This is a genomic window from Lentibacter sp. (genome assembly GCF_965658795.1).
GTDB lineage: Bacteria > Pseudomonadota > Alphaproteobacteria > Rhodobacterales > Rhodobacteraceae > Lentibacter.
This window is the reverse complement of the sequence record NZ_CBFHTG010000018.1, coordinates 1-57,671: the sequence shown is the minus strand read 5'-3', so window position 1 is coordinate 57,671 and position 57,671 is coordinate 1. Positions and strand designations below refer to the sequence as shown.

The following is a 57,671-nucleotide window of genomic DNA, read 5'->3' as shown; positions in this document are numbered from 1 at the left end:
TTCGTTGAAAATCACTGCGAAGAAATCGGTCATCTCCATGCGCATCGTCATCGGGTTAAATTCGGCCCCGACTGGGTTTTGCATCCAGCCGTTGGCGATCAGGATCCAGAGGGCAGAAAAGTTGGAGCCGATGGCAACCAGCCACGCCACAGCCAAGTGCGCAACTTTGCTCAGCTTGTCCCATCCGAAGAAGAACAGGCCAACAAATGTCGCCTCAAGGAAGAAGGCCATCAGCCCTTCAAGCGCAAGGGGTGCCCCGAAAATGTCACCCACATAGTGACTGTAGTAGCTCCAGTTCATGCCGAACTGGAATTCCATCGTGATGCCCGTCGCGACGCCAAGGGCAAAGTTGATGCCAAACAGCATCCCCCAAAACTTGGTCATTTGCCGCCAGATCGGGCGGTTGGTCATAACATAGACCGTCTCCATGATTGCCACGAGGACCGAAAGGCCCAAAGTCAGCGGTACAAAGAGGAAGTGATACATGGCTGTCGTCGCAAATTGCAGGCGCGACAGCTCGACGATACCGAATTCCATATCAACAGCTCCATTTTTCGAAGGTGCGAATCCCTTCGAGTTAAATTCCGATACTGGAATGTAACGAGCCGGGTGGTGTTTAGAATTGATCCAAATCAATAAGACATATCTTTGATATATCTTATTGAAGAGATATCGTTCGGTTGGCAAATTCGATTTCTACGGCTTGGTGGGCCGCGATCAGGATGGCTGACTCGGGTAGAAAGCGTCGAATAGCTTGCAGGGCTTTCCCAGCAGTTTCAGCGTCGAGCCCTTCTGTTGGCTCGTCTAGCAGCAAAACCTTGGGGCGCTTGAGGAGCGCGCGCGCCAGAGTGAGCCTGCGAGCTTCACCGCCTGACAGGGCCTGGCCGCGTGGGCCAAGCTGTGTCTCCAGGCCGTCGCGCGCCTTGAGGGTGGCGGCGAGTTGCACCACCTCCAACACCTGCCATAGAGCCGTGTCGTCGCATTCGGGCGCCACAAGGCGCAAGGCCTCGCGCACTGTCCCTGACATCAAGGCACTGCGCTGCGGGAGCAGCGTGACGATCTGGCGCAGCGCTTGCTCGTCCCACGCATCTATAGGTTGCCCCCCTAAGAGGATGTGCCCGTCAGCCACAGGGTGCAGCTGGGCAATGGCCAGCAAAAGCGTCGACTTGCCTGCACCACTTGGCCCTGTCAGGGCAACAGTTTCGCCCGCGGCCAAGCTGAAGCTCAGGCCCGAGACGATCTGCATGTCAGATTGGGGACGGTGCAGTGCCACCTTGTCACACACCAGAGGCAGCACGGGTTGCTCAGCAGGCGTGCCAGCACTCGTAGCGACGTCAACGAGGTCGCGCGACACGCGCCGTGCGGCTTCGGTCATGCGACCGATCTCACTTGCGGCACGTTGCATAGGGGCGATGGTTTCTGCCAGAGCCAGAGTTGCAAAAAAGCCCAAGGCTGCAAAGGCGGGCTCGATCGTCCCGTCCTGTGCCATTTGGATGCCAAGCCACAAGCTCCCCCCCGCAACAACGTAGCCAAGCATCTGGATGGCCGCGCCGGCGAGGCGCTCGGCGTGCTCTTGTTGACGTCGCAACTCTGTTCGGCGGGTGTCTGCCGCGATGGTTGCCGCAGCTTGTGCCGTCAGTTGGCCATAGACTGCCAAGTCAGAACGGGCGCGAATGAGATCAATAAGGCGCGCGCGAAACGCCTGTGCAGCCACTTCTGCGCGACGTGACAGGGGAGCAGCCCTGCGCATGGTGCGCCAAAAAATGAGGGTCATTCCAACCGAATAGCCCAGCAAAACCCAGAGCGCGACAGGCAGGCCGACAAGCGCCCAAAGCGCGAAAAAGGACACCGCCTGCGTCGTCATCCCGGCCAGAACCGGCAACACCAAGCGCAAGGGCACACCGTCAAGCGCATCGACGTCGGCCGTCAAGCGGTTCAATGCCTGCGCGCCCCTGAGGTGCACCATGCGCGTGTAGGGGGCCGAGAGCAAACCGCTCAGAAGGCGCGTCCGCAAGACCTCTAGCGCCCTGAGTGTTGCATCGTGTGTCAAAACCCGTTCGCCATAGCGCGCCGCCGCGCGGCCAAGGGCGAGAAACCGCACCATGGCTGAAGGGCGGAAAACGTCAAAGACCGTTCCCAATCCTGCAAGGCCAGCTGCTGCAGCGGCGGTGATAAACCACCCTGACAGGCCGAGCAAAGCCACGCCCATGATGAGAACAATGGCGCTTAACAAGGCGCCGCGCCAGAAGGCCACGGGATGCTCGCGTTGGATCATCAAGAAAATCTGCCAGAGCGGTTTCATGCGAGATCTCCGATCTTGATGATCCGATCCATACGAGCGGCAAGGCCACTGTCATGTGTCGCAACAACGAGGGTTGCGCCGCGTCTGGCCTGCGACACGAGGCCGTTGATCACGGCTTGCGCTGTGATGTCATCCAAGTCGGCCGTTGGTTCGTCTGCGAGGATGACACTGGGTGCGCCGTATATGGCACGCGCCAGTGTGAGCCGCCGCGCCTCGCCCCCCGACAATCCACCTCCGGTTTCGCCTAAACGCGTGTTGAGCCCCTGCGGCAGAGCCGCCACAACGTCGGAAATTGCGGCGTGGTGTAAGGCTGTCTCGATGTCGCCTTGGCGGCCAAGTGTCAGATTCTTGCGCAGGCTGGCGTTGAGAAAATGCGGAGCCTGCGGCATCCAGCCAACGCGCGCGCGCCAAGCATCTGCGGTTTGCTCAGACAGCGGCGTACCAGCGACTGTCACCACGCCAGAAGCTGGCGGTGCAAGCCCGGCCATAAAGCGCAAAGCTGTCGTTTTGCCCGCACCGCTTGGGCCGACCAAGGCAACGGTTTCACCTTCCTTGATTTCGATGTCGGGAAGCCTCAGCCCACTGGGAAGAAAGCAGCCCTTCAGGCTGATCATAGCGGGCCCTTGCAAGGCCGTTGCTGGCCCTCCGTCTCCGAGTAGTGACGGTGTGTCGCCAGCCTCCCATTCGGAAAGTTCTTTGGCCACCGCATCGGCAGAGGCCTTGTCGTGCCAAGCGCCGGACAGGTCGCGAAGCGGCTGGTAGTATTCTGGTGCCAGCAAGAGCAAAAAGATGCCTGCGCGAGGTGACAGGGCCTCGCCCCATGTGCCAAACTCGAGCACGCCGAGCAAAGAAAACCCGACATAGACAGCCACCATTGCAACCCCGATTGCGGCGAACAGCTCAAGCACGGTTGACGACAGAAAGGCGACGCGCAGAACAGCCATGGTGCGTTGCCGAAGATCACCTGCCTGGCTTGAAAACTCTGACATCACAGTGGTGTTTGCACCCAAAAGGCGAATATCAACAAGCGCCGACAACCGTTCAACCAGCATGTCGTTCAGGCTCCCAATCTCTGACATCTGTTTCTCACTGGCCTCTTTTGCAGCATATCCCACGAGCGCCATGAACACCGGTATAAGGGGGCCAGATATCAGCAGCACAATCGCAACGGCCCACGATTGCCAGAGCGCCAAAGCAAAGATGAAGAGGGGCAAGACCATCACCCGGGCCTGCGCAGGCGCGTAGCGGGTCACGTAAGGCCCGAGCATATCAAGCTTTTCGCTGGCCAGGGCAGAGATGCTGCCCGCACCCCCAAACGGGCTGTCAGAGGCGCGTTGTGCCTCGGCGTGCACGAGACGTGCGCGGGCCGAGGTTATGGCGACTTCGGCGGCTGCGTCAGCGTGGATGTCTGCGCGCAGACCCAGAAGCGCGCGCAGGGCGCCCAATAGAATGAAACCCGCGCCTGCCAAGCTCGCGGACACAACGGCCCCGTTCAAAAGGCCGTCTAGCGCATAGGCGACGATTGCCGCCTGCGCAGGCCATATCAAGCTTGCAAGCACAGACAGTGCACTGGCACGCCGAGGCTCTGTTGCTGTCCATTTGTTCAAAGCGCTTATAGCCGTGCGCGGGGCCTGTTTTTTGAGTGTCGGCACCAGAACCTCTTAATGTGAATCTAAAATACCTATTATATCGTTCAGGCGCGGCTCAAGCTGATCTGGATCAAATTGCGTAACAATCTTTTGGGCACATTTCCGCGAGGGCAGCGCTTGGGGGGCAGTCACCCTTCAGGTCTGGTCACTGTAGGTTTTCCCGATGGTCTGCGCTGTGGTTTGCAGCTGCGCCAAGTGATCTTTGACCACCGCTTCCAAACAGTGGTTGTTGGCGTTCCAGACCAGATTGATGGCACCAACCGGCGCGCCCTCTGCAATAATGGGAACGGCTATGGCCGCGGGGAGCGCCCCGTAGTCGACGGCCCGCCCCCAGTGGCCCGGCGAGCGGACAGCATAGCCGCGTGCGCCAATGGTGCTGAGGATATCCGGCAGTTGGGGCAAGGCTTTGGTCTCGTCGCGCGGCAACTGGTCAACGAGCTCTTGCAGGGCTATCGCGCGTTTTGCGGCGGTCATTGCATAGAGATAAGCCGCGCCTAAAGCAGACAGGATGGGCGAGGGGCGGAACCCGACAACATCAGGATATATTGCGTGAACTTTGAAAACGCGGGATGTATCGACGATCTCGACACGCCCGCCGCCTGTTTCGGCGGCCAGGTCGCTGGCCAAACCTGTTTCTTGGCTCAGCTTTACGATCTCGCCCTTTCCGATCGCGACAAGTTTGTCGACGCGGTTCGGCTTTCCTGCGCCATGGGGAAAGGCCGAGCCAAGCTGATAGCAGCCGTCGCTGCTTTGGCGAAACAACCACCTGCGTTGCTCAAGTGTTTTGCAGATGCGCAATACGGTCGGCTTTGGCAAGCCTGTGCGCGCAGCCAGCGCACCAAGCGGTATTCTGCCGCAAGTGTGGACAACTTCAAGAACGGACATCCCCCGCTCGATGGATCGGTTTAGTTTTGTCATTGCATAATTCCACCTGGTGAAATCCTTATTCGACATGGGAACGGCTGTCCAATAGCCTCTGAGAGGCCCACACACCTCGACGGGAGATCGAGGCGTACTGGAAACGGGGGCAAGGGAGGACGCCGTGACTATTCTGAACAAATCCGCGCTTGCGGACAAAGCCGTGTTGATCTTGTCGCTGATTGTGATTGGCGTCGTGCTGTATGTGTCTGTGTTTGGCGTGTTTTCTGATTCCTACCTGCGGGTCGGAATGCTGTTGGTTGGCGGTTTGCTGATCATTCTATCAGGCTCCCGAAAATCGCGCAGCTTGTGGGACAGCATGTTGCTTTTGGGTGTAACTGTGGCGCTTGGCCTGAGTGTCTATCAGTATTTTCGCGCGGCTGAAGAGATCGAGACGGGTCTTTATTTCCTGACGTCGACGGATATCTGGATGGGCCTGCTCGGCCTTTTCGCCGTTGTCGAGCTGACGCGCAGATCGGTCGGGATGGTTATGGCGTCGGTTGCAGGGATCGTGTTGGCCTATGGGGCCTTCGGGCATCTGGCCCCCGGCTTTCTTCGCCATGCCGGAATTTCGACTGAAGAGTTGATGACTGTACTGTGGTTCTCTTTTGACGGTGTCTTTGGCCGACCGATGGCCACTGTCGTATCAACCATCCTGATTTTCATCCTGTTCGGCTCTCTGCTTGAGCTGCTTGCGATCGACTTTGTGCTCGTGCGCCTTGCTTTGGCCGCCACGGGCCGCCTGAGATCGGGCCCGGCTGCTGCTGCGACTGTGGCCAGCGGACTCTTTGGCACGATCTCCGGATCAGCTGTGGCGAATGTGGTTGGAACAGGTGTCATCACCATTCCGCTGATCAAGCGACGGGGCTTCTCTCCGCGGTTTGCGGCGGCGGTGGAATCTGCCGCCTCAAGCGGGGGTCAGATCACTCCGCCGATCATGGGGGCGGTCGCTTTCATTATGGCTGATGTGACGAACGTGCCATATCTGACAATTTGCGCTGCAGCCGCTGTGCCTGCGATGCTTTACTACGGCGGTCTTTTCGTTGCGATCTCCAGTGCGGCGCGCAACATGGATCTGGATGAGGAAAAACAACCGCCCATTTCGTTCAACTGGCGCGAACTTGTTCAGATGGCGGTTTTTGTTATTTCGCTTACGGGCATCGTCGTCACCATGGTTGGGGGCGCTTCTGCCGCCTATGCAGGCTTTGTCGGCGTCAGCCTTGCAACGGTTCTGGGGTTTGCCATTCGGCCTGATCTCATTCTCGATGGCCAAGCTTGGCTCAAATTTATCCGCTCGACAGGTCTGATCTCGGCGCAGCTGGTGGTGATTGTGGGCGCAGTTGGTATTGTTATCGGCGTTCTCAACCTGACGGGTGTTGGCCTACGCTTTGCCTCGCTTCTGTCTAGCCTCGCCGAAGACCAGCTGATCCTGTCGCTGATCCTGATGGCTATCGCCTGCCTGTTGCTAGGCATGGGCATGCCAACGGTGCCGGCCTATCTGATCATTGTTCTGGTCATGGGGCCTTCGTTGCAAAAGCTGGGCGTGCCGATTGTTCATACACATATGTTCGTTCTTTATTTCGGGGTTCTATCCGCGATCACACCACCTGTCGCGCTGGCGGCTTTTGCGGCGGCTCCTATCGCGGGGTCGTCTCCTATGGGGACGGCTCTTGAGGCATCAAGGCTTGCGCTTCCGGGCTTTGTGATCCCCTTTGCGTTCATTTTCAATCCGGCGCTTTTGCTCGGAACAGGCTTTCCTTTGGCTGAGTCAGCACAGGCAATCTTTTTTGTGCTGCTCGCGACAATTCTGATCTCGCGTGCCTGCTACCCGCGCCGTGGCAAAGGCTACATGGTGCCTTTGGGGCTGGGTTTGGCGGCGGCGCTTATCTTCTTCGGGACGCTCGTGTCGTGGCTCGCAGCGATTGCGGCCATGGGCCTGATGCTTTTTGACCGACTGGAACTGAAAACGAAAACTTCATGATAATAGGGAGGACCAATACATGAAGACGACCAACCTCAACCGCCGCTCGGTGCTGGCAAGCGCTGTTGCCGCTTCAGCACTCGCAGTGTTGCCGCGTGCTGCTATGGCAAAAGAACTGATGCGGATGTCAACTCTTGGGCCGGGCACCACACCAAACCTTGTGATGACGACCTTCGCCAATATCATCAACCGCGAGTTGCCTGACTATGAAATTCAGGTCAACGCAACAGGGGCAGCCACACGCCACGTCTTGGAAGTGGCACAGGGAAAAACCGCGTTTTGCATGACGTCGCCTGCGTTGCAGGCCTTGATGTCCAATCAAAAGGCGATGTTTGCAAAGATGGATCAAGCGCCCGAGCTGGCCAAGAAACTGCGCGCTGTGCTGAACTTCCCGATGGGTGTTTACCACATCGCAACCTACGAATCTTCGGGCATCAGCTCGATAGAGGATGTGCGCGGCAAGCGGGTTTTCCTCGGCCCTCCCGGTGGTGCGGCTTACTCCACGATGGCGCGGCTCTTCAAAGCTGTGGCTGGTCTGGAAGCAGGTACAGACTATGAGGCCGTTAAGCTCGGCTGGGACGCTGCGGCGGCCTCCTTTCAGGATGGCAACCTTGATGTCTATTGCAACCCGACAAACGCCCCAAGCCCCGTTCTGACGCAGATCGCCGTGACCAATGAAGTTCGCTTCCTCGGAATTCCCGAGGACAAGCTAGCCTCTGAAGGCGTTCAGGCGTTGGTGAACCGTCCCGGATTTGGGTTGGGTGTTTTGCCAGCTGGTGTTTACGGCGACAACCAGAAGAACGAAAGTGACACGACAACACTTCGCGTCACGGTCGGCATCGTGACCAATGAGACAGCGGACGAGGCGATGGTCTATGAAATGACCAAGGCCTTCTTTGCGGGTGTTGCCGAGATGGGCGACAGCGCACCGTGGCTCAAGGCTGTCAATCCGGAAGCAGCTGTCGCTGACATCAACATGCCTCTGCATCCAGGCGCCTTGCGTGCGCTTGAAGAGCTGGGCGTGTCGATCCCTGACGCCGCTCGCATGTAAATGAAACGGGTCGGGGTGGCAGCACCCTGACCATCTCTTCAGGTGAATCTCCCAATGTCCAAGAACGTTCTTTTCATAATGTGTGATCAACTCCGCTGGGACTATCTGTCCTGTACAGGACACCCGCATCTGCACACGCCGCATATCGATGCGCTGGCAAAGCGCGGCGTCTTGTTTGACCGCGCCTATGTGCAATCCCCGATCTGCGGCCCCTCGCGTATGTCTTTTTACACGGGGCGCTACGCCAGTTCACATGGCTCCACTTGGAACAATATCCCGCTGAAGGTGGGTGAAATGACGCTGGGAGACCATTTGCGCCCCCTCGGAGTGCGCACAGCGCTCTGTGGCAAAACCCACATGACAGCCGATGTTGAAGGCATGCGCCGCCTCGGGCTGGCGCCAGATAGCGAGATCGGCATCTTGGTCTCTGAATGCGGCTTCGAGCCCTATGAGCGCGATGATGGCCTGCACCCTGATGGCCCCCGCTATGCGCGCAACGATGCCTATGATGACCACATGAAAGAGCGTGGCTGGCCAGACGACAACCCTTGGCAAAGCGTCGCGAACAGCGCGGAAGACGATGACGGAAATATCCTGAGCGGCTGGTTTCTCGACAATGCCGATAAACCCGCGCGTGCCGCCGATGAGGAGAGCGAAACGCCCTACATCACAGGCCGTGCGATGGATTTCATCCGCGATGCCGGAGATAAGCCTTGGTGTCTGCACCTGAGTTATATCAAGCCGCACTGGCCCTATATTGTGCCAGCTCCCTATCACGACATGTATGGCCCGGAGACCCACCTCTCTCCTGTGCGCACTGCTGCAGAAAAAGCCGACCCCCACCCTGTTTACGGTGCCTTTATGGAAGAGCGGGTGTCGCGCGCCTTTAGCGACGACACGGCTCGCACCCGTGTTCTGACGGCCTACATGGGGCTGATTAAGCAGCTTGATGACCAAATTGGCCGCCTCATGGCCTTTGTGGATGAACAGGGTATTTCCGATGAGACGATGATTGTCTTCACCTCTGACCATGGCGATTATCTCGGTGATCACTGGATGGGCGAAAAGGAGTTGTTCCACGATGCGTCGTCGCGCATCCCGCTGATCGTTGTTGACCCTCGCCCTGAAGCGGATGCAACGCGCGGGCAGACATCTTCGGCTTTGGTTGAGGCGATTGATGTCACCCCGACGATACTCGACTTTTTCGGCGGTGCTGAGGTGCCCCATATTATTGAAGGCAGATCGCTGCGGCCATTGCTGCACGCAGAGCAGAGCAAGGTGCGGGACTTTGCTGTATCTGAGTATGATTATTCGATGCGCGATGTGCGCAAACGGCTTGGCGTTGAGGTTAAGGATGCCAAGCTGACGATGTTGTTTGACGGGCAGTGGAAATACATCTTTGCCGAAGGGTTCCGCCCCATGCTCTTTGACTTGAAGGCAGACCCTGACGAACTCAGAGATCTGGGCGCAGACCCTGCGCATAGTGGCGAGGTGGCGCGGCTTGAACGGCTCTTCTTTGACTGGGCGCGGCGGACATCACAACGCACAACCATTTCGGATGCCACAATCGCCGCGCGAGATCCTGTTTTGGGGGAAGCCAAAGCAGGTATCCTGATCGGCTATCGCAACGAGAGCGAGCTGCGCGAGGTTCTGGACCAAGCCAAAGAGACCACGAGACCACCGCAGAAGCCGCTCTGAAAGCACGCTTGATGAAAAATTGCCGTTGCGCGCTGGGTCGCACAATGGCTTGCTTGAGAGCCTTGCGGTTTTCGCGACGAGGCCGCTGGCTTCAACGTCGTCTCTGGTGGCACAAACCATCAGGATGCGGGGTTTTCTGTTTTCGAAAGACGCCTGTGGAAGGACACGGTGCAGCCATTGAGCGATAGTGTGCAGCATCATGTGCTTTGGGCTCAAAGCAGACATCAACTTCCGGAATGTGGACACCCCAGCCTTTAGCCTCACCAAGGTGAAGGTTGGCTTGATCCGGGGGGCTCTACAAAGATACCTCGCCGGGGAGCCGACTGACGTTGGCGGGATCATGCGAAGGGTTTGTGGTGAACGGGGCTCGCAAGAGCAGACCGCTTATAGCTGCAAAGCGATCCGTGGTTTGCGCCCCGAATGGCGCGATGCCTCAGAATTGTCGTGGTTTAATCTTGCGAATTTCAAATTATCGCAAGTTTTGGCCTTTATACCATCAAGGGTAGGTATTGTTTTCGAATGGGTCGTATCCTTGCATGGATGTTTTTTCATAGCCAGTTCGCGCGTTGCGCAGACCGTCCAGTCTTGGGCGGGCCTGTGCCCAATGTGCACAGGCTGACGTGCTGAGGCTTCGGCCCTCGGACGTTCTGTCGACTTTAGCAAAAACACCCCCGCCAAGACCGACAAAACACCCATTGCCTGCCTGTTTGCGGCCACATCTGCTGCGATCTGCGCATTGGGTCTCCCAAAGAAAACAGCCACTTGGGCCAGCGTCCCGGCCAATACTGTCGCGTCTTTGATCCATGCATGCGTTGCAAAGACAACATTGTCACTGGCGCTTGATCATGAGGAATAGCCCGCCATGACAACCTACACCGTCACAGCTGCCAACTACAACAGTTCTGCATTCTGGTCCGCTATCAGCGAATCCACATCGGGACATGTTCTTGACTTAACTGGCCTGCCCTCGTCATTCGTAGTGTCAGTCCAGCAGGATATTAACGAGATATGGATCGCGGACGGCAGCTTCGTGTACAAGATTGGCGAAGCAGGTTCGGGGGCAAATTTCACGCTCGGCGCGCCAACCGATATGGATTTCTTCTCCGAAGTTCGGGTCGGCGACTCGCCAGCATGGCTTTTGGGATCCTCTGAAAATGAAACGCTGCTCAGCGGTGCGGGCAATGACACAATTGAAGGCGGCGATGGCGCCGACGATATCAATGGCGGCGCGGGTGACGATACGCTCGACGGGGGGGGCGGAGACGATACGCTCAGGGGCGACGCGGGCGACAACCTTATCTCTGGCGGCGATGGCAACGACAGGATTGTCAGCCGATCGAACTTTCGCGATACAATCGAAGGCGGCGCGGGTGACGATTACATCACCACCGGCAACCTTGAGCAATATGTCGATGGCGGGGCTGGCAGCGACACAATCATCGACTCCGACATTGCTGGCACCTCGGAAACTGACACGCTGCTTGGGGGGATGGGAGCGATACCATCGTGTCCAACTTTTCGGGTACAGGGAACCTCGAAAACGGGGATCTGATCGATGGTGGCGCTGGCTCTGACAGTCTGACGGGGGGCAGTGCCGACGACACGATCATCGGCGGTCAGGCCCGCGATACCATCAATGCGGGTGCGGGCGACGATGTCGTATATGATGATAATATCGACTTCTCGACTGGTTCGATTGCATCCGAGGATGTGGTCGACCTCGGGGCTGGCGATGACGTGTTCATCGGGACAGGCCGCGGCTTGGGGGACCAGGACACGATCTTTGGGGGTGCCGGAAACGATACAATCAATGTGCGTCAGTCTTTTGGCACAGTCTTTGGCGGCGATGGCGACGATGTCATTACAAGCGAAGACGAAGATCCGACCTTTGGTGATTTCCTGAGCGGTGGTGCTGGCAATGACACCATCACCGGCGCCAATACCGACGATACAATCGTCGGTGGCGATGGTGACGATCTGTTGTCGGGACGTGAGAATACCGACACGCTTGAAGGGGGCGCGGGCAACGACACCCTTGAAGGCGGGGCCGATGACGACCTGCTAACGGGCGGTGAAGGTGACGACACCTTCATCCACGCCGCAGGAGACGGCAACGATACGATCACCGATTTCAACACCGGCAACAGCGGCACGCTCAGCGACGGCATCAGCACCAACAACGATTCCATCGACCTGTCGGCTTTCTATGACTACGTCTGGGAACTGCACGCAGACCAAGCTGACGACGGTGTTCTGAACCAGTCCAACGACGGGGTCGACGGCGTTGATTATGCCAATAACGCGAGCTTTGGCAGTGGCAGCCTGACCTTCACTGGCGCGTCTGCAGACAACACCAGCTTCACGAACGAGAACACTGGCGTGGTCTGCTTCGCCTCGGGCACTGCCATCCGAACCCCCGCGGGGGAGGTCTTGGTCGAGACCCTTCGAGCGGGCGATCTGGTAACGGCGCATGATCACGGGCCGTCGAAGGTCCTCTGGATCGGCTGCACCGAAGTTGTCCTGCAGGAAGGTCAGGTTGACCCCGGTCGCACGCCTGTGCGCATCAAGCCTGATGCCGCCTCGGGCGAGCGGGCGCTTCTGGTCTCACCGCAGCATTGCCTGATGATGACGGACGCGACTGGCCAAAACGTCTTGGTCCGCGCGCGTCATCTGGCTGAAGAGACCCAGCTGGCCGCCTTTGCACGGGGCCGCAGCATGGTGACCTATTGGCACGTGCTTTTGGAACAGCACAGCGTCCTGATCTCGCAGGGGCGTCCCAGCGAAAGCTCCTATCCCGGCCCGCATGAGATGGCCATGATGGCCGCGACCGAGCGCACCCGCTTGCTCAGCGCGCTGCCCGCGCTCCGAACCGCTCCGGTTGAGGCGGCCTACGGTCCGCGAACGTTGAAAGTTCTCACCCGTTCTGAAGTGCGCAGCAGCGCACAGGCCGGCGCATTTGCCTTCGCCTCTCCACATGAGCCTGTCCTGCCCGAGCCGACTGAATACCGAAGCCAGTTCGTCGCCTGATCACACGTGTTTTGAAGGCATAACCCCGGATCAACGCTAGGCCGCTTGCGTCAGGTGTGGGTCGCTAGAAGGGCGCTTTGGCGAAGAAGCGCATGCCTTTGCCGCCGTCGGGGTGGCGCAGGCGCAGCTCTTCGGCGTGGAGCATGAGGCGGGGGTGGGCGAGGGCTTCGCCGCTCGCGTAAAACGGGTCGCCCAAAATGGGATGACCGAGCGCCAGCATATGCACGCGGAGCTGGTGGCTGCGGCCTGTTTTGGGAAAGAGGCGCACGCGGGTTTCTGCGTCAGAGGCTTTCAGCACTTTCCAATCGGTCTGGGCTTGCTTGCCTGTCTCGTGGCAGACCATTTGCAGCGGCCTGTTGGGCCAGTCCACAATCAGCGGTAGATCAACCGTGCCTTCTTTTGGCTCAAGCCGCCCGAAGACGCGGGCGATGTAGGCTTTCTTTGTCTGACGCTTTTCAAACTGGAGCCCGAGGTGGCGCTGTGCGTGGGGTGTCGCGGCAAAGATCATGACGCCCGATGTGTCACGGTCCAGCCGATGCACCAGCAGCGCTGTCGGGAAGGCCTCTTGCACCCGCGCGATGAGGCAATCTGCCAGATGCTCGCCCTTGCCCGGAACCGAGAGCAGCCCCGAGGGCTTGTTCACGCAAATCAGCTCGTGATCCGCGTGAAGGATATCAAGCGGATCACTGGGCGGGTTATACGCGCTCGACACGGGGCTCACCCCTGTAGGCTCGTCACTCCGAAGTCGCCCTCGCTGCGGGCTTTCATGGCCATGGCGGCAGAGTGTGCGCCTGAGGCTGTGGTGAAATAGGGGATACGGTCGTAGAGCGCGACAGAGCGGATTTCGCGGCTGTCTTCGACGGCGGCGGCCCCTTCTGTTGTGTTCATCACAAGCTGGATGTCGCCGTCTTTGAGCATATCGACGATGTTTGGACGGCCTTCATAGACTTTCTTGACGGTCTCGCAGGCGATGCCGTTGTCTTCAAGGAAGCTCGCTGTGCCACCTGTTGCGACGATGGCGAAGCCAAGGTCCACAAGCGTCTGGGCGGTTTCGACAAGCTGCTTTGTCTTGTCGGCATCCTTGATGGAGAAGAACACGCGGCCTTCAAAGGGCAGCACGGTGCCCGCGCCCATCTGGGCTTTGAGGAAGGCCAGCGCAAAGCTGCGGTCCCAGCCCATGACCTCTCCTGTGGAGCGCATTTCCGGCCCCAAGAGCGTGTCAACGCCGGGGAAGCGGGCAAAGGGCAGCACCACTTCCTTGACCGAGAACCAAGGCATGTTCGGGTCGGCCAGTGTCATCGGGTCGGTGTTTTTGATTTCGCCGGGTTTGGCGTCTTTCGGGTAGGGGCCACGGTGCTTGAAGTCATCCAGCGTTTCGCCTGCCATAAGGCGCGCGGCGATAGAGGCGATGGCTGAGTCTGTGGCTTTGGCCACGAAGGGCACCGTGCGGGATGCGCGCGGGTTGACCTCGATCAGGAAGATCTCGCCGTTCTGGACCGCAAACTGGATGTTGCAGAGGCCGCGCACTTTGAGCGCGAGGGCAAGCTGCACGGTCTGCTTTTCGATCTCTTTGATGATGTCGGCGGGCAGCGAGTGGGGCGGCAGGGAGGAGGCCGAGTCCCCCGAGTGGACGCCCGCTTCTTCGATGTGCTCCATCACACCTGCGATGTGGACTTTCTCCCCGTCGCAGAGCGCATCAACGTCAAGTTCGATGGCACCTGCAAGGTAGCTGTCGAGCAGCACGGGGCTGTCGCCCGAGACAACAACCGCCTCGGAGATATAGCGCTCAAGGTGGTTCATATCGCGCACGATTTCCATGGCGCGGCCCCCCAGAACATAGGAGGGGCGAATGACCAGCGGGAAGCCGATCTCTTCGGCGATGGCCAGCGCCTGTGCGTCGGTTGAGGCGATGCCGTTTTTGGGCTGCTTGAGGCCAAGCTGGTTGACCAGCTCCTGAAAGCGCTCGCGGTCTTCGGCAAGGTCGATCGCGTCAGGCGTGGTGCCGAGGATCGGGATGCCTTCGTCTTGCAGCGCTTGGGCGATCTTCAGCGGCGTCTGGCCGCCGAACTGGACGATTACACCGTGCAACGTGCCGTTTTCCTGCTCAACACGCAGGATTTCCATCACGTGTTCAAATGTCAGCGGCTCAAAGTAGAGGCGGTCTGAGGTGTCATAGTCGGTGGAAACGGTCTCGGGGTTGCAGTTGACCATGATGGTTTCATAGCCCACATCGGCCAGCGCAAAGCAGGCATGGCAGCAGCAATAATCAAACTCGATGCCTTGGCCGATGCGGTTTGGCCCGCCCCCGAGGATGACAACCTTTTTGCGCTCCGAGGGGCGCGCCTCGCACTCGACGTCGCCCATCATCGGGGCTTCGTAGGTGGAGTACATGTAAGGCGTTTGAGCCTCGAACTCGGCGGCGCAGGTGTCGATCCGTTTGAACACGGCTTTGACGCCTTGCGCCAAACGCGCGTCGCGCACCTGCTTCTCGGTCTGGCCGATCAGCGTGGCAAGGCGGGCGTCGGTGAAGCCCAGCATCTTGAGGTCGCGCAGACCCTTTTCATCGGTCGGGAGGCCGTTTTCGCGCACGGCTTCTTCAGCGTCGACGATCTCGCGGATGCGGTCAAGGAACCACGGGTCAAACATGGTGACGCCGTGAATCTCGTCGTTGCTTAGGCCATGGCGCATGGCTTGGGCGATGGTGCGCATACGGTCGGGCGTTTGTGCGCTGATCGCTTTGGTGAGGGCGGCCTTTTCGGGCGCGCCTTCGATCTCGACTTCGTCAAAGCCTGTGAGGCCTGATTCCATCGAGGCCAGAGCCTTTTGCATCGATTCGTGGATCGTGCGGCCAATGGCCATGACCTCGCCCACAGATTTCATCGCTGTGGTCAGGTAAGGCTCGGATCCGGGGAACTTTTCGAAGGCGAACTTCGGGATTTTGGTCACGACATAGTCAATGCTCGGCTCAAAGCTCGCGGGCGTTACTTTTGTGATGTCGTTGTCGAGCTCATCGAGCGTGTAGCCCACAGCGAGCTTGGCCGCGATCTTGGCGATGGGGAAGCCCGTGGCCTTGGAGGCCAGCGCCGAGGAGCGCGACACGCGCGGGTTCATCTCGATCACAACCATGCGGCCATCGGCGGGGTTTACGGCCCACTGCACGTTGGAACCGCCCGTCTCAACCCCGATCTCGCGCAGAACCGCGATCGATTGGTTGCGCATGATCTGGTATTCTTTGTCTGTCAGCGTGAGGGCCGGGGCCACTGTGATGCTGTCACCCGTGTGAACCCCCATCGGGTCGATGTTTTCAATCGAGCAGACGATGATGGCGTTGTCGGCTTTGTCGCGGACAACTTCCATTTCGTACTCTTTCCAGCCCAGAAGCGACTCGTCCACAAGGATCTGGTTTACGGGGCTGGCGTCCATGCCTGTGCGGCAGAAGTGGATATAGTCTTCGCGGTTATAGGCCACGCCGCCGCCTGTGCCGCCCATGGTAAAGGCAGGGCGGATGATCGCGGGCAGGCCGATCTCTTCCAGCTCGGCCAGCGCCATTTGCACGCCTGCGTCAAGGTCGGCTGAGCCGTTGTCTTTCTTGGGCGCGGTGATGATTGTGGCCTTCGGGTTTTCGATCCCCAAGCGGTCCATCGCTTCGCGGAAGAGCTTGCGGTCTTCGGCCATTTCGATGGCATCGCGGCTTGCGCCGATCATTTCGACACCGAATTTCTCCAGCACGCCCATTTCCTCAAGCGCGAGCGAGGTGTTGAGCCCTGTCTGGCCGCCCATTGTGGGCAGGAGCGCGTCGGGGCGCTCTTTTTCGATGATCTTGGCGACAACCTCGGGAGTGATCGGCTCGATATAGGTGGCATCGGCCAGCTCGGGGTCTGTCATGATGGTGGCGGGGTTCGAGTTCACGAGGATGACTCGGTAGCCCTCTTCTTTGAGCGCTTTACAGGCCTGTGTGCCCGAGTAGTCAAATTCGCAAGCCTGCCCGATAATAATAGGGCCTGCTCCGATGATCATGATCGATTTGATATCGTCTCTCTTCGGCATTGGGGCCCCCATATGTTTGCAGCAGATTGGTCGCGCAGGCAGGTGCGCGCAAATTGTCGTGGGTTATAGCTATGGGGGCCGCGGGTGCAAGCCTAAAGCGCCCTGTTTTGAGAGCTATCTGCGAGATAGAGAGTGATCGGCGCGCAATCGGACCTTAGCGGAAGTGAAGCGGCACATCCGGCTCAAAGCGCACAGCCCGAAACACCGACAGCACAAGCGCAAGAAGCAGCCCGCCAAAGCAGAGAACGCCCATAAGCGTTGTCACATAAAGCGCCTCGCTCATTTCAAAGTAGATCAGATAGGCGGGGAAGCTCTGCAAAAGCCCCAGTGCGATGATCCAGCGCCACGCGGTGAGGCGCGGCAGGATGTGAAACAGCGTGGGCAGCAAGAGCGTGGGCAGCACAAAGTAAAAGCCCCATGAGGCTGGCCCAAACAGCGCTGTTGCCAGCGCAAAGCCCATGAGCAGCACCGGCACAGCCGTCCCCGGGATGAGGCGGGGGCGCATCAGGATGAGCGCGGCAAGTGCGGCCAGCATCAGTGCGGCCATGAGCGTGCTGAGCCAGAAAGGCTCGGCCACCGTGAGGGTTTCGCTCAGGCTCCAGCCTGTGGCTTGGCCGCTGGCCAAGGCTTGCAGCTGGTAGAGCAAGACTTCGGGGGCGTAGTTTGTGGTATCAAGGATGATCTGGTTGTCGATAAAGCTGACCCGCTCCAGAAAGCGCGCGTGCAGCGCCCAGCCCGCCAGCGCAACGCTCATCGCCGCCAGCGCGGCCCCCGTGGCCATAAAGGCCCCTGCCGCGCGCCAGTTGCGCTCGAGCAGAAAGATCAGCACGAGAAACAGCGGCGCCAGCTTGAAGGCCGCCGCGACAGCAAGGATCACCCCTGCCATGGCAAAGCTCTGGGCGCGGTAGCGCTCAAAGGCGAGCAGCACCAGAAACAGCGAGATGATTTGGGGCTGGTTGGCGCCAAGCGCCTGAAAGACAGGGGCCGAAACCGCAAGCATGGCAAAGCTCACCAGCACAAAATGCGCCAGCTCCATGTGCGGTGGGCGCACCACCTTCCACGCCAGTCCGACAGAGACAGCCAGCATGACCACTTGCAGCACAAGCAGCGTGTTGGCAAAGGCCTCAAAGCTGACAGCCTGTGTGACAGGTGCGATGAGCCAAGCCCATATCGGCGGGTAAAGGAAGGGCGCGCGCGCCGCATCGTTCAGCCCGTCAAGGGGCAGGGCATAGAGCGCATCGGGCAGCCCCGCGCTCACCGCTGTGCCGGCCATATAAAGCGCCATCAGGTCGCCCGAGGGCGCGCCAAAAAACATCACACTGAAAACACCCGAAAAGATCAGGGCGCAGATTGGGTAGACAAGACGCTGCATTTGAAAGGGACCGCTCATTATTTTGCGTGAAAATGACATATCTGCCCCCGCTTGGATAGAAACCCTCTGAAAAGGGCTTCCAGACAGAGTCTTCTAGGCCACATGGCTTGACTTTTGCCCGTGGGCCATGTGTATCGGCGCGAGTTTAACGCACATATCAGAAGCCCTGAAAAGGATAGACACATGCACGCCTACCGCAGCCAAACTTGCGCTGAGTTGACCAAAGCCAATGTCGGCGAAACCGTTCGCCTCTCGGGCTGGGTGCATCGTATCCGTGATCACGGCGGCGTGCTCTTCATCGATTTGCGCGATACCTACGGTATGACGCAGCTTATCTGTGACCCTGACAGCCCTGCTTTTGCCGATGTCGAGAAGGTGCGCTCCGAGTGGTGTATCCGCATTGATGGCGTGGTCAAGGCGCGCGACGAGAGCCTTGTGAACCCCAAGTTGCCAACCGGCGAAGTTGAAGTGTTTGTGCGCGAGATCGAAGTGCTGGGCGCGGCGGCAGAGCTGCCCCTCATGGTGTTTGGCGAGCAGGAATACCCCGAAGAAACGCGCCTGCGCTATCGCTACCTCGACCTGCGCCGCGACAAGATGCAGGCCAATATGCACCTGCGCTCCGATATGGTCTCAAGCATCCGCCGCCGCATGTGGGACAAGGGCTTCCGCGAATATCAAACGCCGATCATCACAGCGTCAAGCCCTGAAGGCGCGCGCGACTTCCTCGTGCCCTCACGCCTGCACCCGGGCAAATTCTACGCGCTGCCCCAAGCGCCGCAGCAGTTCAAACAGCTGATCATGGTCTCGGGCTTTGACAAATATTTCCAGATCGCGCCGTGCTTCCGCGACGAAGACCCGCGCGCCGACCGGTCGCCCACCGACTTCTACCAGCTTGACCTCGAGATGAGCTTTGTGGAGCAGCAAGACGTCTTTGACACGATCCAGCCTGTCATGCAGGGCGTGTTTGAAGAGTTCGGCGGCGGCAAGAAAGTTGACACCGAGTGGCCCCAGATCTCCTACCGCGATGCGGCGCTCTGGTATGGCTCTGACAAGCCCGACCTTCGCAACCCGATCAAGATGCAGGATTGCTCCGAGCACTTCAAAGGCTCCGGCTTTGCGATCTTTGCCAAGCTCCTTGAGCAAGAGGGCACAGAGATCCGCGCTATCCCCGCGCCCACAGGCGGCAGCCGCAAGTTCTGCGACCGTATGAACGCCTTCGCGCAAAAAGAAGGCCTGCCCGGCATGGGCTATATCTTCTGGCGCGATCAGGGCGAAGGCATGGAAGCCGCTGGTCCCTTGGCCAAAAACATCGGCCCCGAGCGCACAGAAGCCATCCGCCAACAGCTTGGCCTTGGTGTGGGCGATGCGGCCTTCTTCCTTGGCGGCAAGCCCAAGCAGTTTGAAACTGTCGCAGGCAAGGCCCGCAACGTCATCGGCGAAGAGCTGGGCCTCACAGACAAAGACCGCTTTGCCTTCTGCTGGATCGTGGATTTCCCGATCTACGAGAAAGACGCAGAGTCAGGCAAGATCGACTTTGAGCACAACCCGTTCTCCATGCCCCAAGGCGGCATGGACGCGCTCATGGGCGATCCGCTCGAGGTGCTTGGCTACCAATATGACCTCGCCTGCAACGGCTACGAGCTTGTCTCGGGCGCGATCCGGAACCACAAACCCGAGATCATGTTCAAAGCCTTTGAAATCGCCGGCTACGGCAAAGACGAAGTCGAAAAGCGCTTCGGCGGTATGGTCAACGCCTTCCAATACGGCGCACCGCCCCACGGTGGCTGCGCAGCAGGCATTGACCGTATGGTCATGCTCTTGGCCGAAGAGCAGAACATCCGCGAAGTCATCATGTTCCCGATGAACCAGCGCGCGGAAGACCTGATGATGAACGCGCCAAGCGAGCCAATGGCCGAGCAGCTCATGGAGCTGAACCTGCGGGTTATCCCGCAAGACTGACCGGCTCTTTCTTTTTGCCTTAAATATCCCAGGGGGTCTGGGGGACTGGTCCCCCAGTTAAACCTGTGGTCTGGGGGACTGGTCCCCCAGTTAAACCTGCGGTCTGGGGGGACTGGTCCCCCCCCGGGCGGTCGGATTGCGCGCAGCGCAATTCGACACCCTCAAGCGCGCCTCCGCCGATGGCTTAACTCTGCGCCATGAAAAGCTCGCGCGGTTTTTCCACTGTGTTAGTCTGGCCCCGAGTTTGGAGCTGTATCTGTTTTGTTTACCCGTGAAATCGCCGAAATCCGCTTTGGAACTGGTCTGTCGCCGCGTTTGCGTGGCCCGCGTGATGTGGACGATATGATGCGTCGTCTGGCGGGCGAGGATGCGATGGCCAAGCGCTTCAAGATAGAGTCGTTTGATATCTTTGCGGCGCGGATTGCGCGGGTGACGGCGCTTTGGAAGGTCCGCCGCTCCAACCGTGGCACAGAGCTGGCCGATGATGCCACGCGCAAGATCAGCGGTCAGAAGCGTCAGGCGCGCAAGGCCCAGCAAGTCTGGCTTTGGCAGGCGCTGCGGCGGCGCGCCCATACGCAAGACGGGCTGCGCGAGCGGCTGGCGTTTTTCTGGGGTGATCACTTCACCGCGCGCGGCAAGGTCTCGATCATGCGCCGCGCCACTTCACCCTATGTCGAGAGCGCGATCCGGCCCCATGTCGCAGGGTATTTCGCCGATATGCTCAAGGCCGTCACAGCGCAGCCCGCATTTTTGCAGTATCTTGACCAAAAGACCTCAACAGGCCCCAACAGCCCCGAAGGGCTGCGCGCCAAAAAGTCCTCGGGTCTCAATGAAAACCTCGCGCGCGAGCTTCTGGAGCTGCACACGCTGGGGGTTGAGGCGGCCTATAGCCAGCAGGATGTGACCGAGCTGGCCGAGCTTCTCACAGGGCTGACCTATGACCAGCAGGGCGTTTTCGGCTTTCGCGCCGACTACGCCGAGCCGGGGGCCGAGACGGTTTTGGGCAAGTCTTATGGCGGCAGTGGCGCGGCCACGCTGGCTGATGTGCATGCCGCGCTGGCGGACCTTGCGCAGCACCCTGCTACGGCGCGGCATCTGGCGCGCAAGATGGCGGTGCACTTTATTTCAGACACACCCGACCCGGCGCTCGTTGCAGCCATGGAGGCGCGCTACCGCGATACGGGCGGCCATCTGGGCGAAATGACCCGCGCGATGCTTGAGCATCCAGCGGCTTGGGCACCCGAGTTTCTCAACGTGAAGCAGCCGATCGACTTTATCGGCTCGGCCTTGCGGGCTTTGGATGTGCCCAAAGAGCTGGCGGTGATGAACGACTGGCGGCAGGTGCGCAGCCGTTTTGCCATTCCGCTGCGGCTGATGGGCCAGACATGGGAAGAGCCGCTGGGGCCTGATGGCTGGGCCGAGCAAGACGCAGAGTGGATCACGCCGCAGCGCTTTGCGGCGCGGGTGGATTGGGCGATGAACGCGCCGCAGGGCTTTGGCGATCTGCCTGACCCGCGCGCTTTGGTGACAGATGCGCTGGGCAACCGGGCCCCGGAGGCGCTCGTTTTTGCGGCCAATGCCGCAGAAGACAGGCGCACAGGTGTGGGGCTTATTCTGGCCTCGCCTGCGTTTCAAAGGATGTAAGCGATGGTTCTAAACCTTCATAGACGCAGCTTTCTCACAGGGCTTGGCTGCACCGCGGCGGCGAGCCCGTTTCTGACGCCAGTGAGCTTTGCCAGTGGCACGGGCGAGAACCGCCTTGTTGTCATCATCCTGCGGGGCGGGATGGACGGGCTTGACGCGCTGCGCCCCTACGGGGATGCGGCCTTCAAGGCGCTCAGGGGGCGTGCGGAGCAGGCTCGGCCCGATGAGGCGCAGGATTTGGACGGCTTCTTCGCGCTCCACCCTGCGCTTGTGGGCCTCAAGCCGCTGTGGCGGGCTGGCGAGCTGGGCTTTGCCCATGCGGTGTCTACGCCCTATCGCGACAAGCGCAGCCATTTTGACGGGCAGGATTTGCTGGAAGCTGGGGGCGCAGACCTCAACGGCAATATGCGCGACGGGTGGCTCAACCGCATGCTGCAAAGCTATGCAGGCCTTGAGAGCGAAACGGCTTACGCTGTCGGCCGTGGCGATATGCTATTGATGAAGGGGGCCGCGCCCGTGGCCAACTGGTCGCCTGATGCGGGGCTATACGGGCTGACGCCGCAGGGCTTGCGGCTGGCCGAGATGCTCATGGACGGCGACCCGCTGTTTGAGGCGGCGTTTGGCGAGGCGGTCGCGCTGTCAGGGGAGAGCATGGGCGAGGCGATGGCTGACGAGACGGGCGATATGGCCATGACCAGCATGACCGACGCGGCACAGGCCGCTGCCAAGGGCGGGGGGCATGTGCAGATCGCCGAATTTGCCGCCGAAAAGCTCAAGGGCAGCTCGCGGATTGCTGCGTTTTCGCTCAATGGCTGGGACACCCACGCCAACCAGTCGCGCACACTGGAGCGGCCTTTGAGCCGCTTGGCCGAGGTGATCCTGAGCTTGCAGAGCGGCGTGGGCGCAGATGTCTGGGGGAAGACGGCTGTGGTGGCTATGACAGAGTTTGGCCGCACGGCGCGGCTCAATGGCAATGGCGGCTCTGATCATGGCACAGGTGGTTTGATGGTGATGGCAGGGGGCGCGTTGCGCGGCGGGCGCGTGTGGTCGTCTTGGCCCGGGCTGGCGGAGGCTGACCTGTACCAGCGGCGTGACCTGATGCCGACCCGCGATGTGCGCGCCTATTCGGGCTGGCTGATGCGGGATTTGTTTGGGTATGACACCGACTTTATCGAGCGTACGGTGTTCCCCGGTCTTGATATGGGGTCTGATCCCAAGCTGACGGGCTAACGCCCGTTTGGGGCTTTATGCGCCGTCAAACGGCTCATAGCTTTCAAGGTATTCGCCCGTGCCTTGGGTGAGCTCGCTTGTGCCTGTTTGCACGCTGCCAATGATGGCGGCGCAGAGCGACAAGACGCCCGCAACCAGAACGACCCAATCTACTGTGATGGCGCCTTTTTCTTCGCTGACAAACTTCTTAAAGAACCGTTCCATTTTAGACCTCCGTGCAGGGATTCCTGCTGTTCTTGCCAATATGCAGGTAGATTGTGGCGGCTTTTGGCCGCCTCTGAGGCCTTTGTCGTTCTTTTTGATGGATGTGTTTCTAGATGGCGAGAGAGCGGTCGAGCCGTTGCTGGACAAGCCCTGCGAGTGCGGCGACGGGCTGATGCGTGGGTTGGCGCGTGGCGTGGGCCGTGGCCAGCTCTTGCGCGGCACGCACCAGCACATCATCGCGCGCGCTTTTGGCAACGCCTGTCAAAAACTGGGCGACATAGCCAACCTGGCCTTCGTCGTAGTCTTCGTTGATGAGGCTCGCAACATGGGCGAGATCGTCGTTATAGGCGAGGCGATCAGGGGTCACGACATCGTCTTTGAGCATACGCGGTCCGTTGGGGCGCCGGTCGTTGGGCAACAAGGCAAGAATCGCTTCTTGGAACTGTGCGATGCTTTCGACGGGTTTGGCAAAAAAGCCATCGGCCCCTGCGGCCATGACATCGTCATAGACGATATCGTCGCCCGACATGCCAAAGATAATGTCGATGCGGGGGGAGGTGGTGGTCAGCTCTGCAATCAGATCGGTGCCCGAGCCGTCGGGCAGGCCGATATCAACCAGAATCACCGAGGGGCGGTAGACTTGCAGGTGACGCTTGGCCGAGGCGATACAGTCGGCCCGACGGATGCGCGCGCCACTGCGCAGGCACAGCAAGCGCAGCGCTTCACAGGCATATCGGCTATCTTCCACCACAAGCACCGTCAGGCCCAAGAGCGGGCGTGCGGCTGTGGGGGACGGTATGCTGGACAGCGCGTCAAAGTCTTCCATCGGGGCAGCTCCTTTTGCAGCAGAATAAATGGTTCGAATCTAAATTTAATCTGACAGACCTAATAGTTGGTTAACCCTGCGGCTCTCGGATGGGCCTGCGACCTTCTCGTGACTTGCCCCAAGCCCGCGCGCGGGCAATAGTGTGGGCAAAAGAGACCAGGAGAAGAAGATGATCGGACGTTTGAACCATGTTGCTATTGCTGTGCCAGATCTGGAGGCAGCCTCGGCTCAATACGCCACGGCGCTGGGCGCAAAAGTCGGCGCGCCGCAAGACGAGCCTGACCACGGTGTGACGGTTGTCTTTATCGAGCTGCCCAACACCAAGATCGAGCTGCTCTACCCGCTCGGCGAAGACAGTCCCATCAACGGCTTTCTGGAGAAGAACCCCTCAGGCGGCATTCACCATGTCTGCTATGAAGTTGATGATATCATCGCGGCGCGCGATCATCTGAAGTCAACGGGCGCGCGGGTGCTGGGCACGGGCGAGCCGAAGATTGGCGCACATGGCAAGCCTGTTCTCTTCTTGCACCCCAAAGATTTCAATGGATGCCTTGTCGAGCTTGAACAAGTCTGACACGAGCCTACCTAAGCCAAGCAACCTTTCATAAGGACATCCGTTATGGGTATCACCTCTGCTATCGTGCTGTACGCTGTTTTGTGGTTTGTCACGTTTCTCACTATCATTCCTTTTGGTCTGAAGACTCAAGGGGATGTGGGAGATATCTTTCCCGGCACGCAATCAGGCGCTATGGCGGAGCACGGGCTGAAGAAAAAGGCCAAGATCACAACCGCAATTGCCGCGGTGATCTGGGGCATTATCTTCTATGTTGTCACCTCGGGTTCCATCACCATTCGTGACATTGATATGTTTAACCGGATGGCCCCTGCCGTGTCTGAACCTGATGGAACAGATGGGTAAAGGTTGCTGCGCCTAATATCGGGATAAACAGGTTTATCAGCGGGACGCTCAGGGGCGCAGCCATGAGGATGCCTGCGGCCCAGATTGTGAGAAAGTGGCGGCTGCGCAGGCGTTTGGCCTCAGTCGGCCCAAGGCGGCGGGTGGCCGCGAGTGTGAAATATTCGCGCCCCAGCAAAAACCCGTTGAGCGCCCAGAAGATCAAAAGCGCAAAGGGTGCAAAGACAACGTAAAGCACCAGCGCCAGACTATTGGCACCGATCAGCACTCCCATAAAGTTGAGCGTGTCGCGCAGCCCTTGGGCAAAGCTGACAGGGGTTGCTTGCGGCAGCTCTGGGTAGTGCTTGGCTTCAACGGCATTGGCGACATCCTCCAGAAACATCGAGGTGATGGCCGAGGCCACAGGCACCATCAGGAAGATCGAGAGCACCAGCATCAAGAAAAGGGATGCGCCTGACAGCAGGTCATCAAGCCAGCGCACTTCGCCCAGAAACGGAATGTAGACCTCAGGGCCGATGAAGACCCCCACGAGCCACAATAGCCCCGCATAGGCTGCCACCAGAAGCGCCAGCGTGAGCGCAACGCCAATGAGCAACACGCGCAAAAAGCGCCTGTCACCCATTTGCCCGAGCGCTTTTGAGAAAGACGAAAAGATCAGCCCTAGAGCCATGTTGTCTTGGCTTTTACATCAGGGCGGGGGCGGTCGGGTGGTGTGGCGGTTTCGGTGGCGATGTGGATAAGGCCGGCGATACGCTCATGCGGGGTGAGGCCAAGGGCGTGTTCGGCAAACTGGCGTTCGTGGCTGATTGCCCCGGAGAGCCAGTTGGCGCCCCAGCCTGCGGCGAGGGCCGCGTTGACCAGTGCAAGACAGACCGCACCCGCAGAATAGGTCTGCTCGATGGCGGGGATCTTGTCTGACATCACGGGGCTTTCCACAACGGCAACGGCGCAGATGCCCTGGTCAAACTGGCTGCGCGCCTTGGCGGTCTTCTCCTCGTCAAACCCGAGCGCTTTGGCCGTGGTTTCGGCGGCATCGGCGAGCTTTGCCATGGCGTCGCCCTCGATTACGATAAAGCGCCAAGGCTCCAGCTTGCCGTGGTCTGGCGTGCGCGCGGCAAGTGTCAAAAGCGCTTCCAGCTCGGCACGCTCTGGCGCGGGGGCTGTGAGCGTTTTGGCGGGCCGCGAGCGGCGGGTTTTCAGAAAATCAAGCGCAGCTGCGTTGGCCTCGGGCATGGGGAGTTCCTCTTTCTGGATTATTTCTCATGTCATGTTTCGGCTCTCAAAGGTCAAGGGAGCATGGCTATTTCCCGCCTGATGCAGCCCAAAAGCGACGTATTGTAAGCGGTTTGTGACCTAGCAAGGGTTGCTAGCGCATGATTCGCTCCTTAGGCTGTCACTCGATTGCACATGCATTCAGCCTAAAGTCGCGCCAGCGGCTCAAATGCAATGAAGAGCGATAACGCTCTCTTAGGGAGGAAAATATGAAGTTTTTCACACGCACCGGCAAACCCATGTCCAAGGTTATTACTGACCAGGCCAGCAAGGTCGGAACGGACGAAGTGAGCCGCCGCGAATTTATCGCTATGGCCAGCACCTTTGGTGCGACTGCGGCAACCGCTTACGGCATGCTCGGCATGGCGGCACCTGCCCACGCGGATGGCCACGGCGCCAAGATGGGTGGCACGGTGCGTATCCAGCAGGAAGTCCGCGCGCTCAAAGACCCGCGCACATATGACTGGTCACAGATCGCGAACTTCTCGCGCGGTTGGCTGGAATATCTGGTCAAATGGAACAATGACGGCTCGTTCTCACCCTACCTGCTGGAAAGCTGGGACGTGAGCGACGATGCAAAAACCTACACGCTCAACCTGCGCAAAGGCGTAAAGTGGAACAACGGCGACGACTTCACATCAGAAGATGTGGCGCGCGTGATCAACGACTGGTGCGACAAGGCGTTTGAAGGCAACTCTATGGCAGGCCGTATGGCAACGCTGATTGACGAAGCCTCAGGCAAAGCCATCGAAGGCGCTATCGAGATCGTTGATAGCCACACAGTGAAGCTCAACCTGCCAGCGCCTGATATCTCGATTATTGCGGGTATGGCCGACTATCCTGCGGCTGTTTATCACAAAGATAACAACGCAGAAGACATGGTCTCCAATGCGATCGGCACAGGCCCGTACCTGCCCGAGAGCCTCGAAGTGGGCGTAAAGGGCGTTCTGGTGAAGAACGATGGCCACTGGTGGAACAAAGGCAATGGCGCATGGGCTGATCGTGTCGAATATATCGACTATGGTACAGACCCGTCTGCGTGGGTTGCTGCGGCTGAGGCTGATGAAGTTGACATGATGTACTCTGTCGATGGCGACTTTATCGACATTCTGGGCACCATGGATGGCTGGACGCAGCACGAAGTTGTCACCTCGGCGACAATCGTGATCCGCCCCAACCAGCTTGCCGAAGTTGATGGCAAGAAGCCTTATGCTGACAAGAAAGTCCGTCAGGCGATCGCTATGGCGATTGATAACAACGTTCTGCTTGAGCTTGGGTACGAAAACCGTGGCGTTGTAGCGGCCAACCACCACGTTGCGCCTGCGCACCCCGAGTATGTCGATATCGGCATGCCGAAGTATGACCCTGCTGCGGCCAAAGCGCTTCTGGACGAAGCTGGCATGGGTGACTTCGAGATGGAAATCCTCTCGATTGACGATGCTTGGCGCAAGAACACAACCGATGCCGTCGCAGCCCAGCTGCGCGACGCGGGCTTCAACGTGAAGCGCACTGTTCTGCCAGGCTCGACGTTCTGGAACGACTGGGTGAAATACCCGTTCAGCTCGACCAACTGGAACGCCCGCCCGCTTGGCGTGCAGATCTGGGCGCTTGCCTATCGTTCGGGTGAGGCGTGGAACGAGTTTGGTTATGCCAGTGCAGAGTTTGACGAGCTGCTCACGCAAGCACTCGCCACACCCGACGTTGAAAAGCGTAAAGCGCTTATGGAAAAAGGCGAGCGTATTCTGCAAGATGACGCTGTCACGATCCAGCCTTACTGGCGTTCGCTCTACAACCACACAAAAGACAACCTTATGGGCGGTGCACACCACATCGGCTTTGAGATTGATCCAGCGAAACTGTCCTGGAAAGCCTAAGCTTTCTGACAACATGACGAAGACGGGGCGGCCAAGTGCCGCCCCTTTTTTATGTGTGCAGGTCTCTGTGGCCGCTCACGTGGCGCTTGCGGCCATAGCGCGGGTGAGCGCAGGGTAGAGGGCGCGAAAGGTCGCGTAGCCCTGAGCAAAATAGGCGCGGTGCGCCGGGTCTGGCTCAAAGCTGCGTGCCACGGCAGGGGGTGTGCAAACTGCGGCAACGCGCTCGCCTGTTTCGGCCAAACGCCCCAGACGCGCTGCGCCAAAGGCTGCGCCGAAGTCGCCATCGGCGGGCAGATCGACAGGGATGCCAAGGGCATTGGCCAATATTTGCAACCACAGAGGCGAGGCGGTTCCGCCGCCAACGGCCATGACACGGTCAATTCCGGTGCCTGTGGATGTGAGCGCCTCAAGGTTGTCACGGCTTGCGTAGGCCACTCCCTCAAGCACGGCCTGTGTCATGTGTGTGCGGCCGTGGGTATGGTCGAGCCCGACAAAGCTGCCGCGCACGCGAGGGTCATTGTGCGGTGTGCGCTCGCCCGAGAGGTAGGGCAGAAATGTCAGCGGTTGTTGCGGGGCAAATGTTGCGCCCAGCTCTTGCGTGAGGGCGCTTGGTGCCATCTCGCAGACCTTGCCCCACCAGTTCAGAGAGTCGGTTGCACTGAGTGCCACTCCCATCTGGTGCCATATCTCGGGCACGGCGTGGCAAAACGTATGAACCGCGCTGTCAGCCTTTGGCTGATAGGCGGGGGTTGCGGCAAACAAAACACCCGATGTGCCAAGCGAGACAAAGGCGGTGCCTTGTGTTGTTGTGCCAAGGCCAATCGCTGTGGCGGCGTTGTCACCCGCGCCACCAGCGACAACCACGCGGCCCATGCCCCAAGCGCTGGCAAGCTCGCTGCGCAGCTGGCCCGAGGCGTGGGAGCCTTCGACAAGGCGGGGCATCTGAGCAGGGGTCAGCCCTGTGGCCTCCAGCAACTCGGGTGACCAAGCGCGCGCGGCCACATCAAGCCAGCTTGTGCCAGAGGCGTCAGACATCTCCGAGGCGTATTCGCCGGTGAGCCAAAGGCGCAGGTAGTCTTTGGGCAGCAAGACTTTTGCGAGTTTGGCAAAAACCGCGGGTTCGTGCTTTTGCACCCAAGCCAGCTTTGGCGCGGTAAAGCCCGGGAAGACAATGTTGCCACTGATCGCGCGAAACGCGGGTGTGGCGTCCAGTGTGGCGGCTTCCGCATGGCTGCGGGTGTCGTTCCAAAGAATAGCGGGGCGCAAGACCGTGTCGTTTGCGTCCAGCAGCGTTGCGCCGTGCATCTGCCCCGACAGCCCGATGCCGCGCACGGCAGAGACAGCGCTCGGGACGCGGCTGCGCAGATCGTTCATTGCCACTGTGGTGGCGTGAAGCCAGTCGACAGGGTCTTGCTCGGCCCAGCCCGTTTGCGGGCGCTGTACGGTCAGGGGCGCAGCCGCAGAGCCGACCACGCGCTGCGCGTCATCCACCAACAAGAGCTTCACCCCGGAGGTGCCTAAGTCAATTCCGAGATACATGGCCTGGCCTCATCTGTGGTGGCAGAGCCAAGCCGCAAGGGGCGCTCTGCAGTGTCGTCGTATAGCGACTGTAGCACAGCCCGCAGGGCGCTGTCGCGGCGGGATTACGCGCCTGCGAAGTCGTCGCGCGCGTAGCCTTGCACATAGAGCAGCGCTGTCAGATCACCGTGGTTGATGCGGATGTTGCATTCTGCGGCCACGCTTGGCTTGGCGTGGAGCGCCACGCCGCTGCCGGCAAGTGTCAGCATCCCGAGGTCATTGGCACCATCGCCCACAGCCAGAACATCGGCAGCTGTCAGCCCGAGCTTGGCGGTGATTTCGTGCAGCGCCTGCACCTTGGCTTCGCGCCCGAGGATGGGGAGCTTGACCGCGCCTGTCAGCTGGCCACCTTCGGCCAAAAGCGTGTTGGCGCGGTTTTCGTCAAAGCCGAGTTTGGCGGCAATGGCCGCTGTGAAGGCCGTGAACCCACCCGAGACAAGCGCCGCATAAGCGCCATTGGCTTTCATCGTGGCGAGCAGGGCAGGGCCACCCGACATCAGGCTGATCCGCTCGGCCAGCACCTTGGCAATGACGGTTTCATCCAACCCCTTGAGAAGCGCCACCCGCTCGGTGAGCGCACCGTCAAAATCAAGCTCGCCGTTCATGGCGCGCGCGGTGATGTCTTTGACATAAGCGCCCACGCCCGCCTCTTCGGCCAGCTCGTCGATGCATTCCTGCTCGATCATCGTGCTGTCCATATCGGCCAGCAACATTTTCTTTTTGCGCCCGTCTGTTGGCTGCACCACAAGGTCCACGCCCAGCTTCTGCACATCGGCCCAGACATCCCACTGGTTTGCAGGGATCTGGCCAACCTCGAACTCGGCCGCCTCGCCTTGCGCCAGCCAGCGGGCATCGCCTCCGCCCCAAGCGGTTTGCAGCGCCCCCAAAAGCGACGGCTCAAGACAGGGGGCTTTGGGAGAGGTTAGCAGCGTGACGGTATACATAGGCAAAGTTTCCGATCGTAGTCGTTCATGTCGCATTTTGCGGGTTAAGCGGCGTGATAGCCTCATTTCTGCGCTTGTGAAAGAGGGCAGGACGCTTTAGCTCGGGCGGCAGGACACCCCTCCCTAACGAGGGGCTCATATCTGGAAGGGTATCATGATTGATATTTCAAAACCGGCAGCGCGCCCGGCCAACCCGCGCTTTTCTTCTGGCCCCTGTGCCAAATACCCCTCATTCACATTGCAGGCACTTGAAGGCGCTCCCTTGGGCCGCAGCCACCGTGCCGCCGTGGGCAAAGACAAGCTGAAAGCCGCAATCGAAGAGACACGCGCGCTTCTTGGTGTGCCCGCTGATTACCACATCGGTATCGTCCCAGCGTCTGACACAGGCGCTGTCGAGATGGCCATGTGGAGCCTTTTGGGCGCGCGCCCGGCCACTATGGTCGCTTGGGAAAGCTTCGGCGCGGGCTGGGTCACCGATGTGGTCAAGCAGCTCAAGCTCGACGCCACCGTCAAGACAGCCGACTACGGCGAGATCGTCGACATGGCGGCGCTGGATTATGACACCGATGTTGTCTTCACATGGAATGGCACCACCTCTGGTGTGCGCGTGACCAATGGTGACATGATCCCCGACACGCGCGCTGGCCTCACCATCTGCGATGCAACCTCGGCAGCCTTTGCGATGGAGCTGCCTTGGGACAAGCTCGATGTCACGACATTCTCCTGGCAGAAGGTTCTGGGCGGCGAAGCGGCGCATGGCATGATCATTCTGTCACCCCGTGCTGTGGAGCGCCTTGAAAGCTACACACCCGCGTGGCCGATGCCCAAGATCTTCCGCCTCACCAAAGGTGGCAAGCTGATCGAAGGCATCTTCCGTGGTGAGACCATCAACACCCCCTCCATGCTGGCGGTCGAAGATTACCTGATGGCGCTCGAGTGGGCGCGTTCGGCGGGGGGGCTCAAAGGGCTCATCGCGCGGGCCGATGCCAACGCACAGGCGATCTTTGATTTCTGTGATGCCAACGACTGGATCGCAAACCTCGCGGCTGACCCTGCGACGCGCTCCAACACATCGGTGTGTCTCAAGTTCACCGATCCGCGCATCACCGACGGCGCCGCGTTTGCCAAAGCTGTGGCCAAGCGCCTTGAAGCCGAGAATGTCGCCTATGACATCGGCGCCTACCGCGACGCGCCCGCTGGCCTGCGCATCTGGTGCGGTGGCACGGTTGAGACAACCGACGTCGCAGCGCTTCTGCCGTGGCTCGCTTGGGCCTTTGAAGCCGAAATCAACGCATAATTCCCGAGGTGCGCAGACGCTGCGCGCCTCCTTCCCGTGATATTCAAATGAAGGATGCTCACCATGGCTCCCAAAGTTCTCGTCTCTGACAAACTCAGTGAAACAGCTGTCCAGATTTTCCGCGACCGTGGCATCGAGGTGGATTTCCGCCCCGAGCTTGGCAAAGACAAAGACGCGCTGGCCGCCGTGATCGGCGAGTATGATGGCCTTGCCATCCGCTCGGCCACCAAAGTCACGCCGACAATTCTGGCCAATGCGACCAACCTCAAAGTCATCGCCCGCGCGGGCATCGGCACCGACAACATCGACAAAGACGCCGCCTCCAAGAAAGGCGTCATTGTTATGAACACGCCTTTCGGCAACATGATCACCACGGCAGAGCACGCCATCGCAATGATGTTCGCTGTCGCGCGCCAGATCCCTGAAGCCTCTACCAGCACCCACGCAGGCAAATGGGAGAAGTCGAAGTTTATGGGCGTTGAGCTCACCAACAAGACCCTCGGCGTCATCGGCGCAGGCAACATTGGCGGGATTGTTTGTGACCGCGCCCGTGGCCTCAAGATGAAGGTTGTGGCCTATGACCCCTTCTTGTCCGAAGAGAAGGCGGCCAAGATGCAGGTCGAGAAAGTCGAGCTTGACGAGCTTCTGGCGCGCGCTGATTTCATCACACTGCATGTGCCGTTTACCGAGGCGACAAAGAACATCCTCAGCCGTGAAAATCTCGCCAAAACCAAGAAGGGTGTCCGCATCATCAACTGCGCGCGTGGCGGCTTGGTTGACGAAGAGGCACTGGCCGATGCGCTCAAGTCGGGCCATGTTGCCGGCGCGGCCTTTGATGTGTTCTCCCAGGAACCCGCCACAGAGAACCCGCTCTTTGGCCTGCCCAATGTCGTCTGCACGCCACACCTTGGTGCCGCCACCACAGAGGCGCAAGAAAATGTTGCGCTGCAAGTGGCCGAGCAGATGTCAAACTACCTGCTCACAGGCGCCGTTGAAAACGCGCTCAACATGCCAAGTGTGACAGCCGAAGAAGCCAAGGTCATGGGGCCCTGGATCTCGCTGTCGGGCCACCTTGGCAACTTCATCGGCCAGCTCACAGACGAGCCGATCAAAGCCATCAATATCCTCTATGATGGCGCGGCCTCGGGCATGAACCTCGAAGCGCTCAACTGCGCGGTTGTGGCCGGTATCATGAAGACAGTGAACCCTGACGTGAACATGGTCTCCGCGCCCGTCATCGCCAAAGAGCGCGGCGTGAAAATCTCGACAACAAGCCAGGATAAATCAGGCGTGTTTGAGGGCTATGTCAAAGTCACCGTTGTGACCGACAAGCGCGAGCGCTCCATCGGTGGCACGGTCTTCTCTGATGGCAAGCCGCGCTTCATCCAGATCAAAGGTATCAACATTGATGCCGAAGTCGGCCGCCACATGCTCTACACAACCAACTCCGATATGCCGGGCATCATCGGGACATTGGGCCAGACCATGGGCGAAAACGGCGTCAACATCGCCAACTTTACCTTGGGTCGTGCCGCGGCAGGCGGCGAGGCCATCGCGTTGCTCTATCTTGATGCACAGCCAGATGAGACCGTGCTGCAAAAGCTCAAGGATACGGGCATGTTTGGTCAGGTGAAATCACTCGAATTCGATGTCGCCTAACGGCACTTGACCAACCTTTGGAAAAAGCAAAAGGCCCGCCATCTGCGCGGGCCTTTTCATGTCTTTCTTTTTGCCCGAAATATCCCAGGGGGTCTGGGGGACTGGTCCCCCAGTTTTGCCTGAGGTCTGGGGGACTGGTCCCCCAGCTGGTCGGATTTGGCGCAGCCAAATTCGAAGCCACCTTAGCCCTTGAGGTCCATCCACGCATCATATTGCGACAGATAAACCTTGCCCGTCAGAGCCCCCAGAAAATGGCTGCGCTCAAGGCGGTCCATCACGGGGCCTTTCACCTCGCTCAAGTGCAGTTTGATGTTCATGTCCTTAAGCTTAAGGTTCAGCGCCTCAAGACTTTCCAGTGCCGACAGGTCCACTTCGTTCACCGCCGAGAACATCAGCACCACATCGCTCAAGGGCTCGTCGCACACGACCCGCGCGCTGACATAGTCTTCCAGAAAGCGCGCATTGGCAAAATAGAGGCTTTCATCGACCCGAAGGGTGACAAGATGGGGCTGCGTTTCCACCGCGTGGCGGTGGATGTTGCGAAAGTGCTGGGTGGTTGGCACAAGGCCCACTTCCGCGACATGGGGGCGCGAGGTGGCATAGAGGTGCAGCGCAATCGAGATGAGAACGCCAGCCGAAACGCCGATCTCCACACCCAGCCCGAGCGTGAGCACGATGGTCGTCGCGACAGCGGCGAAATCAACCTTGGAATAGCCCCAGGCCCGCTTCAGGATGCCAAGGTCAACAAGGCCGAGCACAGCCACAATGATGGTCGCGGCCAAAGTGGCTTTGGGCAGGAAATAGAGCAGCGGCGTGAGCAAAAGCGCGGCCAGCAAAATTCCGATGGCGGTGAAAGCCCCGGCCGCAGGTGTTTCGGCCCCGGCATCAAAGTTTACAACAGAGCGCGCAAAGCCGCCTGTCACAGGGTAGCCCCCCGAGATGGCCGCCGCGATATTGGAGGTGCCAAGGCCGATCAGCTCCTGGTCCGGTTCGATCCTCTGGCGCTTTTTGGCGGCCAAAGTCTGCGCCACCGAGACCGACTCGACAAACCCGATCACCGAAATCAGCAGGGCTGAAACGAAGAGGTCACTCCACAGCGACGGGCTGAAGGAGGGCAGCGTGAGCGGCGGCAGCCCCTGTGGCACAGCGCCCACAATCCTCACACCCGCCTCTTCAAGCCCGAGCGCCCAAGCGGCGAGAGTTGTGACCGCAACAGCCGCGACAGGCCCCGCTTTTGCGCCAAGGTCGGCCAGACGCGGGCGCAAGCCCGCGCGCAGAAGCAGGGGCTTCAGCCCTTTGCGCACCCAGAAAAGAAACCCCGTGGCCAAGACACCAATCACCAGCGTGGGCAGGTTTACAGCCCCCAGATGGCTGATCAGAGAGCCCAGAATTTGGGGCAAGCTATGGCCATGGGCCTCAACGCCAAAGATATGTTTGAGCTGGCTCGTGGCAATCAGCAGGCCTGAGGCCGTGATAAACCCTGCAATCACGGGGTGGCTGAGGAAGTTGGCCAGAAAGCCGAGCCTGAGCACACCCATCACCGTCAGCAGCGCGCCTGACATAAACGCCAGCGTGCCCGCCGCCAGCGCGATTGCGGCAGGGTCTGTCAGCCCGAGGTTACCAATAGCCGCCGCTGTCATGAGCGAGACAACCGCCACAGGCCCCACGGCCAGCGCACGGCTGGTGCCAAACACGGCATAGGCCACCAGCGGCAAGATCGAGGCATACAGGCCCATTTCGGGCGGCAAACCCGCCAGAAGCGCATAGGCCAGCGACTGGGGGATCAACATGATCGTGACGATAACAGCCGCCACCCCATCGCTCACAAATGTGTCGCGGTTATAGTCGCGCGACCAAGTCAGAATAGGCAGGTAGCGCCGCAGCGCCTTGGGCAGATGTGTCATATTCGCGTCCTCTTCGGTTCCTGATATATTCGGTAACCAGAATATGTAAAGCCAATTCCGCCCCCGCCATTGCCATCAACGGCAGGGAGCCTTAGCTAAACCCTATGACAGAGACGCTTTACGCCATCGGCGACATCCACGGCCAGCACGAGCTTCTGCTCGACGCGCTCACGCTCATCGAGCTGGACGGCGGCCCAGAGGCGCGCGTGGTGTCTGTCGGCGATCTGGTCGATCGCGGGCCAAACAGCCGCGCCGTGATAGAGACCTTTCTGCAAGGCCTGAGCGAGGGCCGCAACTGGACGGTGCTCATGGGCAACCATGACCGCCTGTTTGAGGCCTACCTGCGCACAGGCGCAACCACCCACCCCAAGATGCGCCCGGGCCTCACATGGCTTGATCCGCGCATCGGCGGGCTTGATACGCTGGCCTCCTACGGCGTTGACACGGGCCTGCCCGAGGCCGGGCTGCACGCCGCCGCCCGCGCCGCTGTGCCTGAGGCGCACGCGCGCTTCCTCGCGGGCCTGCCGCTCTATCATGAGGCGGCCGAATGCCTCTTTGTGCACGCAGGCCTCCAGCCGCGCCTGCCGCTGGCGTGGCAATCCGAGGAGGATCTGATCTGGATCCGCGACCCCTTCCTCAGCCATGAAGACCCGTTCGAGAAGCTGGTCGTCCACGGCCACACCGCCGTTGATGCGCCCGAGCACAAGGGCAACCGCGTCAACATCGACAGCGGCGCAGGCTTCGGCCGCGCGCTCACCACCGTGGTGATCGAAGGCACAGAGATCTTCACACTGGAAGAAGACGGGCGCGTGCCCCTCACTCCCGCCTGATAATCCCCGTGATCGCCGCCGCACCGAGGGCTGTGACGATCCAGCCCATGCCTTTCAAAACCCACCGTGACCACCATGCATACCAGCCCCACGGCCCCCGCGTGGTGGAGGGAGCCCATGCCTCTTCCTGTCCAAGCGCGATGATCGGCACAACAATATCCGCCGCATAGGCGTAGCGGTTGAAAGTTTCATAATCAGCACCTGCAGCACCTTTGGCTGACCAAGCTTTGGCTGGGTTGCTCTCAGTTTCTGCTGCTTGCTTCCACTCTGGCGTAGACAAGATCACATCAGAGTTGGGTGCAAAATCTCCAGCTTCATAAGCGGCATGGAAAATATAAACGCCTGCGGTGAAAAGTGGAACAAGCAAAATGGCGAGATTCCCTGGCCTATATCCATATCCGATGAGGGCATATAACCTATCCAAGAGCCATAGCCATAACCGCATAATAGCGTTGATCGGCCAGTAAAAAGAGAGACCAAGTGGCCATGTTTTTTGTCTGTTTGTTTGAAATATTCTACGTTGTTTCTCGACGAGAATTTGCCGTTGCAGCGCATATTGCCCCATATTCCATGAAACGGCAGCAAGCTGACGGTAGGGGAGCGGGCTAAAGCTGCCGTCATAGGCACAAGCCTTCGCGAGCCACGCAAGCCGTATGGGCGCATCCAGTGGGCCGTGGATCGAGCTATACTCGAACCCGTCAAGATAGAGGCGGTTCGCCATGTCCCAGCTGGCCGCGTCGTCGGAGAGACCACCAGTTCGCGCTCCTGCTAGGTTTATCTCGCCGCTCACGGCCTTTAAGTCGCGCCAATAAAACGCGGACATTTGGGTGCCTTGAGCGTTGAGCGCTTTTTCCTTTTCGCTTTCAAAGCTGCCGCCCGTGCAGGAAAGCTGCCCGCTGATCTGCGCGCCTGAAAGGCTGACCTCTCCCTTGGCGGTGAAGCCGCCGCTCAGGAAGACACTTCCCTTCACCTCAGCGCCTTGGGCGTTGAGCGCTTTTTCCTTTTCGTTTTCAAAGCTACCGCCAATGCATTCAAGCTCCCCACCGATCTGCGCGCCTGCAAGGCTGACCTCTCCCTTGGCGGTGAACCCGCCTCTCAGGAAGACATCGCCCTTCACTTCAGCGCGTTGGGCGTTGAGCGCGTGGCCATTTTCATTTTCAAAGCTGCCGTCCGTGCAGTCAAGCTGCCCACAGATCTGCGCGCTTGAGAGGCTGACCTCCCCCTTGGCGGAGAAGCCGCCCCTCAGAAAGACGCTGCCTTTCACCTCTGCGCCTTGTACGTTGAGCGCTTTTTCCTTTTCTTTTTCGTTTTCAAAGCTGCCGCCCTTGCAGGAAAGCTGCCCGCCGATCTGCGCGCCTGCAAGGCTGACCTTGCCCTTGGCAGAAAAGCCGTTTCTTAAAAATACATCGCCCTTCACCTCAGCACCTTGGGCGTTGAGCGCGTCGCCTTCTGCGTTCTCAAACGTGCTGTTGTCGCACTCAAACTGCCCGCCGATCTGCGCGCCTGAAAAGCTTACTTCTCCCTTGGCAGAAAAGCCGTTTCTCAGAAATACACCGCCCTTCACCTCTGCACCTTGGGCGTTGAGCGAGGGTAGTAAGCTACCTGATAGGCCAAGAGCCTCAAAGCGTGCGTTCATGGCATCTATGCCTTGGGTGAAGTGACAGAAGTTTAAACCTGTCACGCCGACAGCTGTGACCATCCGCAAGTCAAGCGCGCCGGTGATGTAGGCTCCGTAAAGATCAACACCCCATTCGTGTAAGTCACACCCCTCGCAGCCGCCCATAATCAGGTAGCGCAGCAGGTCTGCGCCGATTGTTCGGTCGTCGCTGGGGGCGGTGGGGCGTGTGCCGTCGCCAAGGGTGCATCCTCTGCCCGCGCGGCAGGCGTCAACCAGCGCCCTTTCTGCGGCTGTGGTCTGTTTTTTCTTAACTGCTTTTTCCCAATCGCTCCATGTGCGGATGGGTTTGCGGGCGGGTGTGTTCTGACTCATAAAACTCTCGATACCAATACGCGGTTTACTATGCGGGCTTGGGCGGGGAATTCAACAAAAGGTTGTGTGCTGCTGCCCTCTGTCTGTCCATACTGCTGTATGCACAGGATGCCACATAGGCTGCCCCACGCGGTTTGGCGGGCAAAATGACGCTCCGTTGTGCTTTTCATCAGGCGGGTGTTGGGCCTATGTTGGCGCAAGTTTTTACTCAGCATAGCGGGGACACTATGAGCGATATCGTAATTCTGGACGGCGCACGTACGGCCATCGGCACCTTTGGCGGAAGCCTTGCAGGCACAGCGCCATCCGCGCTCGGCGCGACCGTGACCAAGGCCGCTTTGGAGCGCTCTGGCGTTGAGGGCGCACAGATCGGGCATGTGGTGTTTGGCCATGTGATCAACACCGAGCCGCGCGATATGTACCTCAGCCGCGTTGCCGCGATGGAGGCGGGCATCCCTGATACAGCGCCGGCGATGAACGTGAACCGCCTCTGCGGGTCGGGCGCGCAAGCCATTGTTTCTGCTGTGCAATCTCTTATGCTGCAAGATGCGGACTTTGCTGTGGCGGGCGGGATCGAGTGTATGAGCCGCGCGCCCTACATCGTTCCGGCGCAGCGCTGGGGCCAGAAAATGGGCGACATCAAGACACAAGATATGATGCTTGGCGCGCTCAACTGCCCCTTCGGAACGGGCCACATGGGCGTGACCGCCGAGAACGTGGCCGCCGAGCACGACATCAGCCGCGAGGCGCAAGACGCCTTCGCAATGGAGAGCCAGATCCGCGCCGCAAAGGCGATCGAGGCGGGGTATTTTGCCAGCCAGATCGTGCCTGTCGAGGTGCGCGTGAAGCGCGACATGGTGCCCTTTGACGTGGATGAACACCCCAAGGCCACAACCCCCGAAGCCCTCGCAGGCTTGCGCACCGTCTTCCAGAAAGACGGCACCGTCACCGCCGGCAACGCCTCAGGCATCAACGACGGCGCGGCGGCTATGGTGCTTGCCCGCGCTGACGCGGCGGAGGCTGCCGGGCTCAAACCGCGTGCCCGTGTTTTGGGCTACGCCCATGCGGGTGTGCGCCCTGAGGTTATGGGGATTGGCCCCGTACCTGCGGTACAAAACCTGTTGGCGCGTACGGGCCTGAGCCTTGCAGATTTTGATGTGATTGAAAGCAACGAAGCCTTCGCGGCGCAAGCGCTTGCGGTGAACAAAGAGCTGGGTCTTGACCCTGCAAAGGTAAACCCCAACGGTGGCGCAATCGCGCTGGGGCACCCTGTGGGCGCGACAGGTGCAATCATCACTTTGAAAGCGCTCTACGAGCTTGAGCGGATCGGCGGCAAGCGCGCCTTGATCACGATGTGTATCGGTGGCGGGCAGGGTATTGCCCTTGCGATTGAAGCTATCTGATCTCGATAGAGGCGCGGGTTGCGCGGCCCTCTGCATCCACCACGCTCAGTTCAAAAAAACCTTGGGTCATCGGCCCGAGGGAAGCCTCTCGGCTGTGCAGCCCAAGCGCTTTTATCTCCCCGTTGGCAAAGACCGCATAGGGCGGTGTGCCGCCGCGTAGCTTGAGAATGAGCGGTAGCTCGGGGTCAGCAGCGAGCCGTGCGCCTGACGGAGGAAAGACGATGTCGGGGCGGCTGGCGTCAGCCCGTTTGAGCGCATCGCGGGTTTCAAAGCGTTGTAGGGGCTGTGGCAATTGTGCGTTGCTCACGATGAGCGTTTCTGGAGGCGGAGGCGCCAAGGGGGCTATTTGTGGTGCGACGTATTGAAAGACTTGCGCCAGCAAAGGGGCCGCGGTGCTGCGCGCAAAGGCCTGTTGCATGGGCGTACCGTCGGCGCGGCCCACCCAGACGCCGACAACATAGCGCCCGTCATAGCCCAGGGCCCAGTTGTCACGGTAGCCATATGACGTGCCTGTCTTGAAGGCGATGCCGTGGTTGAGCTGTGCATTTTCCAGCGGGGCTGAAGACAGGATTTCGCCAACTTGCCATGCGGCGGCAGAGGCTGTGACGCGTTGGCCGCTTGTAGGCTGTGGCGCATATTGGCTGAGTGTAACGGCCCTGCCGTGTTGGGCAAAGCTGGCGTAAAGTGTGACCAGATCGTGCAGAGAAAGCCCGACGCCGCCAAGCCCGACGGCTAGGCCAGCCTTGCTGCCTTGTAGCTGCGGCTGCAGCCCCGCGCGCTCCAGCCGTTGCATGAAGCGCTCGGGGCCAATGCGCTCGAGCAGGCTAACGACGGGAATGTTGAGCGAGAGTTGCAACGCTTCGCGCAGCTTGATTTCGCCGCGAAACTGGCCGTCAAAGTTGCTCGGCGTATAGGTGCCAAAGCGCACGGGGGCATCTTTGATGAGGGTTTCGGGGTGGGCCAAGCCGAGGTCGAACGCCATGGCGTAAACCAGTGGTTTGAGCGCCGATCCGGGGGACCGGGTTGCGCGGGTCATGTCGATGTAGGCCTTGCGGGCGGTGTCGTCTATTTCAGCGGCAGAGCCAACAGACGCAAGGATCTCGCCGCTTGTGTGATCGGCCACCATAAGCGCGATGGTGACATTGGGCTCAAGGCGGTTGAGATGTGAGGCTGCGAGGCTTTCAAGGCGGTTTTGAAGCCCAGCATCAAGTGTCAGCAAGATCTGCGCTTGTTCTGGCTGCTCAAGCCGTGCGCGCTCGGTGGTGTGAAAGGCTGTGGCTGGAAACGGTTTGAGGCTGGAGGAAACCGCGGTGCGGCGTGCAGCAGAGGTGGCTTCTGAATGAAATACCCCTGCCTCTTCAAGGCGTTCCAGAGCCGCATCGCGCGCGGCTTGGGCCACGCGTGCGCCGCGGTCGGGCCGGCGGGCTTCTGGCGCTTGGGGCAGGGTAACCAGCAGAGCGATTTGCGCAGGCGTGAGGCGCTTTGGCCCTTTGCCGAAGTAGGCATAGCTGGCTGCACGCACGCCTTCCAGGTTGCCACCAAAGGGCGCGTGGGTGAGGTAAAGCGTAAGGATTTCTTCTTTGCTGAGCCGCTGTTCGAGCGCCAGTGCCAGCTGCATTTGGCGCAATTTTCCGCTCCAGCTTCCTGTGCGGCCATTTTCGAGCAGCCGTGCGACTTGCATGGTGAGAGTTGATCCGCCCGAGACAATGCGACCGTTCCAGAGCGCTTGCCAGCTGGCCCTAATGAGCGCGCGGGCGTCGACACCTCTGTGTTGAAAGAAGCGCTTGTCTTCATAGGCCAGGAGCGCCTCAATATAGGTCGGGTCAACATCAGCTATCCGTGTGGCGAGCCGCCAGCGCCCGTCTTCCACAGGAAAGGCGCGGAGAAGCTCTCCACCACGCGCGCGCACTTCCACCGAGGTTTCGTGAAGCAGCGGGGGAAGCACTGCGTCTTGTGTCCAGCGGTTCAGCCCGTCATGTGCGCCTGCAAAGAGGGCCATGGCGCAGGTTGCGGCGAGCACAGCATGACGGATCATTTTGGCGATACTGTCACCTCGCCTGCTGCGGTGTGAGCGCGATAGATCGGGCGGTACATGTCCTCGACCGTGGCTGGCGCGTGGTGGTAACGCCCCGGTGTGACAGCGCGCACGATATAGGCCAGCTCGACAGTTTCACGCGCGCTTGCATTGACAGCGGCGAGAAAGCGCTCGGCGCGGAACTCGGTGGTCTCGGTGCGTGACGGTGTCAGCCAGCTGAGCGCGCCAATGTCACCGCTTTGCAAGAGGTTGGGATTGTCGATTTCAAAGCCCGCCGGGAGCGGATCATTGATCATGAGGCGTGCGGATGCGTTCTCAAAAGAGTTGACCTTGAGATGGGTGACCAAGCGCTCACCTGCAACCACATCAAGTGCGTCAACAGGCACACCATCGAGCGTGTAATACTGGCGTGTGATGCTGTAGCCATAGCCCCCCGCCTCTGGCGCCACGCGGGGCACACCAAAGGTTGTAAGGGTGATGTCTGTCGCGTCATTGTTTGTGTTTGTCAGGGTCTGGCCTTGCAGCAGCTCTGCGTGATCAAGTTGTAAAACAGGTAGATCGAGGCTCTCACCATTGAGCGTGAGGCTTGGCGCTGCGCCAAGGAGTGAGTCAACGGCGAGCAATGTCCAGACCATCTCTTGAGTTGAGTGGCGGCCTGTATCGCCGGTGATCCGCTCGGCGAGGGCTGCGAGGTTTACGGCCTTGCTGCCGGCTTCCTGACCAAGGGCAATCACTGCGGCTGTGTCGCGGTGGCGGGTGCCGTAATCGGCGCGCCACGTGTAGCTTTGTGGCCCTGCCATGCGCGAGATTGCGTCAACGGCGCTGGTGAACATGGCATCTGCGCGCAGCTGATCGCCGTGATAGGCAAGAGCGGCTCCCAGCTGGGCCTTTCCCATCGGTGTGTTAAAGGCCCGTTCCTTCACATCGGCATAGTAGCGCAGATCAGACACAGCTGTTTGGCCTTCTCGGGCCAGAACATAAAGCGCGTAGGCCAGGTCGCCGCCCTCACTGTCAAAGTCGCCATAATTGTTCACGCGGTTGGTGAGGTTGCCGAGCGCATTCTTGAAGGCGAGGTCAGGCACATTCAGGCCTTGGGCGCGGGTGCGGCTGAGAAAGTCGGTGACATAGGCGTCAAGCCACAGGTCTCCAGACCCGGGGTACCAAAGGCCAAAGCTGCCAGAAGAGGACTGCCGTGTCAGGATGCGTGCAACAGCTTTTTCAACGCGTTCGTTCACATCGCTACGTTGGGTCAGGCCGAGGCCCTCTGTGACAGCAGAGAAGTAGAGCAACGGCATGGCTGTCGAGGTGAGCTGCTCGGTGCAGCCGTAAGGGTAGCGGTCGAGTTTGGCCAGAAGGCTGGCAACATCGAACTTCGCAATCGGCCCTGCCGATACCAGCGCGCGGGTCGTTTCGCCGCGGTAAGCTTCTGTCAGATTGGCATCTAGAATAAAGCTTTTTGTCCCCGCCAGAGAGAGGCGGCGGGTTGTGGAGACTTCGGGGTCAAGGCGGCGCACAGGAAGTGTGAGCGTCTTTGTGAGGGTCTCTCCTTCAGGCGATGTCAGAGTGATTGTAATCTCATGATCCCCCTCGGTTGCAGCGCTCATAGGCACGGTGAAGACAGCCTGTTCGCCCTCGCCCAGCGAGAGCTTGGCAGGCAAGCTGCTTTTGACCAGCTCAATCGCCGTGGAGGCCAGCTCAAGGCCAACAGCACCTGTCGGGCCATCTGCATGGGTGATCTCAAGGCGCAGCTGGCTTTGGTCGCCGGGCGAGAGATGGTTTGGCAAGCTGACGCTAAGCACAATCGGATCTCGTATGATCACATCTTTGTTTGCCGCCCCAACGCCGGTGGGCGACCAGACAACAGCCATGAGCCGCAAGGTGCCGTTGAACTCGGGCACGTCAAATGCAATATTTGCCATTCCATCTGCCCCGATTTCGACAGGGCCCTGGAAGAAGGTGACAAGCTCGTCAGTCGGGGGCGGGCCTTCAAGGCCTGCTGCTCCGCCAGCATCTCCACCCGAGCGGATGCGCCCGAGGTTGCCTTTGGAGGCATCAATCAGACGGCCATAAATGTCGCGCAGTTCGACACCGAGTTTGCGTTTGCCAAAGTAGTGCTCTTTGGGTGCGGGCGGCTCAAAACCTGTGAGGTTGAGGATACCTGCATCCACGGCTGCGAGGGTCACAAAAGCGGTTTCTCCTGCGGCCACGTTGTTTGCTTTGATGGCCACTTGAAGAGGTTGGCGCGGCTTGGTGAGATCAAGAGAGAGCAGCTCCACATCAAGCGCCTTATCGGCGGGGTCAACACTTGCGTAGGCAAGGCCTATAGAGCGGGTTGGCAGGAAGCTGTCGTCCATACCCATCGGGCTGATGTGGGTGACAGTGACATAGGCGCCTGCGCCCCAGTCTGCGCTGACTTGCATCGGGATGAGATTTTCTCCTGCGGTCAGATCAACCATCTTGGTGGAGATGAGACGGTCTGACATGACTTGTACCATGGCTGTGCCAGCGCTGCGTGGCAGCACGCGGAGTTGAACGTCATCGCCCACTGTGTAGCTTTCACGATCAAGAGACAGCTCTAGTGTGTCAGGGGTGCTGACTGCGCCGCCAACGTTGTACCAGCCTGCATAAAATGAGTCTGAGGCCGAGCTGTAGGCACGCCCTTCTAGCTCGACGACAAGCTCGTATTCGCCCCAGTCAACAGGGGCGGTCACGGTGCCTTTGCCACCTGCCAAGCTCACTTGGCCTGACAGCTCTTTGGTGCGGGTTATGATAGGTTCCCAGTTCCAATTGCCGTTTTGTTCATACCATTGGTAGCGCGTGTTAACGCGGTTGAGAGTCCAGCGTGCGTCTGCCGACATGGGGATGCGGTTGGCCGCGAGCACCATGATATCAAACGTGGCTTCGGTGCCTTCGGAGACAACGCCGTCAAACAGTGGCTTGAGGCCCACGAGGGGTGTTGTGCTTTGCACGGGGCGTGTTGCACTGCGCTCGACAGGGCGGCCTGAGCCCTCGGCAACTTGCAGGCGCACTGTGGCTTCCAGCGGCAGGCCCAAGGCGTCGGCCTTGGGCAAGGCGAGGGGGATTGTTGCGGTGCCTGTTGCGTCTGTTTGAGTAGAGGGCAGGGCATCAGACACCGTGCGGAAGCCGGCTGTGTAAGGCCCGAAGGTAAAGCCCGGGTAGGCCTCGAGCGTGCGGTTGGCACTCAGGCTGATGCGGCCCTCGACCGTGAGATCGGCGGCAGGCGCACCAAAGAGATAGGCGGCCTTGAGCCTGGCATTTGTGGGCATGTCTGCGCTGAGTTCGGTGGCTTCAATTTCGATGTTAAAGTCGATCCGCTCGGGCAGAAAATCTTCCACCAGAACAGTTGTGCTTGTCAGGGCATCTCCGTCTGCTGCGCTGCGCATCTCGAGCGTCCAAGCGCCACGTGGCGCACTTGTGGCGACGGGCATGGCAAAGACGTGACCTCCCGCGTTGCCTTGGGCCGAGAGCTGGCGGCTGTATTCGACACCGTCAGGGCGCAACAGCACCGCTGTTATAGGGAGGTCTTCGAGGGCCTCTGCTTTCGTGTTACGGACCAGCGTTGTTGCGAATATCGTGTCGCCTGCGCGGTAGGCTCCCCTGTCGGTTGTCAAAAACAGATCAAGCGCTTTGGGGGCATTGCGGCCAGAGACGCCCCTGTCGGAGAGGTCAAATGCCGGGTCTGTCAGAGAGAGGAATGCCAAGTCTTCGTTGCCGCTATGCGCCAAGACCATGGCTGGTTCAGCGCCGCTTTTGCCTGCTGTGAGCGCGGCAGGGAACTGTGCCGCGCCAGACGCGTCTGTCATGGCCTCGGCGATGATACGGTTGGCACGCGACACAAGCTGAACTTTCGTTCCGCTCATTGGCTGCGCTGTCTTGAGGCTTTTTACAAAGACATGGAGGCCGTCATTGCCTGCTGCGGTGCTGAGGCCAATGTCAGACAGGACAAACCATTGCTGAGCGACGCTGTTATATGGCTCCGTGTCGCCTTTGACTGCGGCGCTCAAAACATAGATGCCCGCAGGCTGGCCTGCGATGGCCTCGCCAATGGGTAGGCGCGTTGTGACGTCTTGGTTGAGGGCACCATCGGTCAGGCCTGTGCCGCTCCAGATTTCGTCGCCGATGACGCCACCTAGCTGACTCTCTTGATAGCGGTAGAGCGGCTGCGCAAAGAGTCCGTCTTGCATGGCGCGCAGCAGGTTACGGTCGCTGACGCGGCGCAGGGTCAGGTCAAGTTCGGGCGCGTTGACCGTTTGTACAGGCAGGCTTGCCTCGCCGCCAAGAGGCAGCACGTAGCCACGGCCCGGGAAGCTTGCGCTTGCCACGCGGTCGCGCACATAGAAGCTCTAGATCACATCGCGGTCGAGCCCCTCGCCGCTTTGCGCGGGCAGGCCGGCGCGAAAGGTGACGCTGTAGCGTGATCCGAATTCAACACCTGAAATGCAGAGTTCATCGCCCTCGGCCTGAACGGCAAACCGGGGGTCAGGGAGGGCGAGGAACCGTGCGAAATCTTCTTCATCTTTGGAGAGCGGCTCATTGAACTCCACGCAGATCTTGGGGTTTGCGGTTTCGGCTTCAACGTCAGTTGTCACAATGCGGAAGCCGTATTTGGAACGTGCTTCGGCAAGCGCAACAGAAATTTCGGGTGCTGACGAGAGAGACTGAGCCAGTTTTAATGCCGGAATCATATCACGACCGCGGCCCAGCTCTTGCAATGTGTTGGCCATGGTCTGGAGGGCTTGGGCGCGTGTTTCTGCTGCGCTTGCGCGCAGATATGCGTTGATAGAAGCCATCAGGGCATCGTTGGTAAAGCGGCGTCTATCGCTGCGTTGGGAAGGCTTGTACCGATCAATAAAACCGCTGTAGCTGGCCCAGTCTTGGGCTGTGTCTGTACGGGCTGTGACAGCTCCCATCCAGCGCCATGCGGAAAAGAGATCACCTGTGACTGCACGGTCTCTGGCGGTGTCGCGCATTGCGGTGGTGCTCCACTGGGCGTCGGGGTGCTTGTCTGCCAGCCCTGCGGCGAAGGCGCGGGCGTTTTGCAGATCACGCGGTTTCAGGAAGCTCAGCTCTTGGGCGCGGGTTTCGGCCAGGGCGATCACCTCAGGCGCATAGGGGCGCATTGCGACAGATTTGGCGCCCTCAAAAAACAGCTGGTCGTATGCGCCAGACTTGGGAAAGCAGGCATTCGACTTGGTGTTGAAGGTATAGGCGACACAGGCTTCAAGGGCGATGCATGCGCGCTGGCAGGAGGGCTCGTCAGTATCAAAGAGCTGTTGAAGGTCGTTTCCGACAAGGTCTGTGTTGAGAAAAACGGTCATGTGCCGCTCAGGTAGAACGGCTTGAGCCACCGCCAACGAGCTTGAAATGAGCAAAAGGAACAGCGTGGCAATAAATTTTTTCATGAAACCCTCCGTGAGTCGTCTTTATCGTCGCACGGTAAGACCATTTCACGCAATGTTTTGCATCGTCGTTAAACAGGTCTTCACGTTGTTTGGGCTAGTTTGTGGGTAAGACACTCGCAGCATGGTGGAGAAGCAAATGAGCCTGGTGGACAAGCTCACGCAAGAAAGGCGCTCGCGGCTTGCGGCCGAGCGCCTGCTTGAGCAGAAGCAGGCCGAGCTTTTTGCGGCAAACCAGAAGCTGGGGGCGCATGCCAAAATGCTCTCTGCCCAGATTGTCGAGACACGTGCCGAAGTCAAAAATGTGCGCGATGAAAACCAGCGGGTTAAGTCTGACCTGTCTGTTGCCAACAAAAAGATCGAGATTGCCGAACGCAGGCTTTGGCTTTCGATCCAGTCGATCAATGACGGGTTTGCCTTTTTTAATTCTGACAGCCAGATGATCATGGCCAACAAAGCCTACCTTTGGGCGTTTGACGGGCTGGAAGAGGTAACGACTGGGGTAACCTACATCACGCTTCTACAGTTGCTCACCGATGAGGGCATCGTTGACCTTGCAGGCGAGGCGCCAGCAGAATGGCGCGCGCGGATGCTGGCACGCTGGCAAAGCATTGACCCCGCTCCAGAGACGATCCGGCTCTGGAATGGAGAATATGTCAAACTTATTGACCAGCGTGGGCACGGTGGCGATGTGGTGAGCCTCGCGCTTAATATCTCCGAAACTGTGCGTTACCAGCGCGATCTAAGAGAGGCCCGCGACAGTGCTGAAAGCGCGGCGCGTGCCAAATCGGCTTTCCTCGCCAATATGAGCCATGAGATCCGTACCCCCATGAACGGTGTTGTCGGGATGGCCGAGCTTCTTATGGATACGGCTCTGGACGAAGAGCAGGAGCTTTTTGCCAAGACGATCAAAAACTCAGGTGAAGCTCTTTTGGTGATCATCAATGATGTGCTCGATTTCTCCAAGCTTGATGCCGAAAAAATGGTGCTACAGCACCAGCCGTTTGATCTGGATACGGCGATCCACGAGGTCGTTCTGTTGATGCAGCCTGCCTTGCAGGGCAAGGAGGTGCAGATCGTTGTGGACTACGATCTGTTTATGCCGACGCAGTTCGTCGGGGATGTCGGTCGGTTGCGCCAAGTGCTGACAAACCTGATCGGCAATGCGGTGAAGTTTACCAGCGCGGGGCATGTGCTGGTGCGGGTGGTGGGTGTCTTTGATGCGGCGGCGCGCAAGACGCGGGTGCATGTCACCGTGCAAGACACAGGTATCGGTATCCCTGAAGACAAGCTTGCGCATGTCTTTGGCGAGTTCAATCAAGTGGAAGATGAGCGCAACCGCGCGTATGAGGGTACGGGGCTGGGCCTTGCGATAAGCCAGAAGCTTGTCAAAATGATGGGTGGCGAGATTTGGGTGGATTCCGAAGTCGGGGTTGGCTCCAGTTTTGGCTTCAAGGTGGAGCTGGCGACCGAAGCTCAAGCCGAAACAAGCACGCTAAAGCCCATCCATGGTAAGGCCTTGTTGCTTGAACCCTCTGATATTTTGGCTGAGCTGGCTCAAAAGCAAATGACAAAGCTTGGTTTGGCTGTAGAGCGCTGCGCAACGGTTCCTGATGCTTTGGCTTGTTTGAAGCCTGAGACATCGCTGGTGATGGCGGATAGTGATTTTGTGGGGCACGATCTGTTGGCGTCACTGGAGGCAGCAGAGTTTGGCGGGCGCGTGCTGCTTCTGGGCCCTCAGGCGAGCGGGCTTCAGGCCGAGGGTGCAGGCCGATTGGATGTGCAGCATTTGCAAAAACCTCTGAGCCGCCGCGCCCTATTGGACAAACTGTTGCAGGAAAAAGAGCCTGAAGAAGCCGCAGCGGCTGAAACATCTGATGTGGAGGTGATGACATCGAGCCAGCGGAAAATGCGTGTGCTTGCGGCTGAAGACAACAAGACCAACCAGTTGGTGTTTCGTAAGATGGTCAAGGCGCTGGATATTGATCTTAAATTCGCAGGCAACGGTGTGGAGGCGGTTGCGCTTTATCAGTCGTTTGAGCCTGACCTCGTGTTCATGGATATTTCCATGCCAGAGATGGACGGGAAAGAAGCGACAAGACGGATCAGAGCGCTGGAGGCCGAAAGCGGAAGACATACGCCTATTTTTGCGCTCACGGCACATGCGATGGCGGGAGACAAAGAAGAGATCATGGCGGCAGGCATGGATGCGTTTCTCAACAAGCCTCTGCGCAAGGCCGAGATCTATGGTGCAATCGGCGACCATCAACCAACCGATGCGGCACCTGTTATTGTCGAGACCGCGCCCTAGCCCGCGCGCAGGAAAGCAGGTTTGTCTGGCGTTGAAAGCTCGGGTGCATAGGCATAGCCACCCGTATCAAACTCCTTGAGGGCCTCGGCTTCTTTGATACGGTGCTGGATGATATAGCGCGCCATCGCCCCGCGTGCTTTCTTGGCATAGAAGCTGACAATCTTCGGGCCTTGCGGTTTGTCTTCATAGAACATGGGCGTGACAACCCGCAACTTTAGCGCGGCAAGGTCGACCGCGCCGAAATATTCCTGACTGGCGCAGTTGACGAGCGTGTCTGCTCCAACGGCCGCGCCTTCGGTATTCAGTTGGTCGGCGATGGCACTGCCCCAAAACTCATAGAGGTTTTTGCCCTTCGGGTTTTTGAAGCGTGTGCCCATTTCCAGACGGTAGGGCTTGATCTCGTCAAGGGGGCGCAAGAGGCCGTAGAGCCCTGACAGAATGCGCAGGTGATCCCCTGCCCAGAGCAGCTCGTCTTCTTCCAGGCTTGCCGCCTCAAGGCCGGAGTAGGTGTCGCCATTGAACATGAGCGCGGCAGGTGCGGGCTGCATGGCCTCCCAGTTTTGGAACCGGTCATAGTTGAGTTTGGCGAGGTTATCGCTCAGGTGCATCAGTTTGGCGAGGTCGCCAGCGGTGAGCTTTGCGGCCTCGTGCGCCAGCTCTTCGGCGCGGGTGGCAAAGACGGGCGCGCTCACGGGGAGTTTGGCCGTAGCGTCTTCGTTCAGTTTCTTCGCAGGCGAAATTACTACCAACATGTGTCATGCACCCCCATGCATCAGGTCAAGAAAGGTCTCTCCAAAGCGCTCGGCGCGTTTGTCGCCGATCAGTCGCTCTAGTGCATCTAGGGACTGTGGCCGTGTTTGTGCAACCTTTGCCAGCTGCGAATTTGTCAGGCTGAGTGGTTTTTGAGTTCCGCAGGAGCCGCGCTGAAGCTTTTGGTGCGCGTCCATGAGCATATCAAACAGGCTGCCTGCAGGCTTGCCAGCGAGCTTGCGGCGCGCAGGGTGGGCCTTTGGTGTGTCGTCTGACAGAACAGAAAGAAAGTCGCGGCCATACTTCTCAAGCTTCTTTTGACCAACGCCGGGAATCATGGCGAATTCATCCAGCGTTTGCGGCTTGCGCTTGACCATTTCAACAAGGGTGCGGTCGTTGAATACGATGTAGGCCGGGAGCGCTGCCGCTTCCGCAAGAGCGCGGCGCTTTGCTTTGAGCGCTGAGAAAAGCGGTGCGTCTTCTTCAGAGACCAGCATTTTGATCTTCGGCCCGCTGCTGGCGGCAGCGGTTGTGATAAGGTCTTGGCGCAGGGTTAGCGCTTCTTCGCCCTTGAGCAAGGGGTGAGCCTTGCGTGTTACTTTCAGCGCGCCATGCGCGCGGGCATCGGGGCGGATGAGGTCGCGGCCCATAAGCTGGCGCAAAATCGCCTGCCACTGGACAGGGCTATAGGCGCCACCCACTCCGAATGTCGGCAGAGCGTCATGGCCGAACTGGCGGACCTTGTCTGTCATCTTTCCAAGCAGGATATCAACAATTTGTCCCGCGCCAAAGCGCTCTTCACTGCGCAGGATTGCAGAGAGCGCCATGCGAGCAGACTCGGTTGCATCAAAGGTTTCGGGGGGCTTCTCACAGAGGTCACAGTTGCCACAGGGCTCTGAGGCTTCATCAAAATAGCCAAGCAAAAGCTGGCGGCGGCAGCTTATGGCCTCGGCCAGCCCGAGGAGGGCGTTGAGACGTCCGTGATCGGCCTCTTGGCGCTCGGCGGGCGCGAGGCTTTCGTCAATCTGGGCGCGGCGCAGGCGGATGTCTTCGGGGCCGTAGAGTGTGAGAGTTTCGGCGGGCGCACCATCGCGGCCAGCGCGGCCGATTTCCTGGTAGTAGCCTTCGACCGACTTTGGCAGGTCAGCGTGGGCGACCCAGCGGATATCGGGCTTATCGACTCCCATGCCAAAGGCAATGGTGGCCACCACAATCAGCTCGTCTTCGGTGTTGAAGCGGTGCTCCACACGGCGGCGCTCGTCCGGGTCCATTGCGCCGTGATAGTGGCAGGCGTTGTGGCCCTCGTCGCGCAGGGCCTGCGCCAGCGCCTCGGTCTTGGCGCGCGTGGCGCAATATACGATTCCGCATTGGCCGCGCCGTGCGGCAACAAAGGCCAAAATTTGCTGGCGCGGTTTGTTCTTGGGCGAGAAGGCGAGGCTGATGTTGGGCCTGTCAAACCCCCGTAGAAAGCTGCGAGGCGGAACCCCGCCAAACAAGCGCGTTGTAATTTCTTCTTGGGTCTCTTTGTCGGCTGTTGCGGTAAACGCGGCCAGTGGGACATTGAGATAGCGCTGTAGTTCGCCGATGCGCAGGTAATCAGGGCGGAAGTCATGGCCCCATTGGCTCACGCAGTGAGCCTCGTCTACTGCGATCCTTGCAACTGAGGCGTCGCGCAGAATGTTGCGTGTGACGGTTGAGGACAAGCGCTCTGGCGCGAGGTAGAGAAGGCTCAGCTCGCCTGATCTGGCGGCCCGGATGACTGCGTCATTCTCTTCTTCAGAGGCTGCCGATGTGAGCGCACCCGCGGCAACACCTGCGGCTTGAAGGGCTGCAACCTGATCGCGCATGAGGGCAATGAGTGGCGAGATCACGAGTGTTAGCCCGTCGCTCATGAGCGCTGGCAGCTGGTAGCAGAGCGACTTGCCGCCACCTGTCGGCATGATGGCCAGTACGCTTTCGCCTGCTGCCACGGCAAGCACGATCTCTTCCTGCCCGGGGCGGAAGGCGTCAAAGCCGAAGACGGACTTTAGAAGCGCGTTTGCCGAAGCCATTTATCTGTTTCTCTTGCTGCTCTTTGCCCCTGTTTCTCACAGGGGCCATGGGCTGGCAAGCAGTGCTCAATAAAGGCTTGGCAAGAAGTAGTCGCGCAGAGCGATGATGATGATAAACACCACCAGCGGAGCCAGATCGAGCGGGTGTGTGTTGGGCAAAATGTTGCGAACAGGGCGGAACACAGGCTCAAACAGCTTGTTCAGGCCCTGCCATATCTGGGCAACAAGCGGCTGGCCGAGATTGAGCACCTGAAAGTTGATCAGCCAGCTCATGATCACGTGGACCAGAAGCAGCGTGAAGGCCACGTCGAGCACCAGTTGAAGCGTGTTGATAAGAGGGATCATGCGTTTGGCCTTTCAAGATGTATGCGCTTTACCTAGGGGGGCTGCCCGCAAAGGGCAAGGGATAGGCTGCGCACAAAATGTTGCGTTGCCGCGCCTTTCAATGTCTAGTCTTTTCAAAGCGAGCGGGGGCAGCATGACGCATTCCAAAGAGATTTCGGCACGAAAGCGGATTTGGGGTTGGTACTTTTTTGATTGGGCGAGCCAGCCCTACCACACACTTCTCGTTACCTTCATTTTTGGCCCGTTCTTTGCAAGCGTTGCTGCCCAGTATTTTCTGGGCACAGGGCTTGATGAGCAGGCAGCAGACGCACGTGCACAAAGCATGTGGTCTCTTGGTCTTGGCTTCATTGGCGTTTTCATCGGGTTGGGCGCGCCGTTTTTGGGGGCCTTGGCCGACAGCTCTGGGCGGCGCATCCCTTGGATATTCGGGTTTTCGCTGCTCTATGTTGTGGGTGCTTTCGGGCTTTGGTTTATGTTGCCCGATGGCTCCAACTTGTGGTGGGGCCTATGTGCCTTCGGTCTCGGATTTATTGGCGCGGAGTGGGCGCTTATCTTTATCAATTCGCAACTCCCTTCGCTTGTGAGCAATAAGGGAACGGGCGAAATATCGGGCTCGGGGTTTGCCTTTGGTTACCTTGGTGGCGTGCTGGCGCTGGCGATCATGCTCTTGCTGTTTGTGGAGCAAGCCAACGGCAAAACTCTGATCGGGCTTGATCCGGCTTTTGGCTTTGATGCCGCGGCGCGCGAGGGCACACGCTTTGTTGGGCCTTTTACGGCGCTGTGGTTCATTGTTTTCATGGTGCCGTATTTCCTTTGGGTGCGGGACGTTCCTGTGGCGGGGGCGGCCAAGGCAAGCGTATCTGCGGCGCTCGCGTCGCTTGGGCGGTCGCTGAAAAGCCTGCGCCACAATACGTCACTCGCGGCTTACCTTGGCTCGTCTATGCTGTATCGAGATGCGCTCAACGGCCTCTACAGCTTTGGCGGCGTTTATGCTGCGCTCGTGCTCAATTGGGAGGTGACGCAGATTGGCGTTTTTGGCGTGATCGGGGCGATTTCGGCTGCTTTGTTTAGCTGGCTGGGGGGAAAGCTTGACCAGCGCCTCGGCCCAAAGCCCGTGATCATTGTTGCGATTTGGCTCCTGATTGCGGTCTGCGTTGTTATTGTCTCGATGTCGCGCGAGATGTTCTTTGGTGCGCCTTTGGCGGCAGACTCCGCTCTGCCTGATTTCGTCTTTCTACTCTGTGGTGTGTTCATTGGTGGCCTTGGCGGCACGCTGCAAGCGGCCTCTCGCACGCTTATGGTGCGGCACGCAAAGCCCGAGGCTCCTACCGAGAGCTTTGGTCTTTATGGCCTTACAGGGCGGGCCACAGCGTTTCTTGCGCCCACGCTCATCGGGCTTGCCACGATGGTGAGCGGAAGTGCGCGGCTTGGGGTTTCTCCTGTGATTGGGCTCTTTCTTCTTGGGCTGGTTTTGTTACGGTGGGTTAAGCCCGAAGGAGACAGGAGCTAATTTTGAAAAAGTTTTTTGTGGTATGTGCGTTTAGTTTTCTTGCTGCCTGTGGTGCATCAGCGCCTGAAACCATGAGCACAAAAAGTGCTGCGCCCATTCCGGCGCACATGAAAAGCAAGCTCGCCAAACAGCTGTTTGGCGCAATGCCAAGTGGCTCAAACCAGTCGTCTGAACCGATTGGAAGCTATGCCAAAGGCTGTCTGGCAGGCGGTGTCGAACTGGCTGAAACGGGGCCGACATGGCAGGCTATGCGCCTGTCGCGCAACCGGAATTGGGGCCATCCCGAGCTTGTTGATTTCGTGCAGAACCTGTCACGTTTTGCCGCCACCCAACCCGGGTGGGACGGGCTCTATGTGGGGGATATGAGCCAGCCGCGTGGCGGGCCGATGCTGTCGGGGCATCGCAGCCACCAGATCGGGCTGGACGCAGATATATGGATGCTGCCACCCAAGCGGCTGAACCTCAGCGTAAGCGAGCGCGAGAGCCTGTCTTCTATTTCGCTACGCCGTGCCAATGGCGCGTACACCAATGGTAATTATACACGTCAGCATATGGAGATCATGAAGGCCGCTGCAAAAGATCCGCGCACGGCCCGTATCTTTGTCTTTCCGGGTGCCAAAGTGCGGATGTGTAACGAGGAAAAGGGCGACAAAAGCTGGCTGCGCAAAGTGCGGCCATGGTGGGGGCATCACTATCATTTTCACGTGCGCTTGAGTTGTCCGAAGGGAATGCGCGGCTGCGTAGACCAAGCCGCTCCGCCAGCGGGTGACGGATGTGCTGATGCGCAGACATGGGTGGACAATATCCTCAACCCGCCGCCCCCTGACCCTAACGCAAAGCCTGCAAAACCTCGTCGCGAGTACACTCTGGCTGATCTGCCCAATCAATGCGTTGGCGTTTTGCAGTCGCGCTAGGCGCGATAATCGCCGCGCTCTGCGGCTGGTACTGGCAGTCAGGGCACTCTGACGGGGTAGACTATCTCTCAAGCGAGGAGGTGCAAGCGCCTGCTGGGCGGCCAGATTTTGGCGGCCTCTCTGGCTTGGAACTTCGCGAAAACGGCAGTGGATACGCGCTTACGGACAGGGGCTATCTGTTTGAGATGACGGTAAATAACGGAGGGCATGCCTTTGGCGAGGCCGTTCGGCTGCGCGGAGCGGGTGGCGACGGGCTTGTGCCAAGAAAGCGCGACAGTGAGGGGCTTGCGCTGCTTGCGGACGGGCTCTTGGCCGTGTCGTTTGAAGGCGAGCACCGCGTTGATCTCTATGACACTGCGGGCGGCTTGGTGCGGGCTCTGGAGGTGCCGCTGGCCTTTGACAGGTTTGGCGGAAACGCAGGCCTTGAAGCGCTGGCGGTTGCACCTGATGGGGCTTTGGTGGCCATTCCCGAGCGCTCGGGAGATGTGCGGCGGGCTTTTCCTGCCTTTGTTTATAAGGCTGAGACGTGGCAGATGGCAGAACTCCCGCGGCGGGGCGCCTTCCTTCCTGTGGGGGCGGATTTCGGGCCAGACGGGCGGCTCTATGTGCTGGAGCGGGACTATTTGCTCAACGGGTTTCGCACGCGGATCAGGCGGTTTGCCTGGGATGGGCGGGCGCTTTCGGGCGAGGAGGAGCTGCTCAAGACCCGTTTCTGGACCCATGGCAACCTTGAGGGGATCTCTGTGCGGCAAACGCCCGAGGGGGTGGTTGTCGAGCTGGTGAGTGACAACAACTTCCTGCCGATCATGGCGACAAGTTTTGTGCGATACCGTGTAAAAACCCCTTGAAATAAGGGGTTTAGGGGCGTAGGAGGGCGGCGTCTGAAGGATCAGGCCAAGTCTCCGCAACCTTGAGAAAACGGAAATAAATGATGACCCGTACCTACCTTATTGGCGTTCTCGCCATGGCTTCCATTGTGGTGGCCTCCAACATTCTTGTTCAGTTTTTGTTTGGCCAATGGCTCACGTGGGGGGCGTTTACCTACCCGCTGGCCTTCCTTGTCACCGATGTGATGAACCGCATCCATGGCCCTGTTATTGCTCGTAAAATTGTGTTCGCCGGCTTTGTCGTGGGCGTTATTTGCTCCTTCATCGGCACGCAGATCATGGGCGAATTCGGCCCGCTGGTCACACTGCGGATAGCCATCGGCTCGGGGCTTGCCTTCCTTGTGGCGCAGCTGCTCGATGTGGCGGCGTTCGATGCGTTAAGATCGGGGAAATGGTGGCGCGCGCCGCTTGTTTCGACCCTTTTGGGCGCAAGCGTGGACAGCGCGATTTTCTTTACAATCGCTTTCTCGGGCGCGCTCAGCTTTATCGAACCCGCCAATGATGTGTCCTGGGCGGGGGAAATCCTGCCGCTTCTGGGCTTTGGCCCTGCGGCGCCGCTCTGGGTAAGCCTTGCTGTGGCCGACTGGGGCGTGAAGCTCTCGCTGGCCCTGCTCGCGCTGATCCCGTTTCGCATCATCGTGGGGCGCGTCACAAAAAATACACAACATTTTGTTTGACATATGCGCAGCCTGTGGCAGGCTGGCCCTATCGGAAACAACTGAAAGGAGGTGCTCTAGTGTCTAATGAGAAACTTGAGAAGTGTGTTGGGACAGTTCGGGAGGCGACGATCTAGGGCAGCCCCTAGGCGTAAAAATCCACGGATTGGTGAGCCCTAACCAGCCACCTCCTACAATCTCGGAGGGCCGTTCGACACGCATCGAACGGCCCTTTTACATTTCGACTCGACCTGCAAAAATGGGGGGGTGAAAAGCGTGCACCCCCCGTGCACCATGCGTGCACCGCCTTGAGGGATTTATGCCGTTAACCATTTCAGACAGCATCGAGATCGCCGATTGGGAACTTTCGGAAAATTTTGTGCGCTCAAGCGGCCCCGGCGGACAAAATGTAAATAAAGTATGTCCATTATTACTCCTTATTTACAAAGGCGTTCTTATTTGATAATCTGACCCAAAATGGTGTTTGATGATGAAACGTAAAGCTATCTCCTATCTTAGGATGTCTACGGATAGACAGCTTGAAGGTCATTCATTGGCAAGGCAAACTCAAGCAACTAAAGACTATTGTTTAGCCAATAACTTTGAGTTGATAGAGGAGTTAACGGACATAGGCGTGTCCGGCTACTCTGGTGCGAATAGCTCAAGAGGGCAACTTGGTGTTTTCTTTGAGGCGCTGAGAAACCGTGAAATAGAATCCAACACCGTTCTTATTGTTGAAAGTTTAGACCGACTATCGAGACAAGACCCCCTAACAGCAATGAGCCAGTTTAGTGAAATGCTAAGCTTCGGAATTGAGATACACACCCTCTTTGATCGACAGGTTTATTCCAAAGAAAGTATTGGAGCAAATGCTGGTCAGTTGTTTTTATCCATTGGTGCCATGGTTCGTGCACATGAAGAAAGTGCAACAAAAAGCAAAAGACTTAAGGCTGTTTGGTCAAGCAAGAAGAACGATCAAACGAGAATAGTCACAAGCCAGGTTCCTTTCTGGATAAATGTCAAGAAAGACAAGAACGGCAGAGCGGTATCTTTTGAACTTCGGGAGCCTGATGCTAACGTCATCAGGTCAATTTTTGCTTTTAGCATTAACCAGAACATGGGCGCTCAAACAATAACCTCATATTTAAACAAAAACATTAACGAATTCCCAAAGAGCCGAAGTAACAGCAGAAATAAGGATAACGGATGGTCTGAAA

The 57,671-nt window shown here is 59.1% G+C and carries 42 protein-coding genes and 1 pseudogene (1 of these 43 running past the window's edge); 22 read left to right on the top strand and 21 right to left on the bottom strand.

What is annotated here, in order from left to right:
- The 4 genes from ACTG3X_RS12000 to ACTG3X_RS11985 form a co-directional block, all read right to left on the bottom strand.
- A protein-coding gene (locus ACTG3X_RS12000; RefSeq protein WP_439111514.1) for a cytochrome ubiquinol oxidase subunit I crosses the window boundary here: on the bottom strand, positions 1–537 show its start. It extends 1,074 nt beyond the left edge of the window; 537 of the gene's 1,611 nt are visible here — the first part of the coding sequence; it begins with the start codon at positions 535–537; its stop codon lies beyond the left edge, outside the window.
- A 121-nt stretch (positions 538–658) separates the two neighbouring features.
- Positions 659–2,302: an amino acid ABC transporter ATP-binding/permease protein gene (locus ACTG3X_RS11995; protein ID WP_439111513.1), complete on the bottom strand. Its 1,644-nt coding sequence runs from the start codon at positions 2,300–2,302 to the stop codon at positions 659–661.
- On the bottom strand, positions 2,299–3,954 hold the full coding sequence (gene cydD, locus ACTG3X_RS11990; protein ID WP_439111512.1) for a thiol reductant ABC exporter subunit CydD: 1,656 nt from the start codon (positions 3,952–3,954) through the stop codon (positions 2,299–2,301). The genes ACTG3X_RS11995 and cydD overlap by 4 nt, the downstream gene beginning before the upstream one ends.
- 132 nt (positions 3,955–4,086) lie before the next feature.
- Positions 4,087–4,869: an IclR family transcriptional regulator gene (locus ACTG3X_RS11985; RefSeq protein WP_439111511.1), complete on the bottom strand. Its 783-nt coding sequence runs from the start codon at positions 4,867–4,869 to the stop codon at positions 4,087–4,089.
- Between the two features lie 124 nt (positions 4,870–4,993).
- On the opposite strand from ACTG3X_RS11985, the gene ACTG3X_RS11980 reads away from it, so the two are divergent.
- From ACTG3X_RS11980 to ACTG3X_RS11960, 5 genes are all read left to right on the top strand, one after another.
- On the top strand, positions 4,994–6,850 hold the full coding sequence (locus ACTG3X_RS11980; protein ID WP_439111510.1) for a TRAP transporter permease: 1,857 nt from the start codon (positions 4,994–4,996) through the stop codon (positions 6,848–6,850).
- A gap of 19 nt (positions 6,851–6,869) precedes the next feature.
- Positions 6,870–7,901, top strand: coding sequence for a TAXI family TRAP transporter solute-binding subunit (locus tag ACTG3X_RS11975; protein WP_439111509.1), 1,032 nt, complete (start codon positions 6,870–6,872; stop codon positions 7,899–7,901).
- A 54-nt stretch (positions 7,902–7,955) separates the two neighbouring features.
- A complete protein-coding gene (locus ACTG3X_RS11970; RefSeq protein ID WP_439111508.1) occupies positions 7,956–9,599 on the top strand; it encodes an alkaline phosphatase family protein in 1,644 nt (547 codons plus the stop codon).
- Between the two features lie 862 nt (positions 9,600–10,461).
- Entirely contained in the window at positions 10,462–11,151 is a 690-nt protein-coding gene (locus tag ACTG3X_RS11965; protein WP_439111507.1) for a calcium-binding protein, read from the top strand.
- On the top strand, positions 11,106–12,626 hold the full coding sequence (locus ACTG3X_RS11960; protein ID WP_439111506.1) for a Hint domain-containing protein: 1,521 nt from the start codon (positions 11,106–11,108) through the stop codon (positions 12,624–12,626). The genes ACTG3X_RS11965 and ACTG3X_RS11960 overlap by 46 nt, the downstream gene beginning before the upstream one ends.
- A 64-nt stretch (positions 12,627–12,690) precedes the next feature.
- Here the strand turns inward: ACTG3X_RS11960 and ACTG3X_RS11955 are convergent, their stop codons facing one another.
- The 3 genes from ACTG3X_RS11955 to ACTG3X_RS11945 form a co-directional block, all read right to left on the bottom strand.
- On the bottom strand, positions 12,691–13,338 hold the full coding sequence (locus tag ACTG3X_RS11955; protein ID WP_439111505.1) for an RluA family pseudouridine synthase: 648 nt from the start codon (positions 13,336–13,338) through the stop codon (positions 12,691–12,693).
- 5 nt (positions 13,339–13,343) lie between these two features.
- Entirely contained in the window at positions 13,344–16,673 is a 3,330-nt protein-coding gene (gene carB, locus ACTG3X_RS11950) for a carbamoyl-phosphate synthase large subunit (RefSeq protein ID WP_439111504.1), read from the bottom strand.
- 154 nt (positions 16,674–16,827) lie between these two features.
- On the bottom strand, positions 16,828–18,045 hold the full coding sequence (locus ACTG3X_RS11945) for a glycosyltransferase family 87 protein (RefSeq protein ID WP_439111503.1): 1,218 nt from the start codon (positions 18,043–18,045) through the stop codon (positions 16,828–16,830).
- Between the two features lie 183 nt (positions 18,046–18,228).
- On the opposite strand from ACTG3X_RS11945, the gene aspS reads away from it, so the two are divergent.
- From aspS to ACTG3X_RS11930, 3 genes are all read left to right on the top strand, one after another.
- The gene (gene aspS, locus ACTG3X_RS11940) at positions 18,229–20,004 is read left to right on the top strand and encodes an aspartate--tRNA ligase (protein WP_439111502.1); all 1,776 of its coding nucleotides are present in this window, start codon (positions 18,229–18,231) and stop codon (positions 20,002–20,004) included.
- A gap of 261 nt (positions 20,005–20,265) precedes the next feature.
- The gene (locus ACTG3X_RS11935) at positions 20,266–21,648 is read left to right on the top strand and encodes a DUF1800 domain-containing protein (RefSeq protein WP_439111501.1); all 1,383 of its coding nucleotides are present in this window, start codon (positions 20,266–20,268) and stop codon (positions 21,646–21,648) included.
- 3 nt (positions 21,649–21,651) lie between these two features.
- Positions 21,652–22,878 carry a DUF1501 domain-containing protein gene (locus ACTG3X_RS11930; protein WP_439111500.1) on the top strand — a complete coding sequence of 409 codons (1,227 nt, stop codon included), beginning with the start codon at positions 21,652–21,654 and terminating at the stop codon, positions 22,876–22,878.
- A gap of 15 nt (positions 22,879–22,893) precedes the next feature.
- Here the strand turns inward: ACTG3X_RS11930 and ACTG3X_RS11925 are convergent, their stop codons facing one another.
- Positions 22,894–23,082, bottom strand: coding sequence for a hypothetical protein (locus tag ACTG3X_RS11925; RefSeq protein WP_439111499.1), 189 nt, complete (start codon positions 23,080–23,082; stop codon positions 22,894–22,896).
- A 109-nt stretch (positions 23,083–23,191) separates the two neighbouring features.
- A complete protein-coding gene (locus tag ACTG3X_RS11920; RefSeq protein WP_439111498.1) occupies positions 23,192–23,908 on the bottom strand; it encodes a response regulator in 717 nt (238 codons plus the stop codon).
- 169 nt (positions 23,909–24,077) lie between these two features.
- On the opposite strand from ACTG3X_RS11920, the gene mce reads away from it, so the two are divergent.
- Entirely contained in the window at positions 24,078–24,482 is a 405-nt protein-coding gene (gene mce / locus ACTG3X_RS11915; RefSeq protein WP_439111497.1) for a methylmalonyl-CoA epimerase, read from the top strand.
- A gap of 45 nt (positions 24,483–24,527) precedes the next feature.
- A complete protein-coding gene (locus ACTG3X_RS11910; protein WP_439111496.1) occupies positions 24,528–24,827 on the top strand; it encodes a DUF1467 family protein in 300 nt (99 codons plus the stop codon).
- Here ACTG3X_RS11910 and ACTG3X_RS11905 read toward each other — a convergent pair.
- Entirely contained in the window at positions 24,778–25,494 is a 717-nt protein-coding gene (locus ACTG3X_RS11905) for an EI24 domain-containing protein (RefSeq protein ID WP_439111495.1), read from the bottom strand. The two genes, ACTG3X_RS11910 and ACTG3X_RS11905, sit on opposite strands and share 50 nt — an antisense overlap.
- Positions 25,485–26,057, bottom strand: a complete 573-nt coding sequence (locus ACTG3X_RS11900; protein WP_439111494.1) for a nitroreductase family protein — start codon at positions 26,055–26,057, stop codon at positions 25,485–25,487. Before ACTG3X_RS11900 ends, ACTG3X_RS11905 begins: the two co-directional genes overlap by 10 nt.
- Before the next feature lie 248 nt (positions 26,058–26,305).
- Here ACTG3X_RS11900 and ACTG3X_RS11895 point away from each other — a divergent pair, with 248 nt between their 5' ends.
- Positions 26,306–27,970 (top strand): ABC transporter substrate-binding protein, encoded by a 1,665-nt coding sequence (locus ACTG3X_RS11895; RefSeq protein WP_439111493.1) that lies wholly within the window; start codon positions 26,306–26,308, stop codon positions 27,968–27,970.
- 75 nt (positions 27,971–28,045) lie between these two features.
- Here the strand turns inward: ACTG3X_RS11895 and xylB are convergent, their stop codons facing one another.
- Together xylB and serB are read right to left on the bottom strand one after the other, a co-directional pair.
- Positions 28,046–29,509, bottom strand: coding sequence for a xylulokinase (xylB, locus tag ACTG3X_RS11890; protein ID WP_439111492.1), 1,464 nt, complete (start codon positions 29,507–29,509; stop codon positions 28,046–28,048).
- A 104-nt stretch (positions 29,510–29,613) separates the two neighbouring features.
- The gene (serB, locus tag ACTG3X_RS11885; RefSeq protein WP_439111491.1) at positions 29,614–30,492 is read right to left on the bottom strand and encodes a phosphoserine phosphatase SerB; all 879 of its coding nucleotides are present in this window, start codon (positions 30,490–30,492) and stop codon (positions 29,614–29,616) included.
- A 154-nt stretch (positions 30,493–30,646) separates the two neighbouring features.
- Here serB and ACTG3X_RS11880 point away from each other — a divergent pair, with 154 nt between their 5' ends.
- Positions 30,647–31,789 (top strand): phosphoserine transaminase, encoded by a 1,143-nt coding sequence (locus ACTG3X_RS11880; RefSeq protein WP_439111490.1) that lies wholly within the window; start codon positions 30,647–30,649, stop codon positions 31,787–31,789.
- Positions 31,790–31,852: 63 nt separating this feature from the next.
- Positions 31,853–33,448, top strand: coding sequence for a phosphoglycerate dehydrogenase (gene serA, locus ACTG3X_RS11875; RefSeq protein ID WP_439111489.1), 1,596 nt, complete (start codon positions 31,853–31,855; stop codon positions 33,446–33,448).
- A 182-nt stretch (positions 33,449–33,630) separates the two neighbouring features.
- On the opposite strand, the gene ACTG3X_RS11870 is transcribed toward serA, so the two are convergent.
- A complete protein-coding gene (locus ACTG3X_RS11870) occupies positions 33,631–35,352 on the bottom strand; it encodes a SulP family inorganic anion transporter (protein ID WP_439111488.1) in 1,722 nt (573 codons plus the stop codon).
- Positions 35,353–35,456: 104 nt separating this feature from the next.
- Here ACTG3X_RS11870 and ACTG3X_RS11865 point away from each other — a divergent pair, with 104 nt between their 5' ends.
- On the top strand, positions 35,457–36,182 hold the full coding sequence (locus tag ACTG3X_RS11865; protein WP_439111487.1) for a metallophosphoesterase: 726 nt from the start codon (positions 35,457–35,459) through the stop codon (positions 36,180–36,182).
- On the opposite strand, the gene ACTG3X_RS11860 is transcribed toward ACTG3X_RS11865, so the two are convergent.
- Complete coding sequence (locus tag ACTG3X_RS11860; RefSeq protein WP_439111486.1) at positions 36,169–38,172, bottom strand: hypothetical protein; 2,004 nt, start codon at positions 38,170–38,172, stop codon at positions 36,169–36,171. The genes ACTG3X_RS11865 and ACTG3X_RS11860 overlap by 14 nt on opposite strands.
- A 227-nt stretch (positions 38,173–38,399) precedes the next feature.
- Between ACTG3X_RS11860 and ACTG3X_RS11855 the strand changes: the two genes are divergently transcribed.
- Complete coding sequence (locus ACTG3X_RS11855; RefSeq protein ID WP_439111485.1) at positions 38,400–39,575, top strand: acetyl-CoA C-acyltransferase family protein; 1,176 nt, start codon at positions 38,400–38,402, stop codon at positions 39,573–39,575.
- On the opposite strand, the gene pbpC is transcribed toward ACTG3X_RS11855, so the two are convergent.
- From pbpC to ACTG3X_RS11840, 3 genes are read right to left on the bottom strand one after another with little or no spacing between them, the layout of a single operon-like run.
- The gene (pbpC, locus tag ACTG3X_RS11850; protein ID WP_439111484.1) at positions 39,568–41,610 is read right to left on the bottom strand and encodes a penicillin-binding protein 1C; all 2,043 of its coding nucleotides are present in this window, start codon (positions 41,608–41,610) and stop codon (positions 39,568–39,570) included. The two genes, ACTG3X_RS11855 and pbpC, sit on opposite strands and share 8 nt — an antisense overlap.
- A complete protein-coding gene (locus ACTG3X_RS11845; protein WP_439111483.1) occupies positions 41,607–45,965 on the bottom strand; it encodes an alpha-2-macroglobulin family protein in 4,359 nt (1,452 codons plus the stop codon). Before ACTG3X_RS11845 ends, pbpC begins: the two co-directional genes overlap by 4 nt.
- Positions 45,966–45,974: 9 nt before the next feature.
- A complete protein-coding gene (locus tag ACTG3X_RS11840; RefSeq protein WP_439111482.1) occupies positions 45,975–47,033 on the bottom strand; it encodes a PAN/Apple domain-containing protein in 1,059 nt (352 codons plus the stop codon).
- A gap of 136 nt (positions 47,034–47,169) precedes the next feature.
- Here ACTG3X_RS11840 and ACTG3X_RS11835 point away from each other — a divergent pair, with 136 nt between their 5' ends.
- On the top strand, positions 47,170–49,341 hold the full coding sequence (locus tag ACTG3X_RS11835) for an ATP-binding protein (protein WP_439111481.1): 2,172 nt from the start codon (positions 47,170–47,172) through the stop codon (positions 49,339–49,341).
- Here ACTG3X_RS11835 and yaaA read toward each other — a convergent pair.
- The 3 genes from yaaA to ACTG3X_RS11820 all read right to left on the bottom strand — a co-directional run bounded on the left by yaaA (position 49,338) and on the right by ACTG3X_RS11820 (position 52,487).
- Positions 49,338–50,093 (bottom strand): peroxide stress protein YaaA, encoded by a 756-nt coding sequence (gene yaaA / locus ACTG3X_RS11830; protein WP_439111480.1) that lies wholly within the window; start codon positions 50,091–50,093, stop codon positions 49,338–49,340. The two genes, ACTG3X_RS11835 and yaaA, sit on opposite strands and share 4 nt — an antisense overlap.
- 3 nt (positions 50,094–50,096) lie before the next feature.
- A complete protein-coding gene (recQ, locus tag ACTG3X_RS11825; protein WP_439111479.1) occupies positions 50,097–52,142 on the bottom strand; it encodes a DNA helicase RecQ in 2,046 nt (681 codons plus the stop codon).
- A 66-nt stretch (positions 52,143–52,208) separates the two neighbouring features.
- Positions 52,209–52,487, bottom strand: coding sequence for a YggT family protein (locus ACTG3X_RS11820; protein ID WP_439111478.1), 279 nt, complete (start codon positions 52,485–52,487; stop codon positions 52,209–52,211).
- 133 nt (positions 52,488–52,620) lie between these two features.
- On the opposite strand from ACTG3X_RS11820, the gene ACTG3X_RS11815 reads away from it, so the two are divergent.
- The 6 genes and pseudogenes from ACTG3X_RS11815 to ACTG3X_RS11790 all read left to right on the top strand — a co-directional run.
- On the top strand, positions 52,621–53,997 hold the full coding sequence (locus ACTG3X_RS11815; protein ID WP_439111477.1) for an MFS transporter: 1,377 nt from the start codon (positions 52,621–52,623) through the stop codon (positions 53,995–53,997).
- Positions 53,998–54,068: 71 nt separating this feature from the next.
- Positions 54,069–54,911 (top strand): penicillin-insensitive murein endopeptidase, encoded by an 843-nt coding sequence (gene mepA, locus ACTG3X_RS11810; RefSeq protein WP_439111476.1) that lies wholly within the window; start codon positions 54,069–54,071, stop codon positions 54,909–54,911.
- Positions 54,884–55,759 carry an esterase-like activity of phytase family protein gene (locus tag ACTG3X_RS11805; RefSeq protein ID WP_439111475.1) on the top strand — a complete coding sequence of 292 codons (876 nt, stop codon included), beginning with the start codon at positions 54,884–54,886 and terminating at the stop codon, positions 55,757–55,759. Before mepA ends, ACTG3X_RS11805 begins: the two co-directional genes overlap by 28 nt.
- Positions 55,760–55,842: 83 nt before the next feature.
- Entirely contained in the window at positions 55,843–56,475 is a 633-nt protein-coding gene (locus tag ACTG3X_RS11800) for a queuosine precursor transporter (RefSeq protein ID WP_439111474.1), read from the top strand.
- Positions 56,476–56,773: 298 nt separating this feature from the next.
- Positions 56,774–56,875: pseudogene (locus ACTG3X_RS11795) on the top strand (alternative ribosome rescue aminoacyl-tRNA hydrolase ArfB); the annotation flags it as partial.
- A 69-nt stretch (positions 56,876–56,944) separates the two neighbouring features.
- A partial coding sequence (locus ACTG3X_RS11790) for a recombinase family protein (RefSeq protein WP_439111473.1) occupies positions 56,945–57,671 on the top strand: 727 nt, incomplete at its 3' end.

Excerpts from the sequence above, each read along its gene's own strand:
- ACTG3X_RS11995 (WP_439111513.1), bottom strand. The coding sequence starts at position 2,302 with ATGAAACCGCTCTGGCAGATTTTCTTGATGATCCAACGCGAGCATCCC.
- ACTG3X_RS11985 (WP_439111511.1), bottom strand. The coding sequence starts at position 4,869 with ATGACAAAACTAAACCGATCCATCGAGCGGGGGATGTCCGTTCTTGAA.
- ACTG3X_RS11975 (WP_439111509.1), top strand. The coding sequence starts at position 6,870 with ATGAAGACGACCAACCTCAACCGCCGCTCGGTGCTGGCAAGCGCTGTT.
- ACTG3X_RS11970 (WP_439111508.1), top strand. The coding sequence starts at position 7,956 with ATGTCCAAGAACGTTCTTTTCATAATGTGTGATCAACTCCGCTGGGAC.
- ACTG3X_RS11965 (WP_439111507.1), top strand. The coding sequence starts at position 10,462 with ATGACAACCTACACCGTCACAGCTGCCAACTACAACAGTTCTGCATTC.
- carB (WP_439111504.1), bottom strand. The coding sequence starts at position 16,673 with ATGCCGAAGAGAGACGATATCAAATCGATCATGATCATCGGAGCAGGC.
- ACTG3X_RS11945 (WP_439111503.1), bottom strand. The coding sequence starts at position 18,045 with ATGCAGCGTCTTGTCTACCCAATCTGCGCCCTGATCTTTTCGGGTGTT.
- aspS (WP_439111502.1), top strand. The coding sequence starts at position 18,229 with ATGCACGCCTACCGCAGCCAAACTTGCGCTGAGTTGACCAAAGCCAAT.
- ACTG3X_RS11930 (WP_439111500.1), top strand. The coding sequence starts at position 21,652 with ATGGTTCTAAACCTTCATAGACGCAGCTTTCTCACAGGGCTTGGCTGC.
- ACTG3X_RS11925 (WP_439111499.1), bottom strand. The coding sequence starts at position 23,082 with ATGGAACGGTTCTTTAAGAAGTTTGTCAGCGAAGAAAAAGGCGCCATC.
- ACTG3X_RS11920 (WP_439111498.1), bottom strand. The coding sequence starts at position 23,908 with ATGGAAGACTTTGACGCGCTGTCCAGCATACCGTCCCCCACAGCCGCA.
- mce (WP_439111497.1), top strand. The coding sequence starts at position 24,078 with ATGATCGGACGTTTGAACCATGTTGCTATTGCTGTGCCAGATCTGGAG.
- ACTG3X_RS11910 (WP_439111496.1), top strand. The coding sequence starts at position 24,528 with ATGGGTATCACCTCTGCTATCGTGCTGTACGCTGTTTTGTGGTTTGTC.
- ACTG3X_RS11905 (WP_439111495.1), bottom strand. The coding sequence starts at position 25,494 with ATGGCTCTAGGGCTGATCTTTTCGTCTTTCTCAAAAGCGCTCGGGCAA.
- ACTG3X_RS11900 (WP_439111494.1), bottom strand. The coding sequence starts at position 26,057 with ATGCCCGAGGCCAACGCAGCTGCGCTTGATTTTCTGAAAACCCGCCGC.
- ACTG3X_RS11895 (WP_439111493.1), top strand. The coding sequence starts at position 26,306 with ATGAAGTTTTTCACACGCACCGGCAAACCCATGTCCAAGGTTATTACT.
- xylB (WP_439111492.1), bottom strand. The coding sequence starts at position 29,509 with ATGTATCTCGGAATTGACTTAGGCACCTCCGGGGTGAAGCTCTTGTTG.
- serB (WP_439111491.1), bottom strand. The coding sequence starts at position 30,492 with ATGTATACCGTCACGCTGCTAACCTCTCCCAAAGCCCCCTGTCTTGAG.
- ACTG3X_RS11880 (WP_439111490.1), top strand. The coding sequence starts at position 30,647 with ATGATTGATATTTCAAAACCGGCAGCGCGCCCGGCCAACCCGCGCTTT.
- serA (WP_439111489.1), top strand. The coding sequence starts at position 31,853 with ATGGCTCCCAAAGTTCTCGTCTCTGACAAACTCAGTGAAACAGCTGTC.
- ACTG3X_RS11870 (WP_439111488.1), bottom strand. The coding sequence starts at position 35,352 with ATGACACATCTGCCCAAGGCGCTGCGGCGCTACCTGCCTATTCTGACT.
- ACTG3X_RS11865 (WP_439111487.1), top strand. The coding sequence starts at position 35,457 with ATGACAGAGACGCTTTACGCCATCGGCGACATCCACGGCCAGCACGAG.
- ACTG3X_RS11860 (WP_439111486.1), bottom strand. The coding sequence starts at position 38,172 with ATGAGTCAGAACACACCCGCCCGCAAACCCATCCGCACATGGAGCGAT.
- ACTG3X_RS11855 (WP_439111485.1), top strand. The coding sequence starts at position 38,400 with ATGAGCGATATCGTAATTCTGGACGGCGCACGTACGGCCATCGGCACC.
- pbpC (WP_439111484.1), bottom strand. The coding sequence starts at position 41,610 with ATGATCCGTCATGCTGTGCTCGCCGCAACCTGCGCCATGGCCCTCTTT.
- ACTG3X_RS11840 (WP_439111482.1), bottom strand. The coding sequence starts at position 47,033 with ATGAAAAAATTTATTGCCACGCTGTTCCTTTTGCTCATTTCAAGCTCG.
- ACTG3X_RS11835 (WP_439111481.1), top strand. The coding sequence starts at position 47,170 with ATGAGCCTGGTGGACAAGCTCACGCAAGAAAGGCGCTCGCGGCTTGCG.
- yaaA (WP_439111480.1), bottom strand. The coding sequence starts at position 50,093 with ATGTTGGTAGTAATTTCGCCTGCGAAGAAACTGAACGAAGACGCTACG.
- recQ (WP_439111479.1), bottom strand. The coding sequence starts at position 52,142 with ATGGCTTCGGCAAACGCGCTTCTAAAGTCCGTCTTCGGCTTTGACGCC.
- ACTG3X_RS11820 (WP_439111478.1), bottom strand. The coding sequence starts at position 52,487 with ATGATCCCTCTTATCAACACGCTTCAACTGGTGCTCGACGTGGCCTTC.
- ACTG3X_RS11815 (WP_439111477.1), top strand. The coding sequence starts at position 52,621 with ATGACGCATTCCAAAGAGATTTCGGCACGAAAGCGGATTTGGGGTTGG.
- mepA (WP_439111476.1), top strand. The coding sequence starts at position 54,069 with ATGAGCACAAAAAGTGCTGCGCCCATTCCGGCGCACATGAAAAGCAAG.
- ACTG3X_RS11805 (WP_439111475.1), top strand. The coding sequence starts at position 54,884 with ATGCGTTGGCGTTTTGCAGTCGCGCTAGGCGCGATAATCGCCGCGCTC.
- ACTG3X_RS11800 (WP_439111474.1), top strand. The coding sequence starts at position 55,843 with ATGACCCGTACCTACCTTATTGGCGTTCTCGCCATGGCTTCCATTGTG.